Genomic DNA, 57,671 nt, shown 5'->3' with positions numbered 1-57,671 from the left:
TATTTAATCCGTTAATAGGATTTGCATTAATTTCTATCTCTATACCTTTACTTTCTACTTCTCCGTCTTGAATTTTATTAAAAGCAGATGTTGGATCTGTCATTACTTTATTAGATACTGTAATATCATAATAACTTACTGTTGCATTTAATTTACCATTAAATAAGTTTGTCTTAATACCAAACTCTACTTGGTTTGCTTGTTCTGGATCAAAAGATTTTAGCGTTTGTGGGCCATCTGCAGGATCACCCACTAAGCTAGGTGCTATATTTGTAAATCCGTTTTGGTAATTGGCAAAAACCGATAATTTATCTAATATTGGTTGGTACAACACACCAAACTTAGGAGAAAAAGCTGTTTGTTCGTAATCATCTGCATCTGTAGTTACATCACCTTCATTATCAAACCTATCTACACGTAAACTTGCCATTGCAGATAATGCTGGTGTAATATTTAATACATCAGACACATAAGCACTGTAAGTACTTGTTTTAGATTTTATATTGTTTGCTGTTTGTGATGCCAAAACAGACAATACTCCTGCTTCTGTTAATGGGTAAGCATCCGTTTCTACTTCTGGTGTAAAAGGGTTATCACCGTTTGTATCTCCGTTTGGTAATACGTTACCGTAAAAAGCAAAACCAGAACTTTGGTCTATGTTTGTTGCTTGGTAATAATCTAAACCTGCAACAACTCTGTTACGTAATGTTCCTAGTTTAAAGTCTCCTATAAAGTTTTGTTGTATGTCTGTAGTATTTGTTTTTCCATTTTCTTTATTTATCATTCTAGAAAATGTATTAGGTTCTAAAGTTCCGTACTCGTATAAATAAGAGTAATATCCGTTTGATGAGGTATTACTTTTAGACAAAATAGTTTGTGACTGCCAAGTGTCAGACAATTTATAATCCATTTCTACACGGTAGTTAGATGTTGGATTTTCTATAGACAAATCGTTAGAAGTGTATGACAATTTAGAATTGTACCCCATTTCTTCTACACTTGCAGATGCAGATGGTGCTGCTCTGTTTAAAAATAACGAAGTGGCATTTGTTTGTTCTGCTTCTGTAATTTCTGCATACAATGAAAATGATAATTTATTATTTACACGGTATGATAAAGATGGTGCTACAAAAAACGACTTTTTAAAACCTGCATCCTGAAAACTATCTTCTGTGTGGTAAGCTGTATTTAACCTAAAATAGATGTCATTATTTTTATCTAAAGCTGTATTGTAGTCTGCCGAAAGTACAGATAAACCGTAAGAACCTGCTGTTACAGACACTTCTCCTCCATAACCTTTGTATGGCTTTTTAGTAACTGTATTTATTAAACCTCCGTAAGATGTTACAGAACTACCAAATAAAGTAGCAGATGGTCCTTTTATGACCTCTATACGCTCTATGTTTGCTGCATTTATGGTACCATTGGTTAAACCAGGCATACCATTTACCAATTGTGGTTGCACGCTAAAGCCTCTAATACTGTAATATCCAGATCCGTCACCACCACGACCAGTAGAGCTCCATAACTTGTCTACACCTACGGCATTTTTTAAAGCATCATCAAATTTTGTAGTTATTTGAGACACTAATAAGTCTGATGTTATTGTGCTGTAAACCTGAGTATTTTCTAAATCTTTTAAAGGTAATTTAGCAACGTAGGCAGTTTCTTTTCTAGAGAATTTATTTCTTCGTTCACCACTAACAACTACTTCTTTTAAAATTTCATTTCCTTCATAAAGCTGTATAGTTCCTAATGTATTTTCTTCATTTATAGCTATTGTTACCTCTAGCTCTTTTGTTTTATATCCTAAATAAGACACAAGAACCTTGTAAGTTCCGGTTTCTAAATTAGCTATACTAAAGGCTCCATCAAAATTAGTTTGCGCCCCTAAATTTGTTCCTTGCAAGGCTACATTTACACCCATTAATGGTGTATTATTCACATCTGTTACTTTACCTTTTAACGTAGTGTTTTGGGCTGTAGCTGTAACCACTATTGCTAATAACATTACTAAGGTCATTAAATTTTTCATTATTCTTATTTAGATTGATTTAAAATAATTTATTGATGCAAACTTAAAACAGGAATAGTTACAAAACAAGATTTATTTTTATTAATTCTAAATAAACTTAATAAGAGAAAATTAACATCAACCATAAATTAAAAAGGATAAACTTTAACAGTTTTAACATCAATATTTTAAACTATTATTTAATTTTGATGCTACTATGATTGAAGAATTAAAAAATAGCTACGGCACTTTATTTGAAGACCAATTACTACAAGAAATTCTTGAAGTGGCTACTTATAAAGAAGTTCCAGAGGGTTTTAAACTTATAGAAATTGGCGACTACGTAAAGTCTATGCCCTTGCTTGTATCTGGTGCCATAAAAATACTTAGAGAAGATACTGAAGGAGATGAGCTACTACTCTACTACCTAGAAAAAGGAGAAACTTGTACTATGACAATGGCTTGCTGTATGGGCCAAAAAAAGAGTGAAATTAGAGCTATTGCAGAAACAGATGCTAAGTTAATTATGGTTCCTATAGAAAAAATGGAAATTTGGACATCTAAATACAAATCTTGGAGAGACTTTGTTTTTGAAAGTTATCATAACCGTATTAATGAGTTGCTACTTACTGTAGATAGTGTTGCTTTTTTAAAAATGGATGAACGATTGCTAAATTACTTAAAAGAAAAGGTAAGGGTAACTAATAGCTCTATTATTAAAAATACGCATCAGGAAATTGCGTATGATCTACATAGTTCTAGAGTGGTGATTTCTAGATTACTAAAGAAGTTAGAAAAGTTAGAAAAAATAGAATTACACAGAAATTACATAAAAATTATAAACATAAGTTAAATGTAACTTAAGTTACTGTTGTACAAATCAATAACTTATAAATTTGTAGTCCAAATTAAATACTACAATGTTATGGTTATAGAACAAATATACACAGGTTGCCTATCTCAAGGTGCTTATTACATAGAAAGCAACGGAGAAGCTGCTATTATAGATCCGTTAAGAGAAACCTCTCCTTACACTACAAGAGCAGAAGAAAATAACGTTACTATTAAATATATTTTTGAAACTCATTTTCACGCAGATTTTGTTAGCGGACACGTTACATTAGCTCAAAAAACTGGAGCTCCTATTGTGTACGGACCTAAAGCAGATCCCACTTTTGATGCTATTATTGCAAAGGATAATGAAGTTTTTAAAATTGGTAATGTTACCATTACAGCTTTGCACACACCAGGACATACAATGGAAAGTACAACATACCTTTTAAAAGATGAAAATGGTAAAGACCACGCTATTTTTAGTGGTGACACCCTATTTTTAGGTGACGTTGGTAGGCCAGATTTAGCACAAAAAGCCGGTGAAATTACAGAAGAAGACTTGGCAGGCTTTTTATACGACAGTTTACGAAACAAAATTATGCCTTTAGCAGATTCTATTTTAGTATATCCAGCACACGGAGCCGGCTCTGCTTGCGGAAAAAATTTAAGTAAAGATACGGTAGACACTTTGGGTAACCAAAAAAAGACAAATTATGCCTTACGTGAAAATATGACTAAAGAAGAATTTATTAAAGAGGTTACTGATGGCTTATTACCACCTCCTGAATATTTTCCGTTAAACGTAAAAATGAATAAAGAAGGGTATGACGATATTTCTGATATTATACAACGAGGCACTATAGAATTAGACCCAGATATGGTTGAAGCTTTAGCAAACAAAACTGGAGCTATAATTTTAGATGTAAGACACCAAGATGAGTTTGCAAAGGGACATATTCCTAGGTCTATTTTTATTGGCTTAGATGGTAGTTTTGCTCCTTGGGTAGGTGCTCTTATTGCAGATGTTAAACAACCTATAATTTTAGTTACTCCTAAAGGTAAAGAGGAAGAAACAGTGATAAGATTATCTAGAGTTGGTTTTGATAATACGCTTGGATACTTAAAAGGCGGATTTAACACGTGGAAAAAGGCTGCTAAAGAGTATGATACTGTTAGCTGCACAACAGCAGAAAAGCTAAGTAACGAGGTAAATGATTCTACAAAAATTTACGATGTTAGAAAAGAAAGCGAATTTTTGTCTGAGCACGTAATTAATGCAGTAAATACTCCTTTAGATTTTATTAATAAGTACTTAAAAAAGTACCCAAGTAATACTAACTTTTACATACACTGTGCTAGTGGCTATAGAAGTATGATTGCTGCATCTATACTAAAAAGTAGAGGAATACATAATTTAATTAATATAAATGGTGGTTTTGTAGCATTAAAAGAAACTAAAATACCTGTAAGTAATTACGTTTGTCCATCTACTTTATAAAACAAAAAATGCTAAAGCTTTATTTTTATATTGCTTTAGCATTTTACTTATTTAATTGCCTTTAATACGTTCCCACAAATTTGCAAGTAGCTGTTTAGCCTGACTCCTATTTTTTGGAATTTCATCAAAAGAAATACTACCATCTCCATATTTATGTATTTGATAGCTAAACACAAAGTCCTGATTATTATAATCTAAACCAAGCGTACCAAAACGCAAATCGTTATAAAATAAAAAATCCTTATTGCTACTAATAGTGTACCATCCTTTACTTATGGCAATCATCCGTTGCATTTTTGGATTATCTTTTAAATCGTTTATTAAAAAATGATTTTTATTATACCTAGAAAACACAATAGATTTGGTATCAAAAAAAGAATAATTACCTATGTAAAAAGCATCTTCAGTCTCTACATTTGCGGTCCATAAAATGGTATTTAAAGGAGAGGGTTTTGTTTCAATTTGTGTGTACGCTATATTTTGTTCCTTCAATTGTTTTTTAAATTGATAATACGCTGCACCTTTTAAAGCAAAGGTTAATACCAAATAACTGCTACTTATTATTAAACCTAATCTATTATATTTTTTACGCTTTAAGCTTTCTTTTTTCTGAAACATTGTTAGAATTACAAACACCAAAAAAGGAACTGTATACAATGGGTCTATAACAAAAATAGTTTTAAATGCTAGTCGGTTTTCCAACGGCCAAAACAATTGCGTTCCCCAAGTTGTATGTGCATCTAAAATTGGATGCGTTACAAAAGCTAAAAAGAAAAGCCAACACCAACCTCTAAAATCTTTATACTTCTCATACCTTGTAACTAACCACGCAAAAATTGGAGCAAATACTACAGAAAATAATACAGAGTGTGTAAAACCACGGTGCAGTTCTAAGCCCGTAACAGTATCCGTATAGAAAGATGCAAAAGTGTCTAAATCTGGTATTGTGCCTGCTATTGCGCCATAAAGCATAGCTTTATTACCTATTTTTTTTCCTAAAACAGCTTCACCTACAGCTGCTCCTAATACTATTTGCGTTAATGAGTCCATCTTAAAATTGTAGTTACACAAAGCTACGTCTTTAAAATTATAAAGTATATTTATAAGCAAATATTACGTTTACAGTTGCCCTATAACTTTCTTATAAAAAATAATATACTCTTGTAACCTAAGTTACTTTCTATTTTTCTGAAATAAGGTTTCTTTGCATAGCATCAAATAATTATTAAAATTTAAAATGAAATTTATTTTACAACCTTGGCCTTGGTATGTATCTGGCCCGTTAATAGCCTTAGTGCTTTTTTTACTTCTTTTTGTGGGTAAAAACTTTGGTATGTCTAGCAATTTAAGAACCCTCTGTACTATTTGCGGCGCAGATAAAAAATCGGACTTTTTTAAGTTTAACTGGAAAAGTCAAAGATGGAACTTAGTTGTAATGATAGGTGCTATAATAGGTGGGTTTATAGGCGCTAACTTTTTAACAAACACTACTGCGGTTACCATTAATCCTGATACCGTAGAACATTTACAGCAACTTGGTTTTTCTAGTGCTGGTAATGCGTATTTACCAACAGAGCTATATAGTTTAGATGCCTTAACAGATATAAAAAGTATTGTAATATTAGCTGTAGGCGGACTCCTAGTTGGGTTTGGAACAAGGTATGCTGGTGGTTGCACATCTGGGCACGCAATATCTGGTTTAAGTAACTTACAGCTACCATCATTAATTGCTGTTATTGGTTTTTTTATTGGTGGTTTATTTATGATTCACGTTTTATATCCTTTAATATTTTAAGATTATGAGAACCCTTATATATTTATTTATTGGAATATTGTTTGGTATAACAATGTTTAAGTCAGAAGCCGCTTCTTGGTTTCGTATTTATGAAATGTTTCAAATGCAATCTTTTCATATGTATGGCATTATAGGCTCTGCAGTTGGTTTAGGTGTTGTAATTACCTACCTAATTAAGCGATTTAAAATAAAGTCTATTTACGGAGAAGAAATAAAATTTATACCAAAAAATAAAAGCATTAGTAGGTATCTATTTGGTGGAATTATTTTTGGGCTAGGTTGGGCGTTAGCTGGTGCTTGTCCTGGACCAATGTTTACATTGGTTGGCGCAGGCTTTGCTCCTATTTTAATTGTTATAGTTTTTTCTATTATTGGAACATTTATTTATGGTATAATTAGAGATAAATTACCGCATTAAAAGCTCTGTTAACTTCAAAAAATAAAAAAAGGCTTCATTTTACAATGAAGCCTTTTAAATTTTAAAATAAAGATAGTGCAACTACTCTTTATCTAAAACTAAATGCTCTATAAAAAATTCCATCATTCTTCTACTATCCATAGCAGTATGTCCTTTATCTGGACCAATTTGCACCTCAAAACTTTTACCAGCATCTTGTAATGCTTTTATAAATTGTAAAGAGTTTGCTGGGTGTACATTATTATCACTAGTACCAAAGAAAATCATTAATTCGCCTTGTAAATCTTTAGCCATAGTTATTAGGCTACTAGATTCATATCCTTTTTTGTTTTCATCTAACAAGCCCATATAACGCTCTGTGTACACATTATCATAATTACGCCAATCTGTTACAGCAGAATTTGCTACAGCTGCGTGAAAAACCTCTGGGTAACGTAACAATAAGGTTGCAGATGTAGTACCACCGTATGATGTACCATATACACCAACTTTATTTTTATTAAAATAAGGCCTATTATATAAAGATTTTATGCCTGCAGCAAAATCATCCATCTCTGTAAAACCTAACTTTTGGTATAAATTGTCTAACAATCTTTTTCCTCTGCCTTTTACGTTTCTACCGTCTACTTCTGCTACCAAAAAGCCATATTCTGTTAAGGCATTAGGCGTTGTAAAACGTTCTGTAAACTCATTAGTTGCAGGGCCTCCGTAATTACTTAAAAGAAGAGGATATTTTTTGTTTGGATCAAAATTAGAAGGAAAATGTAAAAATCCGTGTAATTCTGTTTTACCATCTGCAGAAGTAAAAGTAAATGCTTCAACAGTTTTTAATCCTAATTTATTAAACTCTGTTAAATCTGACTTTCCTATCTCCGCTATTTTGTTCCCTTTTATAGTTCTTAAATTAGTAACAGGAGCAATGTTATGTGTTTCTGCCACATCTACAAAATACTTATGGTTTGGAGATACATAAACTGTATGATGAAAAGCAGGATCTGTTAACCTCTTATCTCCAGAACCATTTAATTTTACACTGTGCAACTGTATTTTCATATGGTTTTCTCCACTACGAGCTGTGTAGTACAATATTTTTTTAGCTTCATCTACACTAACAATACCATCAACTTCAAAATTATGTTTTGTTAATTGCTTAACTAATTTACCACTAAAATCATATAAATAATAGTTGTTAAAACCAGAACGTTCTGATGCCCAAATAAACTGCTTTCCATTTTCTAAAACGTGCATCTCTGGACTGTTTTCAGTATAGCTTGGCAACCATTCTTCTCTTATTACGGTTCTAGATGTACCCGTATTTGGGTTTGCAGCTCTAAGTTCCATAATATTTTGTTTACGGTTGGTGCTGTGGTATAGCAACTCTTTACCATCTGGTGTCCAGCTAATGTCATAAATATAAGTACCTAAATCACCATCGTTATAAGGTTTACCGTCTCTAAGATCTAATTCAGTAATTTTTTTAGTTTCTAAGTCATACACCAATAAATCTACAGGTAAATTTTTAGCACCTACTTTAGGGTATGCTTCAATCTCTACAGAATCTTGTATTTGCGTTTGGTTGTACAAAACATAGTATTTTTTAGACTCCTTTTCATCAAACTTATAAAAAGCCACTTTTTTACTATCTGGAGACCACCACATTGCTGTGTTTTGGCTCAATTCTTCACCATAAACCCAAGTAGCAATACCAAATTTTAATTGGTTTTCATCATTACCTTCTGTAGTTATTGCAACAACATTAGACCCATCTATATTACTAAAAAACATATTTCTGTCTTTAGTAAATGCTTTGTATTTTCCGTTTGGAGATTCTGCAGATGCATATTGCCTACCACGAGCAGGTCTATTAGCCCAATTTGCATACCTATCATCCTTAAATGCAGATGTAGCAGTAGCTTCTCCTTTACCAATAGTAAACTCTTTTATTTCTCCATCTTTTCTGTATTGAAAAGCGGTTCCGGCATCATTCCATTTTACGTAATTTGGTGAAGTAACTACAGATCCTCTAATTTGCGGAGCTATTTTCATATACTGCTCATAGCCCGGCATTTTCTTTAGCTTATCTTGCGCAGACACAGCGGTTATTGTACCTAAAGATAGTACTGCACATAATACAGCTTTAAAAGTGTTCAATTTCATTCTTTTGAGTATTTAATTTGGTTGCTAAATTTACAATTATTAAACTAATTTGTAACTATTACTAAAAATTAGTTACATATTTAAAGGGCATTTCTACCATTTTTATAATTCTACTTGTATAAACTTTTAAACACATAAACCATAGAACAAACATTATCCCTATTTTTGTTGAAAATTGATTTTTATGCTTAAAGTTGGAGTTTTGGGAGCAGGTCATTTGGGGAAAATCCATTTGCGTTTGCTTAACGAATCAGAAAAATATTCTTTAGTAGGGTTTTATGACCCAGATGTTATTAACGGTAAAAAAGTTGAAGCAGAATTTGGTTATACTTATTTTGATAATATAAACAAACTAATGGATGCTGTAGATGTACTAGATATTGTTACACCTACGCTTTCTCATTTTGATTGTGCTAAAAAAGCAATTGAAAAAGGAAAACACGTTTTTATTGAAAAACCAATTACCAATACTTTGGCAGAAGCCGAAGAGCTTATAGCACTTAAAAACAAATACAATGTTAAGGGGCAAGTAGGCCATGTAGAGCGTTTTAACCCTGCTTTTTCTGCGGTAAAAAATAGCATTGTAAATCCAATGTTTATAGAAACACACAGGTTGGCAGAATTTAACCCTCGTGGTACAGATGTTCCTGTTGTTTTAGATTTAATGATACATGATATAGATGCCATTTTAAGTGTGGTTAATTCTAAGGTTAAAAGTATTAACGCAAGTGGCGTATCTGTAATTAGTAAATCTCCAGATATTGCCAATGCACGTATAGAGTTTGAAAATGGTTGTGTGGCGAACCTAACCGCTAGCAGAATTTCTTTAAAAAATATGCGTAAATCAAGGTTTTTTCAGCAAGATGCCTATATTTCTGTAGACTTTTTAGAGAAAAAAGTTGAAGTTGTAAAAATGAAAGATGCGCCAGAACAAGCTGGTGATTTTGATATGATTTTACAAAATGCTGAAGGAGAGAAAAAGCAAATTTATTTTGAAAATCCAGAAGTTGCAGGTAACAACGCTATTTTAGATGAGCTTGAAACTTTTGCCGATGCCATAAACAATAACACTACTCCTATTGTAACTTTAGAACAAGGAACAAATGCATTAAGAGTAGCTTTACAAATTATAGAATCTTTTTAATATACATAAAATGAAAAATATAGCAGTTATAGGAGCAGGTACAATGGGTAACGGTATTGCCCACGTTTTTGCACAAAATAATTATAAGGTTAATTTAATAGATATTGCACAAGCATCTTTAGATAAAGGTTTAGCTACCATTACTAAAAATTTAGATAGAATGGTTGCTAAAGAAAAAATATCTGAAGCAGATAAAAACAATACTCTAGCTAACATTACACTACACACTGTACTTGCAGATGGTGTTAATGGTGTAGATTTAGTAGTAGAAGCTGCTACAGAAAATGTAGACTTAAAGCTTAAAATTTTTAAAGATTTAGACGCTATTTGTGATGCTAAAACAATTTTAGCTACAAATACATCATCTATCTCTATTACACAAATTGCTGCGGTAACTAATAGGCCAAAACAAGTAATTGGTATGCACTTTATGAACCCTGTACCTATCATGAAATTGGTAGAGATTATTAGAGGTTACAACACGTCTAACGAGGTTACTGCTACTATTATGGAATTGTCTACTAAATTAGGTAAAACACCTACAGAGGTTAATGATTATCCTGGTTTTGTAGCAAACAGAATTTTAATGCCAATGATTAACGAGGCCATTGAAACTCTATACAATGGCGTTGCCGGTGTAGAAGAAATTGATACCGTTATGAAATTAGGTATGGCGCACCCAATGGGACCATTACAATTGGCAGATTTTATTGGTTTAGATGTTTGTTTAAGTATTTTAAACGTAATGTATGATGGTTTTAAAAATCCAAAATACGCACCTTGTCCACTTTTAGTAAATATGGTAATGGCTAAAAAATTAGGTGTAAAATCTGGAGAAGGTTTTTATGATTATTCAGAATCTAGAAAAGCAGAAAAAGTAGCTTCTCAATTTGCAAAATAATTAGCATTGGCAAATATTAAACCTTTTAAAGCAGTACGCCCAACAAGAGATAAAGTTAGTTTAGTAGCTTCACGTTCTTACCAAAGTTATACTCAGGCAGAACGTGAAGCCAGACTAGACCACAACCCTTACTCTTTTTTACATATTGTTAACCCTGGTTATAAGTATGATAAAGAAATATCTGGTGTAGCGCGTTACCAATTGGTAAAAAATAGGTATTCAGAATTTAAAGAAGATGGTGTTTTTACACAAGATGCTTCTCCTTATTTTTACATTTATAAAGTTGTAGACAGAGATAATCAAGTTTTTAATGGCATTGTTGGTGCCGCAAGCGTAGAAGATTATAAAAATAACATCATTAAAAAGCATGAAGATACTATTGCTAGCAAAGAGGTTGTTTTTAAAGACTATTTAAAAACTGTTGGTTTTAATGCAGAGCCAGTACTTATTACTTATCCAGACAATACAGAGGTTTCTTCTATCATAAAAAAGAAACAAGAAGAGCGTGCAGAATATGAGTTTACAACAACGTACAGAGACACGCATTACCTTTGGCTTATTACAGAAAAAGAAGCTATAAGTGCCATTATTAATGCTTTTAATAATATACCAACATTATATATTGCAGATGGTCACCACAGATCTTCGTCATCAGAATTACTATGTTTAGACTGTAAAGAACAAAACAAAACACATAATGGCACAGAGAATTATAACTATTTTATGAGTTATTTTATTCCTGAGTCCGAGCTTAAAATACACGAATTTAATAGGTTGGTTAAAGATCTTAATGGTTTAACTAAAGAAGAGTTTTTAATACAATTAGATGCTATTTACCGTATAGAAAACAGAGGTGCTATACCATATAAACCAAATAAAAAACATCATTTTAGTATGTATTTAGATGGTGAATTTTATTCATTACACCTACGTAAATCTATTTATACGTTTAAAAATTCTTTAGATAAATTAGATGCGCAATTACTTTACAATACCATTTTAAAACCTATTCTTGGCATTACAGATGTTCGTAAAAATAATAGAATAGACTACTTAAGTGGTAAAAAAGAAATTGTAAGTTTAGTTAATAAAATAGATAGTGGTAAATTTAGAGTTGGTTTTGGTATGATACCTGCCAATATTGAAGAATTAAAAAGCATTGCAGATGACGGTTTAAAAATGCCTCCAAAAAGCACTTTTATAGAACCAAAATTAAGAAGCGGTGTTACCATTTATGAATTTTAGTTTTAATTAAAATTATGTCAATTAAACAGTCTTTACTAGAAATTAAAAATAGCTTACCAGAAACGGTTACACTTGTAGCTGTATCTAAAACAAAACCTGTTTCAGATTTAGAAGAAGCCTATGCTGCTGGACAGCGTATATTTGGCGAAAATAAAATTCAGGAAATGACCCAAAAATGGGAGGTTTTGCCAAAAGACATACAATGGCATATGATTGGTCACGTACAAACCAATAAGGTAAAATATATGGCTGAATATGTGTCTTTAATACACGGTGTAGACAGTTTAAAACTATTAAAAGAAATTAATAAGCAAGCAAAAAAACATAACAGAGTAATTAATTGCTTATTACAAATGCATATTGCAGAAGAAAGCACAAAGTTTGGTCTAGATTTAGAAGAACTAAATAGCCTTGTATCTTCTGATGTTTTTAAAACATTAGAAAACATTAAAGTGGTTGGTTTAATGGGTATGGCTACTTTTACAGACAACCAAAACCAAGTAAAAAAAGAGTTTGGTACGTTAAAAGAGGTTTTCTCTTCCTTACAAAGCACAAAATCTACTAACTTAGATGTAAAAATATTATCTATGGGTATGAGTGGCGATTATAAAATTGCTATAGACCAAGGAAGTACAATGGTACGTATAGGAAGTAGTATTTTTGGTAGCAGAAATTATATATAACAACAGGCTAAACAAATTTAATGTACGTAATCTTAGATATTGAAACCACAGGTGGTAAATTTAATGAAGAAGGAATAACAGAGATTGCTATTCATAGGTTTGATGGCCATAAGGTTGTAGATAAATTTATTAGTTTAGTTAATCCAGAAAAAGAAATACAGCCTTTTGTAGTAAAACTTACTGGCATTAATGACAAAATGCTACGTACCGCTCCTAAGTTTTATGAAATTGCCAAACGTATTGTGGAAATAACTGAAGACGCAGTTCTTGTAGCACATAATGCACAGTTTGACTACAGAATTCTAAGAACAGAATTTAGACGTTTAGGCTATAATTTTGAACGTAAAACATTATGTACTGTTAACTTATCTAAAGAACTTATACCAGACAAAGAATCATACAGCTTAGGAAAACTTGTACGCTCTTTAGGCATACCTGTTAGTGATAGGCATAGAGCAAACGGAGACGCATTAGCAACGCTCCAATTATTTAAGTTACTGCTTGCAAAAGACACTAATAAAAGTATTATTAAAACTGTTATTAAAGAGGGCTCTATGGGAGAGCTATCAGACAGACAAATAAACCTTGTAGAACAATTACCTAATGATACAGGTGTTTATTATATGTATGACAAAGATGGTGATTTAATTTTTTTAGGTAGATCTACAGATATCAAGAAAAAAGTAAATAAACACTTTACAGGTGTTTCTAACGTTGCAAAAAAACTACAAAAACAAACACGTAAAGTTACTTTTGAAAAAACAGGAAACGACCTAATTGCTACACTAAAAGAAAACGAAGAATTGCGTAAAGTTAAGCCTAAATACAATAGTAGTTTACGTAAAAAACTTTTTAACTATGGTATTTTTGTAAAAGAAAATAAAGATGGATACCTTTATTTTTTTATTGAAAAAACTACTACAACAGACCATACAATTGGTACTTTTAGTAGCTACATTGCTGCTAAAAATTTTGTTCATAAAATAACAAAGGAGTTTACCTTATGTAAAAAAATAAACCTTATTTCTGAAGCAAAAACCAACTGTGGTAATTATGAAGACGGAAAATGTAATGGAGCTTGTATAAAAAAAGAGGCTACAGAAACGTATAACGCAAGAGCACAAGAAGTAATTAAAACATATAGCTTAATTGGTAAAAACGTATTAATAAAAGATAAAGGCAGAGAAATAGGCGAGTATTCTGCTATTTTAATTAAAGACGGAAAATTTAAAGGTTACGGCTATTACAATTTAAACCATCAAATAAATAATATTCATATATTAGAATCTATTATTACTAATATGACGAGTACCCCAAATACCATTCACCTAATATTAGCTTATCTAAGAAAAAATAAAAGAGTACAACAAATACAATTAAACTAACCATTGAAAAACGAAAGACCATCTAAAAATTGGAAAGCTAAAATTCATGAAATAATTTACGGCACGCATACACCTGCAGGTAAGTTGTTTGATATTTTATTGCTTGTATTAATTGTCTATAGCGTTATAATAGTAATGCTAGAGAGTGTACCTCGTTTTGATACTAAGTACCATGAGTTTTTAAATATATCTGAATGGGTAGTAACTATTTTATTTTCTATAGAATATGCATTACGAGTAATTTGTATTAACAAACCTAAAAAATATATTTTTAGTTTTTTTGGTATCATAGATTTTTTATCGACTATTCCTAAATACTTAGCTTTCTTTTTTGTTGGCTCACAATACTTAACAGCTTTTAGAGCTTTACGTTTACTACGTGTATTTAGAATATTAAAACTAGTGCGTTTTGTGGGTGAGTCTAATAAGCTAATTAACGCCTTAAGAGCTAGTAGAACAAAAATATCTGTGTTTGTATTTTTTGTATTAATAATATCTGTACTACTAGGTACTTTAATGTACTTAATTGAAGGACCAGAACACGGTTTTAATAGTATACCACACAGTGTATACTGGACCATTGTAACGCTAACTACCGTTGGCTATGGAGATATTTCTCCAGAAACACCAATGGGACAATTTTTAGCCACTTTAATAATGATTATTGGTTATGGAGTTATTGCTGTGCCTACAGGTATTGTATCTGCCGAGTACGCATCTAACATAAACCCAAACAAAACAATGGACGAAGGAAGATCTTGTCCAAATTGCAGCTGTGAAATTAAGAGATCTGATGCTGACTATTGCAGAAAATGTGGCTACAAGTTAAGCCAAGAAGAGAATGATTAAAATAGAAAAAATAGCAAAGTGATTACTAAAACTTTAATAGCTGTGGTAGGCCCTACCGCAATTGGTAAAACAAAATTGGCAATTACGCTTGCACAGCATTTTAAAACACACATAATTTCTGCAGACTCTCGTCAGTTTTTTAAAGAAATGGCTATTGGCACTGCTGTACCAGATACTGATGAACTTGCCGCTGCACAACATCACTTTATTCAACATAAAAGCATTTTAGAACCATATTCCGTTGGCGACTATGAAAAAGAGGCTCTTATCAAATTAGATCAACTTTTTAAAGAAAATGATATTGTAATATTGGTTGGTGGTAGTGGTTTGTATGTAGATGCTGTAACCAAAGGCTTAGATAGTTTTCCTAAAATAGATGCTAGTGTTAGGGCAGATTTAAACTCGCTATTTGAAGAAAAAGGTGTTACTGCTTTACAAACCAAACTACAAGCTTTAGACCCAGAATATTATACCAAAGTAGACCAAGATAACCCACATAGGTTAATTAGAGCTTTAGAGGTATGCATAGGTTCTGGCAAGCCCTACTCTACTTTTTTAAATCAAAAAAAACCGAAAAGACCGTTTAACACAATTACCGTTGGCATTAAGGCTGATAGAGAAATTATATACGAAAGAATTAACAAAAGGGTAGATATTATGGTGCAAAACGGCTTAGTAGATGAAGCTAAGGCATTAATTAAACACCAAAACCTAAATGCGCTACAAACTGTTGGCTACAGAGAGTTATTTATGTTTTTTAATGAAAATTGGACTTTGGAGTTTGCACTATCTGAAATTAAAAAGAATACCAGAAGATTTGCCAAAAGACAACTTACTTGGTTTAAAAAAAATAAAGAAACACTTTGGATAAATTTTAATGATGATCCAAAAGACATTATTACAATAATTGAAGATAAACTACAAGCATAAAAAAACCACCCTCTTAAAGGGTGGTTTTTAGTATATTGTAAAAAGAATTAAATATTAAGACTCTTCCTCAGTTTTAATTACCAAACGGAAACCTTCACCGTGAATGTTAAGTATTTCAACATTCTCATCTTTCTTTAAATACTTTCTAAGTTTAGCTATATAAACATCCATACTTCTAGATGTAAAATAGTTATCATCTCTCCAAATTTTAGTTAACGCCAATTCTCTTGGCATTAAATCATTTTCATGCAAAGCCAATAAACGTAAAAGGTCGTTTTCTTTAGGAGATAATTTAACAGCTTCTTCTTCTTTATACTTTAAAAATCTAAGTTTAGAGTTTAATTTAAAATCACCAATAGTAAACTCAAACTTTTTACTGTCTGCCATTGTATTAGAAGACTTTCTTTGTAAAATAGCTTTAAGCTTCATTAAAAGAACTTCAGAGTCAAAAGGCTTATTTAAATAATCATCTGCTCCAGCTTTATAGCCTTTTAACACATCTTCTTTCATTGTTTTTGCAGTAAGAAAAACAATTGGTACGTTTTCATTTTTTTCTCTAATTTCCCTTGCTAGCGTGTACCCGTCCTTGTAAGGCATCATCACATCCAAAATACAAACATCATAAATGTCTTTTTTGAATTTTTCAAAACCTTCCATTCCGTTTTTAGCTAAAACAACGTCAAAATTATTCATTCCTAAATAATCTTTAAGTACAATTCCAAAATTTGGATCGTCCTCTACCAAAAGTATTTTCTTGTTTACTGTTTCCATATCTATTAAATTATAGGTAATTTAATGTAGAAAGTGCTTCCTTTTCCTTTTTCGCTTTCTGCATATACTTCACCTTGGTGATCATCTATTATTTTTTTTACATAGGCAAGCCCTAAGCCGTGCCCTTTTACATTATGTATATCTCCTGTATGTTCTCTATAAAATTTTTCAAAAACTTTTTTAAGAACAGCTTTGCTCATTCCTGAACCTTGATCTTTTATTTTTATTAAAATACTATTTTTTGTACTCTCTGTATACACATCTATTTTTGGTGCCTCTGGAGAATATTTAATAGCATTGTCCATAACATTTACTAGTACATTAGTAAAATGCATTTCATTAGCTAAAACATCTGTACGTTTTGCATTTAGGTGTGTATTAATATAACCACCTCTATCATCTACAATTAATTCTACATGTGTAATAGCGTCTTCAATTATGTCGTGTACATCTACCCTTTCCTTACTTATATCTAATTGGTTTTTTTCTAATTTAGATATACGTAAAACGTTTTCAACCTGTGCATGCATTCGTTTATTTTCATCCCTAATCATTTGCAGGTACCGCCCAACTTTTTCTTTATCTCCAATAGTGCCCGGGTTTTTAATAGCCTCTACTGCTAAGTTTATAGTTGCAATAGGAGTTTTAAACTCATGCGTCATATTGTTAATAAAATCAGTTTTAATTTCAGATATTTTTTTCTGTCTAATTAACTGGTAAATAGCACCAACATAAGTAATTAATATAATAGTTGTAAACAAGAATGTTATTACTGCCATTCCTAAAATAGAACCAATTAAATATTCTTTTTTCTCTGGAAACGATACCAATAAAGAAAAATCTGTTTTTCCTTCGCTATCCCTAAAAATTGGTGTTCTATTAACAGTTTCAGGATCAAACTTAAACTTTCTAGATTTTACAGAGGTTGGCAATCCTTTACTATAAATACCAAATTCAAAATCTATATCTATTTTTCTGTTTTTAAATTCTTCTTCCAAAGAATACCTAATTTCTTCTTTAGAAACTCTTTTATACATAGGTTTTTTATTGGCTGCATCTCTAAACATTTCTTCAAATTGCAGTCGCTCAAACCTAGATATATCTCCAAATTTTGTTATGGTTTTAATTGGAGTAAAACTGTATCCTTTACCATCCATACCAAAATTTTCCTTAAAAACGGTTTCTACAGTTTTACTGGTATAACTGGTAATAGTTGTTGTACTATCATTAAAAAGATCATTGTCAAAGAACGAAGGTGGAATATTATAATTCTCTTTTAATATTCCATGATTATAAATGGTTACTTCTCTAGAGTCTTCATCCACTTCTTTAAAAAAGATGTCTCTAATTTGAAACTCAGATGGTTTACCAACACTATCTTTTAGTGCTATTAACTTATTTCCGTATTCATTAACCTCTCTAGTCTCTATCTTACTTGCTACATTATCTAAAACCTGTGAAACGGTCTGATAAAATTGCTCCTCTTTGTCTTCTATAGATTTTTTAATCCAATATGCTTGAACAAAAATAATTCCTAGCAAAGACAAGGTCATCAATACAATAAGTATAACCAATAACTTCTTGTTCATTTGGGCAAAATTAAGATTTTAACATATATAGTCTGTCCGGTTTAACCTAACCTTAACACTAATAGTTAAACTTTAACGATTATTAAGACAACTCCCTTAATATACAATGAATTTCTTTAATTTTTAACTTTAACTTTACAATATCTTCATTTATTAACTTAAAATCAGACATTTTTTCTTTCTTTTCATCTGTCCATTGATTGTCCATTCTAGAAAGAATCTTTTCTCGTGTAGTATTATCCCTTTTTATTATTCTGTCTATTCTGACTTCTAAGGGTGCTGTTACCAAAATTATGTAGTCATAAAAATTTTGGTTGTTATTCTCAAATATAATTGCACTTTCTTGTATAACATAAGGTGCGTTTTGTTTTTTAGCCCATTCTAAAAAATGTGCTCTTACAGCTGGGTGTACAATAGCATTTAATTGCTCTAATAAATTAGCATTAGAAAAAACTTCTTGAGCTATATACTCTCTATTTAAAACACCATTTTGATAAGCTTCTTCACCAAGTAACTTTATAATTTGTTCTTTTACATTAGCAGAGGTATGCATTATTTTTTTTGCCTCTGTATCGGAATTATATACAGGCACACCTAAGTTTGCAAACATTTTAGCCGCAGTGCTTTTTCCACTACCTATACCACCTGTTAAACCTACTATTTTCATTTTCTGTTTAAAATAAATTCTACAGATTCTTCTTTTAACTTTGCGCTATAAACACCTTCCGGTTTTTTAGTAAGACTTAATTTTAATATTGGCGAATTTTCATCTACATACTCATTAAAATCTGCCGTTAAACTAAAATCTGTTGCCGTAATTTTTTTTAATACTTCTATATTTGCTTTACATAAGATAGATACCTCGCTAGGAAAAGTTCTGATACTTATATCATTTGGTAAATTTAATACTGTAACGGGCACTGTAATTAACTTTTCTGAAAAACGAAATACCTCTCCAGAAACAACAACTTCATTATTCGAAAACTTAGAATTAGCTAAATTCTGAGGCAGTATTAACGGTAATGTTTTACTAATATTTGATGATACATCTCTAAAATTATAATCCTCTGCTGTTACGCTTACAATAGTGTCTATCTCAGATTTAGGTCCAGATACCTTTATAGAGTCTGGAGTTATTTTTATACCTTTTTCTAACACATAATTCTGTGCCATATCTACTTTTATATTTGCTAAAACAGGCACTTTCTTTGTATGTAATTTATAGAGGTCAATATATAAGGTATCACTAAAACCAACTTCTGTTAAAGACAATGAGCTAGACAATTGCTGCTCTATTTGTTTTCTAAAAACAGATTGCCTTAAAAAATACTTGTCTTCTTTTTCTTCTACATTAGATAAGTCTATTTTTATATTTTTTCTAAAAATATTTAAACGCAACAACTGAAAACCACCAGCATGCACTTTAACTTGCACTTGGGTTTGATGTTTTTGAGCAAAAAATAAGCTATCGGGTACGTTTACATATTCTAAATTGAAGTATGTATTTGCTGTGTAAGAATCGGATAAATTACTAATAAACCAAGCCATTGTGGCACATAGCAAAAAGAGTGAAAATATTTTCACTTTTCGTTTATTTAAACCGCTTTTTATTTTACTTAACACCTTTATAATTTAAAAAATAATTTTGGAAATAACTCTTGCGCACTTTTTTTACTTGAGTTTAAAGTTAAAGTAGACTTTAAAAAGCCGTAACCATACCCAACAAATTGTATTACAACAGCAACCAAAGATAGTAATGCTATTGCTATACTTTTATTTTTTAATAACGAATCTACAAACAACAAGCTAAAGTATAAACCATAACCATATAAAAACCAAGGTAAACCAAAAAATGAGGCTAATAATGACACTAAAAATCCAAAACAAAATAAAGCTGGAAACCAATAGGTAATTTTTGCTGTTTGTGGATGCCATTTGTTTAAGATAGGACGAACCATACCAAACTTATTTACCTGAATGTAAAACTTATTCCAATCTATTCTACGTTTATGATACACATAAGCTTCTGGAATTAATTTGGTTGTAAACCCGTTATTCCAAATTCTAATGGTTAAATCTGGATCTTCACCTGGGTGAATATTGCCATAACCGCCAGTTTTTTCAAAAGCTACCTTAGAAATTCCCATATTAAAACTACGTGGCTGAAACTTATCTACCGCCTTTTTACCTCCGCGTATACCACCTGTTGTAAAAAAAGATGTCATGGCGTAATTAATAGCTTTTTGGACCGTAGAAAAAGACTCGTGTGCAGCATCTGGACCACCATAACAGTCTACATAGTTTTTTTGTAATGATGCTTCCGCAGTTTCTAAATAATGTGGAGGTAAAATACAATCTGAATCTAATACAATAAAGTAATTACCTTTTGCTTTGCGCATTCCGTAATTTCTAGAATCTCCAGGCCCTGAATTTTCTTTTTTATAGTAAGATATTGGTAAACTAGAAAAGTGAGAGACTTCTTCTTCTGAGCTTATAGTAGAACCATCTTCTACGATAACTATCTCATACGGTTTAGTATAGGTTTGTTGCTCTAAACTTTGCAACAACTCTCTAATTTCATTTGGTCTGTTATAAACCGGAACTATAAAAGAAAACAAAAAATTCATGTAGTACCACTGTAAACATAAAAGCCACCCCAAAAAAAGGATGGCTTTTACTATATTATATTATATTTATTCTTCTGTAAAGTGCTCTATTACCTCTTGGCTAACTCCTGTATTAGAGAAACCTCCATCATGAAACAAGTTTTGCATTGTTACTTTCTTTGTTAAATCTGAGAATAACGAAACTGTATAATCTGCACAATCTTGAGCAGTTGCATTACCTAACGGAGACATTTTGTCTGCGTAAGCAATAAAACCACCAAAACCTTTAACACCTTGACCAGCTGTTGTTGGAGTTGGCGACTGCGAAATTGTATTAACACGCACCTGTTTTTCTTTTCCAAAGAAATAACCAAAACTACGTGCAACAGACTCTAAATAGGCTTTATTATCTGCCATATCATTATAATCTGGAAAAGTACGTTGTGCTGCCATATAAGTTAAAGCTACAATACTTCCCCACTGGTTCATTGCATCTGCTTTATACAAACTTTGCATTACTTTATGAAAAGATAATGCAGAAACATCCCATCCTTTTGCTGTAAAATCATACTTCTCATCTGTATATGCACGCCCTTTTCTTACGTTTACAGACATCCCAATAGAATGTAAAACAAAGTCTAACTTACCACCTAAAATTTCTGTAGCCTTAGCCACCAAATTATTTAAGTCTTCTTCGCTAGTTGCATCTGCAGGTATAATTTCTGATCCTGTTTTTTCTGCTAACTCTTTAATTTGCCCCATACGCATTGCTATTGGTGCGTTAGTTAACACAAAAGTACCACCTTCTTCGTGTACTCTTTCTGCAGTTTTCCAAGCTATAGAGTTTTCATCTAATGCTCCAAATATAATACCTCTTTTTCCTTTTAATAAATTGTATGCCATTTGCTATTTATTTTGGTAATTTATGTGCGCGTAAAGATATTCAAAAAAAGTAGAATGCAATGCTTCTAATTTAATAACTGCCTTGCATGTGCAATAGCAGAATCCGACAAATCTTTTCCTCCCAACATTTCTGCCAACTCTACTACTCTTTCTTCTGTAGTTAGTTGCTTCATTTGCGTGTGCGTTACGTTATTTTTATCTTCTTTGTAAACTTTATAATGATGGTTACCCTTAGATGCTACTTGTGGTAAATGTGTAATAGAAAATATTTGCATACTACTACTCATTTCCTGCATAATAACTCCCATTCTGTTAGATATTTCACCAGATACACCTGTGTCAATTTCATCAAACATTAATGTTGGCAAATCTTCATATTTAGCTAACACTGCTTTAATGGCTAACATTATACGAGAAAGCTCTCCCCCAGACGCTACCTTTTTTAACTCTCCAAAACCAGATCCTTTATTAGCAGAGAATTGAAAAACCAACTCATCTTTACCATTATATGTAAAACTTTCTGTTTTATTTATTTCAATTTTAAACTCGGCACTTGGCATACCTAATGACGCCAAAATAGACTCTAACTGTTGCTTAAGCTCTGGAATTATTGCTTTACGTTGCTTTGTAATTTTAGCACATATTGTATTTAGTGCTTTTTCTTGTGCAGCAATCTCTTCCTCTTTTTCTTTTATTGTAGCATCTATATTTTCTGTTGCATCAACTTTTAATGCTAATTCTTCTTTTATTTTTAAAAGCTCACTAACCTCTAATACACCATGTTTTTTTTGCAAATCATACAATAATTGGAGTTTTGCATTTACTTCTTCTAACAGGTTTGGATTAGCTTCTACAGTATTCTCTAAACTTTCAAACTCTTCAAAAATGTCATTAACCTCTATAAAAACAGATTGTACACGCTCATTTAAATTAGTAAACTGAGAACCAAAGCTTGCTAACTTATTTGAAGCTTGCTTTAACTCTGCTAACAAAGTTAAAACACCAACTTGTTCATCTGCTATTAACTGATGACCTTTAGACAAGTGCTCCATAATGTTTTCTACATTATTTAGCTGCTCATACTGCTCTTCTAATTCTTCTAAAATTCCTTCTTTTAAAGGAGCGGCTTGTAATTCACTTAGTAAAAAAGTGTTGTAATCATGTTCTTTTATCCCTTCTTGTTTAGCAAGCTGCAATTGTTCTAAAACTTTAGTTTCCTTTTTAAACTGACGCAAACTTTCCTCATATTTTTTTAATAATGGGACGTTAGAAGCTAAACCATCTATAACTTTAAATTGATAGGCATTATCTCCTAGTTGCAGTGTTTGATTTTGTGAGTGCACATCTATTAAACTATCTCCTAATGTAGAGAGTATAGTTAATTTTACAGGTGAATCATTAATAAAAGCTCTAGACTTACCGCTAGGCAATATTTCTCTTCTAATAATGGTACGCTCCTCATAATCTACATCATTCTCCTTAAAAAAAGGCTCAAGATTATATTTGCCTATAGAAAACTCTGCCTCTATAACACATTTTTTTTTCTTATCTCTTAATGATGATAAATCTGCACGTTTACCCAATACCAAAGCTAAGCCACCTAACAATATAGATTTTCCTGCTCCAGTTTCACCAGTTATTACGGTAAAACCGTTTGTAAAAGACACATTTAAATGGTCTATTAAGGCGTAATTTTTTATAGAAAGTGATACTAACAATTTGTGTAATTAAAAATTACACCAAATATAATTATAATATAAAAAGCGAAGGTTAATATTTTATTTTATTCCACGTACTAGAATAAAAAGGTGCTGCTGTATTTAAAACTTCTTTTAGTTTTACAACATCCATTTTAGGTCCATCAGAAAATATACTTACAATTTCATCAGATTTTGCATCAAAAAAAGTTTGCAATACAAAAGCATTTGTTCTACGTTTTGCTATAGTAGATAGCAGACGTAATGTACCCGAGATTACTTGTTTACCTGTACTATTATTATCTGCAAGTACATCCATACCTTTCCTATGGTAATTATACATTGCAACTCTATACTCCCTGTAAGCATTAGATAAAATATTATCTACCAATTCAAAACGAGTTCTTTCACTAGAAGACTGGCTCCAACCTGCAGCACTACTACCTTGTGCCTGTGTAACAATACCTTGTGCTTTTTTAAAATATTCTGTACCTCCTTCTAACGCAAAACTATCTGCATCTAAACCAAGAATAATATATGCGTAATAAGACATGACTCCTACAAGGTTAGAATCAAATGTATTTTGATTGTAAACTAAAGGCTGAAACTCTATGTAGTTAAAATTAAACTGATTGTCTTTATAATTAAATATAGGAGTTTCATAAGAAGTATTAAAAACTGGCCTAGAAGACTGTATTTGTATATTAGCTTTAAAACTACTTGATGAGTATTCTGTAATTGTAATGAACATTCTGGAATTTATGCGCTCTTGCTCTTTAAAAACACGATTTGTCCATTTAGTTTTATTCATAAAATCATTAAGTGCACGTTCTAATGTTTTAAATACCTGCTGGTTGGTTTGCCCTACTTGCTCTGAGTTTACCGTAACTGTACAATTTAATTCTTGTGCTGTAGCAGAAGAAAAAATAGCAAAACAAAAAAAAGCAATTACAAGTTTATACATTAGTCTTTATAATAATTTCATTTACAATATCTAAGGCTACATCTGCCTTACTCTTAAGTTCAAACGTTTTTATATTTAATTTCTTATCTATGATAGCTATTTTATTGGTTGATTTGCCAAAACCAGCACCTTTGTCATTTAAAGAATTAAGCACTATAATATCTAAATTCTTCTTTTTTAGCTTTTTAGTAGCATTTTCTATCTCATTTTGCGTCTCTAATGCAAAGCCAACCAAAAATTGATGCTCTTTTTGCTCTCCTAAAGAAAATAAGATATCCTTGTTTTTTACAAGAGTTATCTGCATTTCAGCATCATTCTTTTTTATTTTTTGATCTGCTATAGTTTTAGGTTTATAATCTGCTACTGCAGCTGCGCAAATAGCTATATCTACTTTTGCATAATGCTTATGCACCTCTGTATACATTTCATCTGCAGATTTTACACGTACAAGTGTAACATTATCATGCGAAATAGTTAGGTGTGATGGGCCAGAAACTAAAACTACTTTAGCTCCTTTATTTGCAGCCGCCAAAGCAAGCTCATACCCCATTTTACCAGAGGAATGATTACCAATAAAACGCACAGGGTCTATTGCCTCATATGTAGGGCCTGCTGTTATAACCACTTTTTTACCACTTAGAGGCAAACCAGAATTTAAAAATTGTTTTAAATGCTTAACAATTTCTTCGGGTTCTGCCATTCTTCCTTCTCCATGTAAACCACTAGCCAACTCACCACTTCCTGCAGGAATAATAATATTACCAAATGAATTTAATTTGCTAAACGAACCTAAAGTAGACGGATGCTTGTACATATCCAAATCCATTGCAGGAGCAAAAAAAACGGGACATTTAGCAGACAAATATGTTGCAAGCAATAAGTTATCACAAACACCATTTGCCATTTTAGACAAAGTATTTGCTGTTGCCGGAGCAATAACCATAATATCTGCCCATAACCCCATTTCAACGTGATTGTTCCAAGATGTTCCTTCTTCTTTATCCTCACTAACAAAAGATGTTAATACAGGATTTTTTGATAGCGTAGCTAAGGTAAGAGGAGAAACAAAAGAGCTGGCGCTATCCGTTAAAATAATTTTAACGTTAGCGCCAGCTTTTATTAATAAGCGAACAAGAAATGTTGTTTTATATGCGGCAATACCTCCGGTTATTCCTAAAAGGATATTTTTACCACCTAACATTTTTATGAGTCTTTCGCTGTGTTTCTGTGGTATATTCTATCCTCTAACCACTCTGTTACTGCTAAAGCGTGTGGTTTTGGTAATTTTTCATAAAACTTAGAAACCTCAATTTGCTCCTTGTTTTCAAAAATTTCATCTAAACTATCATTGTACGTAGCAAATTCTTCTAACTTCTCTAAAAGTTCTTTTTTAATATCAGAGTTAATCTGTATTGCTCTTTTAGAAACTATAGAAATTGCTTCATATATATTTCCTGTACCAGCATCAAACTCATTTTTATTAATTGTAGTTGTAGATACAGCTGCTTTTGAATTTTTCAAGTCGTTCATATTCATAGCCTAATATTTATTTTGAATAATTTTGTAATTCTTTATCTAATCTTTCCTTCATATTATTTGCTTTTTTAGCAAACTCTGTTTCTGGAAAAGTTTTCATTAACTTACCATTAGCTTCATTAGCAGCCTTTAAACGCTCTTCCTTTTTACTAGGATGACTATTTATTGCTAAATTATAAGCTGCAAGCGCCTTGTAATATAATGCTTCTTCTTTATATATAGATCCAGGATTATCTAACATAAAGTTTTCTAATGCTTTTATTGCAGAAATAGAGTATTCTAAATCATAAAACTCACCTAATTTAGTAAATTGTTTAGCTATTTCTAATGCTTTCTTCTCTTTTTTTCTAGTTAAAGCAGCAGCAATTTCGTTTGCTTCAGGTAAATATTCAGAATCTGGATACGTGTTTATAAAGTTTTGTATCTTTAACAAAGCCTTATCAGTATCTGTCTGATCTAAAGAATATTTACGCGATAAAAAAGAATAACTCTTTGCTCCTAAAAAAGAAGCTTCCTGAACTTTTTCACTTCTTGGATACGCTTTTACAAAACGCTCAAACTGATAGCCTGCGTTGTTATAATCTTTAATTTGATAATAACTATTTGCATGAAAAAACATTACACGCTCTCCTTGTGGCTTACCTATGTAATTAGAAACTATTTGTTCTAATAAACGGTTTGCTCTTTTAAAATCGCCCTTATCATAAAACTCTTCGGCCATTTCATACTTAGCCTTAACGTCTTGGTTTTTTAATACCTTTTGGTATTCACTACAAGAGCCTAAGACTAACACCAACAATAAAAGTGGTAATAATTTCTTCATTCTTAAAAACATTTTGCAAAATTAGTCATTATATACGGATATAAAAAACATTTTTTATACCGCTAAAATAGGAATGTGAATATTGTTAACCGTAGTTTTTGGCTAAGTTTTAACTTAAAATTTCATTAAAATTGCGAATATCTAAGCTAATTGCTTATTAAAGCTATTCATAAATGTATTTATTGTTGACTTTAGTTCTGGTGTTGCCTCAAGTAAAGGAAGTCTAACTTTTGCTGTAGCCAAGCCTAGGTTTTGGTAAATAGCTTTAATACCTGCAGGGTTTCCTTCTTTAAATATATAATCTATAACGTCATGCAAAGTGTTGTATAACAGATGAGCTTCTGCTGCATTGTTTTCTAAACCAAGAGAAATAACTTTAGAAAACTCTGCCGGAATACCTTGTCCTATAACAGAAATTACTCCAGACCCTCCTGCTAACACAGTAGACAAAGCCGTAAAGTCGTCTCCAGAAATTACCATAAAATCTTTAGGTTTATCTTTTATAATAGATAGTATTTGAACCATATCTCCGCATGCTTCTTTTATAGCAACTATGTTACTAAAGTCTTTTGCTAACCTAACCGTAGTAGATGGCAACATATTACTACCTGTTCTACCCGGTACATTATATAAGATTATTGGCTTTGGGGATGCTAGGGAAATGGCTTTAAAGTGTTGATAAATCCCTTCTTGAGTTGGTTTATTATAATAAGGAGAAACAGATAATACAGCCACAAAATTGCTTAAATCTCTACTTTTTAACTCTGCAACTACTGCCATTGTATTATTTCCGCCAACCCCTAAAACTAAAGGTAACCTACCTGCATTAACCTTAACAACAGTATCTATAACCAACTGTTTTTCTTCTTCCGTTAGCGTTGCCGGTTCTCCTGTGGTACCTAAAACCACTAAGTAATTAATACCATTAGCTATATTGTATTCAACAATATTTTTTAATGCTGTAACATCTACAGACAAATCTTCCTTAAAAGGTGTAACTAGTGCAACACCAGTACCAACTAATTCTTTCACACGTATAAATTTAGTAATCAAAATTTAAGAACGCGCCATAAGTAGTACGTTCTTATTATATTTCATTTAAAACCGAGAGATACTTTCCCAATTCATTTTTAAAAATGCTAAAATCTTTATTTGGTATATTTAAGATTAAATCATTTAAATTCTCATCAATTTCACCAAAACCAACTTTTAATCTGGCTTTGGATTGCATAGTCATTAATTGCAATAGTAAATTTTCTTCTGTATAATAGCTTATTAGCATATCATACTCATTATCTAAAAATTCTAATGCGTAACTATTTTCTATTTTTGCTCCCCAACCTAAATCTTCTTCAGAAAAAACAGGTGTTGAGTAAGGCGAGTTTTTATCATGCTCTGCCTTATACCCTATTATTTTTAATGCGTTTGGCTGTAATGAAAATTCCTTTATAAACTCATTAAATATTGTACCATCTGGCACATTATCTAAATCTACTATACAACCAACTTTAGCAATTCCTTTTTTAACCCTAGAACAGGCCATACGCTTGTTTTTGTTGTCGTTTAAAAATTTAACAGCAGCCTTGCGCTTAAATTTATTTTTTATGCCTTTTAACATGCAATTTACATTTACACAAATGTAATTATTATCTAGCACAATTTAATGCAAAGATACAAAGCTACTTTGTTTTTTAAATAAAACATTTTGTTATAAATATAACAAAATGAAATATAAATAAAAAACATAAAGATAAACACCTCAAATAAAAACACTTACATGTGTTAAAAATTAAGTCAATTTTTCTAAAAATTCTTGTTCTGTAATAATTGGCACATTTAAACTTTCTGCCTTTGTGCGTTTACTAGGACCCATTTTATCTCCTGCAATTAAAAAGGTTGTTTTAGATGAAATGGAAGATCCTACTTTACCTCCGTTATCCTCAATTAATTTTTTAAGGTCATTTCTACTCATTTCAAAAACACCAGAAACAACGTACGTTTGACCCTTTAATTTTTCAGTTTGATTTAAAAGTTTATCTGCTGATACCTGAAACTGGAGTCCGTAACTTTTTAACCTATTTATGATATCTAAATTAATTTCATTCTGAAAAAACTCAACAACACTAGAAGCTATACGCTCACCAATTTCATCTACGGTAGCAAGCTCTAATGCAGAAGCATACATTAAGGCATCTATGTTTTTATAAGCTTTAGCTAATTTTTTAGCTACAGTTTCACCAACAAAACGTATACCTAATGCAAACAAAACACGCTCAAAAGGTATCTCTACAGATGCAGCAACACCTTTTACAAGATTTTCTGCAGATTTTTTTGCCATACGCTCCAAAGGCAACAACTGCTCTACTGTTAGAGTGTACAAATCTGCGTAATTTTTTATTAATCCTTCTTTAAACAATAACTCTACAGTTTCACTACCTAAACCATCTATATCCATTGCTTTTCTGGATATAAAATGCTGAATTTTACCTGTTATTTGTGGCGGACAACCATATTCATTAGGGCAATAATGCTTTGCATCGCCCTCTGTTCTAATTAATTCTGTATTACACTCTGGACAATGTTCTATGTAATGCGTAGGTAAAGAATCTTGTGGTCTTACCTCTAAATTAACACCCACAATTTTAGGGATTATCTCTCCTCCTTTTTCTACAAAAACAGTATCTCCTACTCTAACATCTAATTTTTCTATTTGATCTGCATTATGCAATGATGCTCTTTTTACCGTTGTACCTGCCAACAAAACAGGCTCTAAATTAGCAACAGGAGTAATTGCTCCCGTACGACCAACTTGGTAACTTATTTCATTTAAAACCGTAGAAACCTGCTCTGCTTTAAACTTATAAGCCATTGCCCAACGTGGAGATTTAGAAGTATACCCTAACTCTTCTTGGTAACGTAATGTATTTACTTTAACCACCACTCCATCTGTTTCATAAGGTAACTCATGCCTATGTACATCCCAATATTCTACAAATGCCATAACCTCGTCTACACTTTTACACAACTTGGCAACTGTTGGCACCTTAAAACCCCAAGAGCGTGTTTTTTCTAAGGCTTCAAACTGTGTTTCTATATTTAAATTTGCACCAACAACACTGTACAATAAGCACTCTAATGGGCGCTGTGCAACCAAAGAACTATCTTGCAATTTTAAACTACCAGACGCTGTATTCCTAGGATTCATATAAGGATCTTCTCCGTTTGCTATTCGCTCTTCATTCATTTTATTAAACCCCTCAAAAGGCAATACAATTTCCCCTCTTATATCAAACTTAGCAGGGTAGTCTCCCTTTAATTGTAATGGAACTGATTTAATGGTTTTAATATTCGTAGTTACTTCATCACCCTGAAAACCATCTCCTCTAGTAACTGCTCTTACTAATTTTCCATCTTCATAAGTTAAACTTATTGAAGCCCCATCATACTTTAGCTCACACGTAAATTCTATATTAGAATCTCCTATTATTTTTTCAACCCTTTTTTCCCAATCTAACAAATCTTCTTTAGAGTAAGAGTTATCTAAAGAATACATTCTGTACTCATGCACAACTGTATTAAAATTCTTAGTAATTTCTCCTCCAACACGTAGTGTAGGCGAATTAGCATCATAAAATTCTGGATGCTTAGCTTCTAATGCTTGTAATTCCTTTAATTTTAAATCAAAATCATAATCTGATATGGTTGGAGTATCTAAAACATAATAATTATGGTTGTGTTTACGCAGCTCGTCACGTAATGCTTCAATTTGCTCTTTTACAGACATTTTGTTTATTTTTTAAATTCAGCTTTATTCATTATCTGATAAACTGAATTGATATTTTTATTGTATTTAGTTTAGCTATTTATCTGTCCTTTTAACATCCTATCATTACCAAAAATATCTTTTTTTAAATAGATATTTTTATAGTTATGATTTACTAAAAGTTGCTTTGTTTTTTCACCTAGATATTGATTAATCTCAAAAAATAATTTCCCATCTTTACGTAAATGCTTCAAAGAGAAACTTGAGATAGCCTTGTAAAAGACTAATGGATTAGTATCTGAAACAAAAAGAGCTAAATTAGGCTCATGCTCTAAAACATTTGCACTCATCTCGCTTTTCTCTAAATCTCTAACATATGGAGGATTTGAAACAACAACATCAAACTTTTCTGCTAAATTAATTTCTTCTAAAATATTCTTCTCTATAAAGGTTACATCTACATTATTAACTTCTGCATTACTTTTAGCAACCTTTATTGCCTCTTTAGAAACATCTAAAGCAAACACCTTAGCTTTTGGCAAATTTTTAGCTAGTGTTATTGCTATACAACCACTACCAGTACCTATATCTAATATTGTAATTTCCTCATCAACATTTACTTCATCTAAAACCCAACTTACTAACTCTTCTGTTTCTGGTCTGGGTATTAACACATTAGAGTTTACATTAAAATTTAAACCCATAAAATGTGCGGTACCTAAAATATACTGTATTGGAATTTGCTCTTTAAGTTGATTAATTACCAAAAACAAAACATCCTCTTCTTCTTTATTAATTACATAATTAGGTTGTAAAGCTAGTATAAAACGATCTAGTTTTAAATAATGCTCTATTGTCATATAAAAAAAACTATCTACCTCTTGTGTCGGGTAAATAGCTGCCAATTCTATATGGTAAATTTTCTTAATTTCTTTTAATAACATACTTAAAACCCGCGGCTTAATTATTTTTTTACAGACTTACCCTTATAAATTTAATAACATAAAAACAGGACATGAATAATGCCCTGTATCCCCCATACGGCAATCTATATATTTAAAACCTGTTTTTTTATATAGTTTTTGTGCATCTTTCATGTATGGCATTGTTTCTAAATAGCATTTTTTAAAACGATATTCTCGCGCCTTAGAAATACAAGCATCCATCATTTTACTTCCTAAACCTTTACCTCTTGCTTCTTCTAAAAAGTACATTTTTTGCAATTCGCAGGTATCACTATCATAATTTTCTAATTGTGCAACTCCTGCACATCCTAAAATTTTACCGTTTAGCTCCGCCACAAAATATGTTGCTTTAGGTACATTGTAGTTTTCATACATACAATCTAAGGATTTATCTGCATAGGCAGTGCCAACTTTTGGCACTCCTAAATCTACCAATACTTGCCTAATTACCTCTGCAACAGCTGCATTATCTTTCTGTAAAATTGGCCTAATAACTACATTATCCATAAAACAAAAACTATATCTTAATATTATTCTATTTTTGCGAAGTGAAGATACATGAAAAATACATTTTACGCTGCATACAAATTGCCAAAAACGGTTTAGGTTCTACTTTTCCTAATCCTATGGTTGGCGCATTAATTGTACATAATAATAGAATAATTGCAGAAGGTTTTACCTCTCCTTATGGGGGTCCACATGCAGAAGTTAATGCCATAAATAACGTTAAAGATAAATCTGTTTTAAAAGAGGCTACCATTTATGTTACTTTAGAGCCTTGCTCTCATTACGGTAAAACCCCGCCATGTGCAGATTTAATTATTAAGCATAAAATACCAAATATTATTATAGGGTTAAAAGATCCGCATGAAAAAGTGTCTGGCAACGGAATTAAAAAACTTAAAAACGCAGGGTGCAATGTAATAACCGGTGTTTTAGAGAAAGAATGCAGAGAACATCATAAGCGTTTTTTATGTTTTTATGAAAAAAAGAGGCCGTATATTATACTAAAATGGGCAGAAACAAATGATGGTTTTATTGCGCCACTGCAAGAAAAAAGAAGTGCCACGCCAGAACCTTTTTGGATAACTACAAAAGCAGCCAGACAACTTGTACACCAATGGAGAAGTGAAGAACAAGGTATTTTAGTTGGCACAAATACAGTTATAGAGGACAATCCCAAACTAGATGTTAGAAACTGGCACGGAAAGTCTCCTACTAGAATTATTATAGATCAAAATTTAAAGGTTGATGCAAGCAAAAACATATTAAATACGACTGCAAAAACTATTGTAATAACAAAAGAGTTTAGCAAAAACAAACAACTACAAGGTATTATTTACGAAAGTGTAAATTTTAAAAAACCTTTAGCTATGCAAATTTGCAATATTCTACATAAGCACAATATACTTAGCGTAATTATTGAAGGCGGTTCCAAAACACTACAAACCTTTATTAACGAAAACCTTTGGGATGAAGCACGTGTTTTTACTGGCATTACAAACTTTAACAAAGGTATTGTAGCACCAAAATTTACAGGGAAACTAAAAAGCACAGACACTATTAAAACCGATACCTTAAAGACCTACTATAATGATTAAGAATATAATTTTTGATTTTGGCGATATTTTTATAAACCTGAACAAAACAGCTACCGCATTAGAATTAAGTAAATTTGGTTTTACCAAAATTACCCCTGAGCTAGACTTATTAATGAAGAATTATGAAAAGGGGTTAATTTCTTCTGATGATTTTATAAATAAAACAAACAAAATTTTTCCTGCTGCCACACCACAAGAATTAAAACATGCATGGAACAAAATTATTTTAGATTTTCCTGAAGAGCGCTTATTATTTATTGAAACACTTGCCAATGAAAATAATTATCGTCTGTTTTTACTTAGTAACACCAACGAGTTACACATAAAACAAGTAATTGAAAATATGAGCATTGATAGATATAATAGATTTAAAAACTGTTTTGAACAATTTTATTTGTCGCATTTAATAAATTTTAGAAAACCTAACGCTGCTATTTACGAATTTGTACTTAAAGAAAATAACTTAAAGCCAGAAGAAACTTTTTTTATTGATGATACCAAAGAAAATACAGTTGCAGCAGAAAAACTAGGCATTAAAAGCTGGAATTTACAGGTAGGCAAAGAAGATATCATTAACCTAAAAAGTAAGTTATAAATATGATTAGCTTAATACTTAGCATTTTATTCTCTAGTTTAATTTTTGTAATATTCAAGCTTTTTCAAATTTTTAAAATACAAACATTATACGCCATAATAACAAACTACTTTGTTGCTTGTTTGGTAGGATTATTATTTTACGAAGCACCAATTAACCCAACAAATTTAACACATGAACCTTGGTTTTTAGGAGCTTTATTTTTAGGTGTTTTGTTTATACTTGTATTTTACATTATGGCAAAAACATCTCAAAATTTAGGTGTATCCGTTACATCTGTGGCCACTAAAATGTCTTTGGTAGTGCCTGTAATTGGTGGTATTTTTTTGTATAATGAAACACTTACCAATATAAAAACAATAGGCATACTATTAGCGTTAGCCGCAGTTTACCTTGCCTCCACCAAAACAAATAAGAGCACTATAAAAAAAAATACACTATTGTTACCTTTTTTAGTTTTTTTAGGTTCTGGCACTATAGATATTAGCATTAAGTATTTAGAAGAAGCTTACGTTAACGATGCAAAAATCCCTTTATTTTCTTCCTTTATATTTTTAGCTGCAGGTGTATTTGGTGTGCTTTTTATATTAGTTAGAACCAAAAAACACCCTTTAAAAATAAATTTTAAAAATATATTAGCTGGTATATGTCTTGGCATACCTAATTTTTTCTCTATTTATTACCTAATTAAAGCGCTAAGAAGCTCCAACTTTACAAACGCAACAGTTTTTACAATTAATAATGTTGCTATAGTTTTATTTACTACACTAATTGGTATTGTTTTTTTTAATGAAAAATTAAGCATTAAAAACTGGCTAGGAATAGGACTTGCAGTTTGCAGTATAATTTTAATGGCAATATAATATGAGCACAGAAAAAGACACTTATTTAACCATAGATAAACCAAGTCCCGAAATTCTCTTTAAAGAAAAGAAAAGCAAATTTATTGGCTATGTATTTCCTATAACATCTGAGGATGATGTTAAACCTATTATTGAAGATTTAAAAAAGCAACATCACACAGCAAACCACGCATGTTATGCCTGGCAACTAGGAACAGATACCATTAGGTATAGAGCAAATGATGATGGCGAACCAAATAATTCTGCCGGACAACCTATATACGGACAAATACAAGCATACAACCTTACAAATGTACTTGTTGTTGTAGTACGTATTTTTGGAGGGACAAAATTAGGTGTTGGTGGCTTAATTAGCGCATATAAAACAGCCGCACAACTTGCAATTGAGAGTGCAGACATTAAAAAGAAAATAATAACTAAACTATACACAATTACCTTTGCGTATAAGGATATGAATAGTGTAATGAGAGTTATTAAGCAAAAAAAACTAGACATTATAAGTCAAAAGTTAGAATCTAATTGTGTTTACATAATTTCAGTAAGAAAAACAAAAGCTAACGAAATTTTTGAAATTTTTAATACCATGCAGTATGTTGTAATTAAAGATTAAAAATCATAAAATTCATCAATCTTTTTTAACACATATTCTGGACATTTTATAGGCTTTTTAGTTTCTTTATTTAAGAATGCCAAAATAGTATTTGCTGTTACTAACAATTCATCATTTTCATTGTAAATTTCATAGTCAAATTCTATCTTAACAGAAGGCTTTTTTTTGAGCTTAGTTACCACCGTCAAAGTGTCATCATAAAGCGCAGATTTCTTAAAATTAATCTGTAAGGAAATTACTGGCAATACAACTCCGGTTTCTTCCATTTTTTTGTAGGAAACATCTAAATCCTTTAACCAACTTAACCTCCCCAACTCTAGGTATTGCGCGTAGTTACCGTGATACACCACTCCCATTTGATCTGTTTCTCCATATCTTACAGTAAAAGAAATTTTATTTTTTCGCATAATTATATCAACAAAAATTATATATTTAAAGGATGGGAAATTCTATGCTTACAACATGCAAAAAAAAAACTTCAAATTCAATAGTAATTGATTTTTTTTTTAGAAATTTTGTTCACATATTTGCCACCCCTGATAAGGAAGTTAACATCCCCGTATTTTCTTTCAGAGAGAACACAATACTAACCAAAAAAAGATTATCTAATAATGAGTGTTACTGCAGAATCAGTATGGAATAATTGTTTGTCTTTTATCAAAGACAATATACAACCCCAAGCATTCAAAACCTGGTTTGAACCTATAAAACCAATTAAACTATCAGATAATTCTTTAAGTGTCCAGGTTCCTAGTAAATTCTTTTATGAATGGCTAGAAGAGCACTATGTGAAACTACTAAAAGTTTCACTTACAAAAGAATTAGGGGAAAGCGCTAAGCTGGTTTACATTATTAGAATGGAAAACACTTACGGCAACAGAGAACCTTTTACAGAAAAAATACCAAGTTCAAACAGAACAACCGTTTCACCTCAAGAGTTAGATGTACCAATAAAATCTAAAAATCCTGAGTTAAGAAATCCGTTTGTTATTCCTGGTATTAGAAACATAAAAATAGAATCTCAGTTAAACCCTAACTATAATTTTGATAACTTTTTAGAAGGTGACTCTAATAGGCTTGCAAGATCTGCTGGTATGGCAGTAGCTAATAAGCCTGGAGGAACATCTTTTAACCCATTATTAATTTTTGGCGGTGTTGGTTTAGGTAAAACTCACCTTGCACACGCAATTGGTGTAGAAATAAAAGATAAATACCCAGAAAGGACTGTATTATATATTTCTGCTGAAAAATTCACTCAACAATATATAGAGTCTGTTAAAAAGAATACTAGAAATGATTTTATTCATTTTTACCAATTAATAGATATTTTAATTATTGATGATGTTCAGTTTTTATCTGGAAAATCAGGTACGCAAGATGTTTTCTTTCATATTTTTAACCATTTACACCAAAATGGAAAACAGGTAATCTTAACATCAGACAAAGCTCCTGTAGATATGCAAGACATAGAGCAGCGTTTGTTATCTAGATTTAAATGGGGATTATCTGCAGAGTTACAAACTCCAGATTACGAAACAAGAGTCTCTATTTTAAAGAACAAGCTTTATAGAGATGGCGTAGAGATGCCTGAAGAGATTATAGATTATGTTGCCAAAAACATAAAATCTAATATTAGAGAGCTAGAAGGCGCTGTTATTTCGTTAATAGCTCAATCTTCCTTTAACAAAAAAGAAATTACAATAGAGCTTGCCCAACAAATAGTTGAGAAATTTGTAAAAAATACAAAAAGAGAAGTTTCTATAGATTATATACAAAAAGTTGTTTCTGATTATTTTGAAATGGATGTTTCTACATTACAATCTAAAACCAGAAAAAGACATATTGTACAAGCTAGACAATTGGCAATGTTTTTTGCAAAAAGATTTACAAAAGCATCTTTAGCAAGTATAGGATCACAAATAGGAAAAAGAGACCACGCTACAGTGCTACACGCTTGTAAAACTGTAGATAATTTAGCAGAAACAGACAAACAGTTTCGCAAATACATAGAAGATCTTACTAAAAAATTCTCTTAAATTTTAAGATAATGACAAAAATACTAATGGTTTGCCTAGGAAATATTTGTAGGTCACCATTGGCCGAAGGGATACTAAAAAACAAAGTAAACCCAAACACTGTATTTGTAGACTCTGCAGGCACTGCAGGTTACCACATAGGAAATGCTCCTGACCCAAGATCTATTGCCGTAGCCAATAAATACGGAATAGATATTAGTAAACAAGTATGCCGAAAATTTACTGTAGAAGATTTTAATAATTTTACAACCATTTTTGTAATGGATAATAGCAATTACAATAATGTTATTGCACTAGCCCAATCACCAGAACACAAAAATAAGGTAAAATTATTGCTAAATTTTGGCGATACAAAAATTACCGAAGTACCTGACCCTTATTATGGTGGCGACCAAGGTTTTGAAAATGTTTACAACTTAATAGACCAAGCCTGTACAAATATTGCCAAAACATTAAAAAACCAATAACCTATGGAAAACACTACCAAAAAAGGAAAACTATATTTAATACCTACTACTTTGGGTGACAATGAACCATTGGAAGTGTTACCAATATCTATAAAAAGAACAATAGAGCAAATAGATTACTATATTGTTGAAAATGAAAAAACTGCAAGGCGATTTATAAAAAAAATAAGCTCAGGTAAATCTCAACCTAGTTTACAAATAGAGTTAATTAATAAGTTTACAGATCCACAAATAATACCAAGTTTTTTAGATCCTTGCCTTGAAGGAAAAAGTATAGGTATAATATCTGAAGCTGGATGCCCAGGAATAGCAGATCCCGGAGCAGAAGTGGTTAAAATTGCTCATCAAAAAAACATACAAGTAGTACCTTTAGTAGGACCCTCCTCTATATTTTTAGCACTTATGGCCAGTGGTTTAAACGGTCAAAGTTTTGCTTTTAATGGCTACTTACCTATTGATTGTAGTGAAAGGAAAGCTGTTATAAAAAAAATGGAGCGTATTTCTAAAGACAACAATCAATCGCAAATATTTATAGAAACCCCTTATAGAAATGACAAGTTGTTGGCTGAGTTTTTAAAAACACTTGCTCCACATACATTGTTATGCATTGCAACAGACATTACATTACCAACAGAACAAATAGCAACAAACTCTGTAGCAGAATGGAAAAAAATAAATATAGACTTAAATAAAAGACCTACAATATTTATTTTTCAAGCATAAAAAAAAAGCCTCGCAATAACACTGAGGCTTTTTCCATTTTCATTGTGTAGTATTTTAAATTCTTGGGTTTCGTAGTGCTTTCACAACAGATACATCATAACCTGCAAAAATTTTCATGTAATAAACAATACTAGATCCATAAGCATCTTGTACTGTGTGCGTACCTCTAGAACGTAAAAACTTTTTTACATTGCCTGGCCCTGCTAGATGTGCTGCTGCCAAGATTCCAGATTCGGTTATTTCTAACCCAGCTATTTTACGACCTGCAAATCGCTTAATATCTCTACGTAAAATCCATTTATTTCTACATAAATTGGCGTAAAACACCTTTTCTTGTAAAATAGGATTGCTCAAAAAGGCAGTTACATTGGTAACCCCTAATAGTTGCAGTGTTTCTGATCCAAACTGATACTTTCCTAAGTACCCTAATGTGTTTGTCACAAAATAATCTCCCTGAGACTCCTTAAATGCAAGAGCTTCTTTAAATGCGTTGTATGAATCTCCTAAAAAAGGAGGACTTACACTCAACATTTCATCATCATTCTCAATAGCAGTTTTGTATTTGGGATACAAAACTTCTGTAGGTTCATCTATTTTAAGTGTTTTAGGTAATGCCACTGTACCTATTTTTGGCACAATAATATTGTAACTAAAACTCGTTAAAATAAAAATCATGATTAGGGGGATTAACTTATTAATCCACTTTCTCATATAGTTTCATTTCTTAAGACTTACGGTCTAATATTAAATTAATATTAAGTCAGCTTAAATTTCTCGGGTGCAAATTTACTCCTCATATTGTTCTTAAAATGTTAAAAAAGCATAAAAGATGAGATTTTTAGGATATTCGACACCAATTAACGGATTAAGTGTTTATCTGTTAATGTTTTGCTTGTTTATCCATCGGATATATTGCTCTTTATTTCGGTTATGTTGCGATAATGTTTTTGCAAACTTGTGATAACCAAAGTTTTCTACGTTAGCAACAAAGTAATAGTAGTTATGTTTTTCCGAATTTAAAACAGCATTTACAGCAGAAATGTCTGGCATTGCAATTGGCCCAGGAGGCAAACCAGCGTACATATATGTATTATAAGGAGAGTCTAATTTTAAATCTTTATAAAGAACTCTTTTAATTACTTGCTTAAAATTATTTTGATGTAATTTTAACGCATAAATAACAGTGGGATCTGCTTGCAACAACATCCCTTTACGCAACCTGTTTAAGTATACACCAGCAACTCTTGGCCTTTCATCTACTTTAGCTGTTTCTTTATGTACTATAGATGCTAATGCAACAACTTCATTTTCTGTTAATCCTAAAGATTTTGCTTTGGCTTTTCTTTCATCATTCCAAAAACGCTTGTATTCTGTAAGCATTTTAGTCCTAAAAGTTTCAGCAGAGCTATTCCAATAAAACTCATAACTATTAGGAATATACATTGCTAATTTATTAGCTTGAGTAAAATTATTTTCTTTTAAGAATTGAGGTTCATTAAATGCGTTTATTAAAGACACACTATCAGCTTCAATCTGAACCGCTACTCTACCTGCTAAGTCTTCTAAGGTTTCTTGGTTATTAAATGAAACCTTAACAGGTATGTTACGACCACGAAGCGAGTTAATGATCTCATTATTATTCATTCCTTTTTTAATTTCAAACTTACCTGCTTTAACATTATTTATATAACCCTTACGTTTAGCAGCCGCTTCAAAATCTTGTATACTACCTAGTAACGGTGTAACTTGCTCTTTTATATCGTTAAAATCGTCTGTAGACTTTATATATACGTATGCCGCATCATTATTAAAATTAGTGTTATCAACAAAAAACACTCCGTAAACCATATAGGCAAAAACACTACAACCTACTAAACCTATAAGTAAAACTGCTACTAAAATTCTTTTTAAATACATTAATTATTTATCTTTTGATATAATATTTCATCTTTAAACGTACTGCCAGTAAAAATCCAATCTTTTTTAACACCAGCAGCAATAAAGCCCATTTTTTTAAACAAATGTTTACTAGCATCATTATCTGCTAAAACATTTGCATAAATTTGATGCACTTGCAAAACTTGAAACACGTAAGCACAAACCAAATCTAACGCTTCTGCTCCAATTCCTTTATTTCTTTTCTTTTTTTCTGATACTATAATGCCCAAACCTACCTTTTTATTGGCAGGGTCAAAATCAAACAAATCTACCAATCCAATAACAAGATCTTCTGTATCACAAATACAAAGGCGTAATTGTTTAGCTTCATAAATATCTTTATAGGCATTTTGCAAATACAATTCTAAAATATGTTTTGCATAAGGAGCTGTAGTACCGCTAATTTCCCAAATATTAGTATCATTTTCTAATTGATACAAAAAATCTAGATCACTAGGCTCTATAGCACGCAAATATATGCGATCTCCTTGTAAACTTAGCATACTATTTCTCCTTTAAAAACTTGTTTTGCTGGACCTGTTAAAAACACATTTTTATAACCATCTTTATCTACCGTAAAGCTAATTTCTAAATTACCACCCATTACCTTAATAGGTATTGTTGTTAAATTAGTATTTTTAGATTTATGCATTGCTATAGCTACAGCGGTAACACCTGTACCGCATGATAAGGTCTCATCTTCTACACCTCTTTCATAAGTACGTACAGTATAGCCGTTATCATTTTTAGCCACAAAATTTACATTACTACCAGCTTCACCATAAAGTCCGTACCTAATTTTTTTCCCTTCTGTAAAAACATCAAAATTAGTAACATCATCTACCAATTGCACATGATGCGGAGAACCCGTATTTAAAAAAGAGTAATTTTCTTTTTCCTTTATATTTTCAACATCAATCATTTGTAAACTTACTATATCTGCATTAATAGTAGCATTGTGTAAACCATCTACAGCATTAAATGTGGTTTTTTCTTTTATCACACCTAAAAAATTAGCAAATGCAACAAGACACCTTCCTCCATTACCGCACATAGTACTTTCATTACCATCTGCATTGTAATACACCATTTTAAAATCTAATTCCTCATCATTCTCAAGTAAAATTAAACCGTCTGCTCCCACTCCAAACTTACGGTCGCACAGCTTATTAATTAACTTGGTATCTTCCTTTGGAAAACTTAAAGATCTGTTATCTATCATAACAAAATCGTTCCCTGTTCCTTGATATTTATAAAATGTAATTTGCATAGTCACAAATATATAATTTGTTAAGGTTTTTTTAGCAGTTAAAAAGACGTTAAATTAGACTTATTGAAATATAAAATTGATAATTTTACAGTTGAAAATGTTAATATATTGAATGATTATGAAAAAAATAACAAGTTTACTAGCCGTTTCTGTGCTTGCAGGCACAATAACTTTAGGAGCATATAAATTATTTTTGGAGGAGAAAAATTATCACATTATAACAGAAGACTCTAATGCATCTACTTTTACAACAAGTAACACCCCTGTTTCTTTTAGAGGTGCTGGTATTAATGAAGTAGATTTTACCACTGCGGCAGAAAATACGGTTAATGCAGTTGTGCACGTTAAAAATGTATCTATAGACCAAGAACAAAATCGTGTACTACAGTTTTTTTACGGACAAAGTGTTTCTGCAAAACCACAAGTTGGTACCGGATCTGGTGTTATAATATCTGAGGATGGTTATATAGTTACAAATAACCACGTTATAGACAATGCCACACAATTACAAGTTACGCTAAACAATAACAAAACTTATATAGCAGAATTAGTAGGCACAGACCCAAATACAGATATTGCTCTTTTAAAAATTGATGCAAAAAAGAAATTACCTTATTTGGCTTTTGGAGACAGCAATAGTGTTAAAGTTGGCGAGTGGGTGTTAGCTGTTGGCAACCCTTTTAATTTAACATCTACAGTAACAGCAGGTATTATTAGCGCTAAGGCTCGTAATTTAGATATGAGCAATAAGTCGCAATCTTTTATACAGACAGATGCTGCTGTAAACCCAGGAAACAGTGGCGGTGCTTTAGTAAATACTAACGGAGATTTAATTGGTGTAAATACAGCTATTACCTCTAGAACAGGATCTTATGTTGGCTATTCTTTTGCCGTACCAAGCAATATTGCAAAAAAGGTTGTAGATGATATAATTGAATATGGAAATGTTTTAGACGGAATTTTAGGAATTTCTACACCAAAAGTAAACTCTAGATATGCTTTAGAAAATGGCTTAAATGAAGTTGATGGTGTTTATATTGAAGATGTAACTGAAGATTCTGGTGCTTTTGAAGCCGGTTTACAAAGCGGAGACATTATTAAAAAAACTGATGAAGTTGAAATTCACAAGCTATCTGACTTAAATGGTTATTTATCTTCTAAAAGACCAGGAGACACAATACAAATAGCTATTAAAAGAGATAATGAAGAAATTATAAAGCCTGTAATTTTAAAAGAAAGACAAACTATAATTATTGAAGGACTTGGATTGGAAGTAAAAAACCTAAATGATAAAGACCGTAAAAAATTTAAAACTAAAAACGGTGTAAAAATTATAGGAGTCCCGGAATTATACAGAATGTACAATTTAGAAGGCAAAGTACTTATAGCTGTAGGAAAAAAAGAGATTAAAAATGTGTATGATGCCAAAAACCTATTTAGCTCTATTGGCAGATACGGGTACACTAGTATAACTATGGTTAACGAAAAAGGAGAAAGAGAACGACTAATCTTTCAATAAACACAAACCTTTTAAACGATTAAAAATGCAGACTTAACGAAGTCTGCATTTTTTTTTATAAAACACTTTACGAAAACGTTTGAAATATAGTACTTTTGCCCAAAATTAAATTCATTTTAAATCATATTTAATGAGTGCCAGTAAATCGTACGAGAAAGAATTAGCTTTTCAAGCAGACCGTAGAAAAGCAACTACAGAGTTCATAAAAATTGTGAGCAACCTGTGGTATGACAAGTCTATTGAGGTAGTTCTTTTCAAAAATCAGATTATTGATAAAAATGTTAGTGACATTATTAACCTACACGAGTATGCAGGTGAATTTGTACAAAAACCAATTTCAATTTTTGATTCTGTTGAAATCTTAAGAGCAATTAACGACATTAAATTACCACCTGCTAAATTAGATATAGGTAAATTAACTTATGAATACCACGCAGATGATAATAATTACAGTAATGTAAAAGCATTTGTTTTAGACAAGTTAAAAGATGCTAATGGCGCCAAAACAATAAAACCAAAAGATGTGGTTCTTTATGGTTTTGGTAGAATTGGTAGATTAGTTGCCAGAGAGCTTATGGCTAAAACTGGTAAAGGAAACCAATTACGCCTTAGAGCCATTGTTACCAGAGGAGCAATTAACCAAGAGGTTTTAGAAAAAAGAGCTAGCCTTTTGCGTACAGACTCTGTACACGGACATTTTACAGGTACTATTGATGTAGATGTAGAAAACAGTGCTTTAATTATTAATGGCACTACAGTACATATTATTTCTGCGCAAAAACCAGAAGATATAGATTATACTAAATACGGTATAATTAGCGCTTTAATTATAGACAATACAGGTGCTTTTAGAGATAAAGAAGCCTTAAGCAGACATTTGCAATCTAAAGGTGCATCTAGAGTTTTACTAACAGCTCCTGGTAAAGGAATACCAAATATTGTACACGGTGTAAACCACTTAGAGCACAACCCAGATACTACTAAAATATTTTCAGCGGCATCTTGTACTACAAATGCAATTACACCAATTTTAAAAATTATTGAAGATTCTTTAGGTGTTAAAAAAGGACATTTAGAAACTATACACGCTTATACCAACGACCAGAATTTAGTAGACAATATGCACAATAAATACCGTCGTGGTAGAGCTGCAGCACTAAATATGGTAATTACAGAAACTGGTGCTGGTAAAGCAGTATGTTTAGCTTTACCTAGTTTAGAAGGTAAATTAAGTTCTAATGCAATTAGGGTACCAGTACCAAACGGATCTTTAGCTATATTAAACTTAGACGTTAACAATAAAACATCTAAAGAAGGTATAAACACTATTCTTAAAAAATATGCTTTAGAAGGAGATCTTGTAGAGCAAATTAAATATTCTTTAAACAATGAGTTAGTATCATCTGATATTGTTGGTACTTCTGCCCCATCAATTTATGATAGCCCTGCCACCATAGTTTCTAAAGATGGTAAAAACATTATTTTATACATTTGGTATGATAATGAATATGGATACTCTCATCAAGTAATAAGGTTAGCTAAGTACATCTCTAAAGTAAGAAGATTTACGTACTATTAATCGATTATGTGTTGGAAAACTTCGTTGTAACTCATAAATTGGAGCATTTTTTAGACATTTTTCTATTTTATTCTTCAAGTTTCAGCGGAGTTTTTTTCTTATCTAAAAATATTAAATTACTTTAGCCAACTCATAATTTTTTTTAAACACAACATTATATGAAAGGCTTAAAGCTATTACCAATATTTATTGCTTTACTAGTATGGAACCTACAGTTTGCTCAGGAAGATAACGACTCTGAAGATGGAGACTCCACTTTTTCTTTAGAGAGTGGACCAATTGAATCTCAATTTGATTACGTTGCTAAAAAGTCTGGAAATTATAGAGCTGCAGGTGTAAGATATGAAGTTGTAAAAGTTACAAGTTTAGAAAAACTAAAAAAGAATGTTTTAGATTCTTTATCTGCTTACAATAAAACCGAAATATCTTTAAAAAGTACTATTAAAGAAAACGAAACGACAATTAATGATTTAAACCAAAAACTAGACGCTACCACAAAAAACCTTACTGCAATTACAGAAGAAAAAGACAGTATGTTTTTTTTAGGTATGCAGGTGTCCAAAGTAACTTATAACCTTATACTTTGGTCTATTATTGGAGGCTTACTTACGTTATTACTTTTATTTATTTACAGATTTAGAAAAAGTAATGTACTAACCCAAGAAGCTAAAACAAACTTAGCAGAGTTAGAAACTGAGTTTGAAGACCACAGAAGAAGAGCTTTAGAACGAGAGCAAAAAATAAGCAGACAGCTCATGGATGAACTTAATAAGCATAAAAAATAACACATAAAAGCTCCTTTTTTAAGGAGCTTTTTTTATTTTTAAAACTATGGTAACAGTAAAAAAGGCAACAGTAAAAGATATTTCATCTATAGCTCCTCTGTTTAATAACTACAGAATATTTTACAAACAAGAGTCTAATTTAGAGGCTGCCACTCTTTTTTTAAAAGAAAGATTAACTAAAGAACAATCCCATATTTTTATTGCTTTTAAAGGAGTTGAAGCCGTTGGTTTTACACAACTTTATACTTCGTACTCTTCTGTATCTCTACTACCCATTTTTATTTTAAACGACTTATTTGTTGATGCAAACCATAGATCTAAAAATATTGGTGCTGCCCTACTCCAAAAAGCTCAAGAGTTTTGCTTATTTAACAACTACAAAGGGATTGCACTAGAGACCGCAACAAACAACCCTGCACAAAAATTATACGAAAAATTAAACTGGAAAAAAGATACAAACTCTTTTCACTACTTTTGGACAGCCAATTAGCAAAATCTAAATTGTATATTTGCTGCCAATAATTTAGTATGAGAATAGATATTATTACGGTTTTACCAGAATTATTAAAGAGTCCTTTTGAAGCTTCAATTCTAAAAAGATCTATAGAAAAAGGGTTAGTAGAAGTTCATTTTCACAATTTAAGAGACTATACAGATAAAAGTTACAACCAAATAGATGATTATCAATTTGGTGGTGGTGCAGGTATGGTTATGATGATAGAACCAATAGATAAGTGCATTAGCAAACTAAAGGCAGAACGTGCGTATGACGATGTTATATATATGACGCCAGATGGTAGTACGTTAAACCAAAAAATGGCAAATACACTATCATTATCTAAAAATATAATTATTCTTTGCGGACATTATAAAGGTGTAGACCAAAGAGTAAGAGATACCCTAATTACAAAAGAAATATCTATTGGAGACTACGTTTTATCTGGAGGTGAACTTGGAGCAGCTGTATTATGTGATACTATAATTAGATTAATACCTGGTGTATTAAATAACGAAACATCTGCACTAACAGATACTTTTCAGGATAATTTGTTAGCTCCGCCTGTATACACCAGACCTGCAGAATACAAAGGATTAAAAGTACCGGAAATATTACTTAATGGCAACTTTCCAAAAATTGAAAAATGGAGAGAAGACCAAGCCTATGAAAGAACCAAACAACTAAGACCAGATTTACTAGATAATGATTGACAATTTTGAAATATTATACGGAATAACCTCTATAATTTACGCCTTAATAGCTATTGCCACAATAATTGGCGCTATAATTTATACTACCAAACGAAAAGGTATAGAGGGTATTTTTATGATTATTGGTAGTATTGTAAGCTTGCTCTGCACAATTGCATACCCACTAATAGCAACTTTAACAAGTGTACTTAATTTAGAGCCAGAACAACTAATGTTAGCTAACTATAGTATTAATGTGTTAAGCTGCTTCTTCTCTATTATTTTTGTTATTGGCTTTATTATAGCTGTTAGCAAACTAAAAAAAGAGTCATAACAACTTTATTATAGCAAAAAATTCTATTCAAAACTTGCCACATAAAATTAATAATGTATTTTTGCACTCGATTTAAAATTAACCTCTGGCGAAATACGTGAATTGTTGATTTTAATAAACTTACATAAAAAAAACATAAGATGGAAGCATTAATTAAATTTGTTGAAGACGAATTTGTTCCTAAAAAAGATTTTCCAAAATTCTCTGCTGGTGATACAATTACTGTATACTACGAAATTAAGGAAGGTGAAAAAACTCGTACTCAGTTCTTTAGAGGAGTAGTTATCCAAAGAAGAGGTAGCGGTGCTACAGAAACTTTTACAATCCGTAAAATGTCTGGTACTGTTGGTGTAGAGCGTATTTTCCCTGTTAATTTACCTGCATTACAAAAAATTGAAATCAATAAGAAAGGTAAAGTACGTAGAGCTCGTATCTTCTACTTTAGAGGTCTTACTGGTAAAAAAGCAAGAATTAAAGAAGTTCGTAAATAAAACTACTTCTTACACAATACTAAAAAGTCTACCTAGCGGTAGACTTTTTTTATTAATACATATATGTTATTTTTATTTACAAAGCCAAATAATCATAATATGTTAAAGTTATTGCTTAATTAATTTATATTTATTAAATTTAACAGTTATTTGCTATTAATATCATTATTAGGTAAATGTATAGCAAGTGACTATAAAGTTGCGTTCTTTATATTGTTGCAAGATCTCTTTATTATGTTAATTAAGTGCACATCTTAAATTAATGTTATACAGAAGACCTATAGCGGGTTGATAAAACCTTACTTTAGATTTTTAACTTTTTAAATTATATGTTTAATAAACTTAAAAATAGTAACAAGAAGAAACATAATATATTGACTTAATTAAAATTAAGTATTGTTATGTTTTAAACGTAGAAACAAAAGTTAACTGCAATCAATGGTTGCCGTTTTATAGAAGGTATAAAACACACAAAAGTTAAGAATTGTTTCTAAAAGCCATATCAATGTATACAATACTATGATATGGCTTTTGTTTTTCTATTGATTTATTGCATAATAATCACAATTTTTAATAGTTTTTTAAAAATATCTCATTCCTTAAGATAACTGAAAATTGTATATTTGTTTCGCTTAAAATAAATCAATATAATATGCCAAAAATAATATATACAAAAACTGATGAAGCTCCAGCTTTAGCAACTCAATCTTTCTTACCAATTGTACAAGCTTTTACCAAAACTACAGGTATAGAAATGGAAACAAAAGATATCTCTTTAGCAGCTCGTATATTAGCTGTTTTTCCAGATTACCTTTCTAAAGAGCAACAATTTGAAGATGCTTTAGCTCAATTAGGAGAATTGGCAAAAAGTCCTGAGGCTAACATTATAAAATTACCAAATATTAGTGCTTCTATACCACAACTTAAAGAAGCCATAGCAGAATTACAATCAAAAGGATATGCAATTCCTAGCTACCCAGACGATCCTAAAGACGCTAAAGAAAAAGAAATTAAAGGTCGTTATGACAAAATTAAAGGTAGTGCTGTAAATCCTGTATTACGTGAAGGAAACTCTGATCGTAGAGCCCCTAAAGCAGTTAAAAATTACGCAAAAGCTAACCCACACTCAATGGGAGCTTGGACACCAGATTCTAAATCTCATGTAGCAACTATGTCTGCTGGAGATTTTAAGTCTAACGAAAAATCTCTTACACTAGACAAAGGTACAGACGTTAGCGTTGTACTAGTTAAAGAAGACGGCTCTAAAGACGTTTTAAAAGAAAAAATTGCTTTATTACCTGGAGAAATTATAGATGCTACAGTAATGAGCAACAAGGCACTTTTAGCCTTTTTACAAGAGCAAATTAAAGATGCCAAAGATGCAGGTGTGTTGTTTTCTGTTCATATGAAAGCTACAATGATGAAAGTATCTGACCCAATTATTTTTGGTCATGCAGTAGAAGCTTACTTTGCTGATGTATTTAAAAAATATGGTAAAGTTTTTGAAGAAAACGGTATCAGTGCAAATAATGGCTTAGAGAGTTTGTTTAATAAATTAGATAAAATTTCTAACGGAGCAGAAATTAAAGCTGAAATAGAAAAGGCAATTGAAAATGGGCCGGATTTAGCTATGGTAAATTCTGACAAAGGAATTACAAATTTACACGTTCCTAGTGATGTTATTATTGATGCATCTATGCCAGCAATGATTCGTAATTCTGGACAAATGTGGAATAAAGATGGTAAATCTCAAGACACAAAAGCTGTTATTCCAGATAGCAGTTATGCAGAAATATATGCTGCAACTATAGACTTTTGTAAAAAACACGGTGCTTTTGACCCTACAACAATGGGTACAGTTCCAAATGTTGGCTTAATGGCTCAAAAGGCTGAAGAATACGGCTCTCATGATAAAACTTTTGAAATTGCAAACAACGGAAAAGTACAAGTTATAGATGCAGATGGTAATGTACTAATAGAGCATAATGTAGAAGTTGGTGATATTTGGAGAATGTGCCAAGTTAAAGATGCACCTATACAGGACTGGGTTAAACTAGCAGTTTCTAGAGCTAGAGCTACAAATACACCAGCTGTTTTTTGGCTAGATGAAAACAGAGCTCATGATGCAGAATTAATTAAAAAAGTTAACACATACTTGCCTAACCACGATACCTCTGGTTTAGAAATTTTAATTCTTTCACCTTTAAAAGCTACAGAATACACACTTGCCAGAATTAAAGATGGTAAAGACACAATTTCTGTTTCTGGTAATGTACTTAGAGACTACTTAACAGATTTATTCCCAATTTTAGAAGTTGGCACAAGTGCTAAAATGTTATCTATTGTACCGTTAATGAATGGTGGTGGTTTATTTGAAACTGGCGCTGGTGGATCTGCCCCAAAACACGTAGAGCAATTTACAGAAGAAGGCCATTTACGTTGGGATTCTTTAGGTGAATTTTTAGCTCTAGAAGTTTCGTTAGAACACGAAGCAGAAAAATCTGGAAATAAAGATACTCTTGTGCTTGCTGAAGCATTAGGAGATGCAACAGAAAAGTTTTTATTAAATGATAAATCTCCGTCTAGAAAAGTGAATGAAATAGACAACCGAGGTTCTCATTTTTATTTAACGTTATATTGGGCAGAAGCCTTAGCAAACCAAACTAAGAGTCCCGCTTTACAAGCAAAATTTAAAGAAGTTTATGCCTCTTTAAAAGATAACGAAGATAAAATTAATCAAGAATTAATTAATGCTCAAGGTTCTAGTGTAGAAATAGAAGGCTATTACCTGCCTAATCAAGAAATTTTAGCTAAGGCTATGAGGCCTAGTAATACCTTAAATACAATTATTAACAGTATTTAATATTTTTATTATCATAAAAAAAGCCTATTCTTAACCAAGAGTAGGCTTTTTTTTATTTTAAATAAATGTTAACTATTATTATCTAGCTATAAAAGTGGTTATTTTTACCAAAAAACCACACCAATTATGCACAGACCCATTGTCTGCCTTTTTATATTCTTGTTTATTTTTGCCAAAAGTAATGCTCAGGAAAAATATACACTATACGGCACTATAACAGAGGCTTCTAGCAACGAAACACTAATTGGCGTTTCTATAGCAATACCAGAACTACAGACAGGTGTTATTACTAATGAATACGGATTTTATTCCTTAACCTTACCCAAAGGGTCACATACTATAATTGTTAGCTATATTGGCTTTAATGAGGTAAAAAAGCAAATAAATTTAACAAAAGACACTACTTTAAACCTTCAACTTAATGAAGCTGTTGAAGAGCTAAACGAAGTAATACTCACCGAAGACATAGAAAAAATTAATATTAGAAAACCACAAATGAGTGTTAACTCCTTGTCATCAAGCAGTATTAAAAAGATACCAGCTATATTAGGAGAGGCAGATGTTCTAAAGTCAATTTTACTACTACCTGGTGTAACAAGTGGTGGTGAAGGTGCATCTGGCTTTAATGTTAGAGGAGGCTCTGTAGATCAGAATTTAATTTTATTAGACGAAGCTACAATTTACAATTCTTCACATTTATTTGGTTTCTTTTCCGTTTTTAACCCAGATGCAATAAAAGATCTAAAGCTATACAAGGGCGGTATTCCCGCTAAATACGGAGGCAGAATTTCATCTGTACTAGATATTTATCAAAAAGAAGGAAACAGTAAAGAGTTTAAAGCTAACGGAGGTATTGGCATTGTTTCTAGCAGATTATTATTAGAAGGCCCTTTAAAAAAGGATAAAGGAGCTTTTTTAGTAGGTGGCCGCAGTTCTTACGCCCACCTATTTTTACCATTAATAGACAATGATAATAAAGCGTATTTTTATGATTTAAACACCAAACTAAATTATAAAACAAACAAAAACAACAACTTATATCTTTCTGGTTATTTTGGAAGAGATGTTTTTAGTATTGCTAATAGTTTTGAAAACACATATGGAAACTCTGTTATTAATTTGAGATGGAATCATTTATTTACTGATAAATTATTTAGCAACTTATCTTTAATTTACTCAGACTACTTTTATGGGCTAGAATTAGATTTTGTTGGTTTTAAATGGAACTCAGGTATTCAAAATTTTAATCTTAAATACGATTTTAAAAATTACATTTCTAATAATTTAAAGTTAAATTACGGCATAAATAACACCTATTACAGGTTTAATCCTGGTGAGATAAAGCCAAACCGCAGTGACTCTGGCATTTTACCAAATAAATTAACAGATAAATACGCCAACGAATTTGCCGCTTATATAGACACAGAACACAAAATTACTAACCAACTTACCTTACAATACGGAGTACGCTGGAGCCATTTCACTAGACTTGGGCAAGATGAACTTTTTATATACGAAAACAACCAAGCAGTTAATTTTAATACTGATTTTCAGATATATGAAAGTGCAGAACCTATAGGTAAAGAACGCTTTAAAAGAACTGCCCAAATAACAACTTTTAATAATTTAGAACCTAGACTAGCCTTATCATACGCATTAAACAACAACAACTCTATTAAAGCAAGTTACAATCATATGGCGCAGTACTTGCATTTACTATCTAACACTAGCTCCCCTACTCCTTTAGACGTTTGGTCTCCTAGTGGAAGATATATAAAACCACAAATTTTAGATCAATATGCTATAGGCTATTTTAAAAATTTTAAAAATGATAATTACTCTTTAGAGACTGAGGCGTATTATAAAGATGTAAAAAACAGAATAGATTATATAGATGGCGCTAATTTAATTGCTAATGATGCAATAGAACAAGTGATTTTAAACGGAAAAATGAGATCTTACGGCTTAGAGTTTATGCTCAAAAAAAATAGTGGAAAATTAAACGGATGGCTATCATATACCTTATCAAAATCTGAACAACAAACACCCGGCAGAACTATAGAAGAAACAGGAATAAATAACGGAAAATGGTATACAACCTCTTTTGATAAAACCCACGATTTATCATTAAATGCAAGTTATAACATTAATGACAAATGGAGCATTAATAGCAATTTAATATACCAATCTGGGCAACCTACAAACTACCCAATAGGACAATTTGAATATAAAGATTTAAGTATTCCTATTTATGGAGAACGCAACAATCAACGTCTACCAAGCTACAATAGGTTAGATATATCTGCTACACTAACACCTAAAAAAAATAAAAATAGAAAGCTACAAGCACAATGGATTTTTGGTGTTTACAACGTTTACAATCGTAAAAATGCCGCTTCTATCAATTTTTCTAGAAATGAAGACACAGGTAACAATGAAGCATTGCGTACCTCAATTTTTGGTGTAGTACCATCTGTAACTTATAATTTTAAATTTTAATACTAATGAAAAAGTTATTATACATTATACCATTGCTATTAATTTTTGGATGCGAAGATGTAGTAGACATAGAAGTACCAAACTCGGAGCCTAAATTAGTTATAGACGCTAGTTTTAATGTTTACACAACAGAAACCCCAGTAAGAACTGACGGATTTGTAAAACTATCTTTAACAACAAATTATTTTGATACAGAAGATAATCCCGTAACTACTGCAAATGTTTTTATTGAAGATTTAAGCACAGGAACGGTTTACCCATTTTCATCTAACGGAAATGCCGGTTACTACCAGGCTAATTCTAATAATTTTACACCAGAATTTAACAAAACCTATCAGTTAAATGTAGAGTACAACAACAATACATACATTGCTGAAACAACATTAATACCTAGTGTTGCAATTGATAATGTTGAGCAAGGAGATGCTACACTTTTTGATGACGATGATACAGAATTAATAGTATCTTTTACAGACAACCCAAATAGAGATGATTTTTACTTATTTGATTTGGACTTTGGAGAGTTTTTAACTACTTCCGATGAATTTTTTCAGGGTGAAACTTTTAAATTCTCTTATTTTTATGACGATTTATCCCCTGGCAAGGAAGTTGTTATAAAGTTAAATGGAACAGATGAACAGTTTTATAATTATATGAATCTAATTTTAGCACAAAGTGGAGAAAGTGCTGGTGGACCTTTTCAAACAACACCAGCTACAATTAGAGGAAATATTGTTAATGTTACTAATGAAGAAGATTACGCCTTAGGCTATTTTAACCTTTCTGAGACATACGAATATAAAATTACTATAAACTAATAAATACTATTTTTAATATGCCCACAACACAGTCAGACTCTTTTTACAAAAGCATTAAGTTTTTTGGGTTAACAGTATTACTTATGTTTTCTGGTCCTGGAGCTATTTATGAAGCTTTTAAAAACGAGAATCATCCTTTATACCTACCCGTACTTATACTTGGCTTTATACTCTCATTAGCCGCATTAGCATTATTTTATTACAGCTTACGTTTAATGATGACAGCAATTTTTGGAAAAAGAAAAAAATAACATATTTCTTTATCTTCTATACAAATAAAAAGCCTCCAAATTGGAGGCTTTTACATTATATTATAAAATTAACTTGTTTTTACTTAGCTACATTAACTGCTCTTGTTTCTCGTATAACCGTAACTTTAACTTGTCCTGGATACGTCATATCTGTTTGTATTTTTTGAGATATCTCAAAAGACAATTCAGCTGCCTTATCATCATTTACCTTTTCACTCTCTACTATAACACGTAATTCTCTACCGGCTTGTATTGCATATGCTTTTTGTACGCCTACAAATCCAAATGCAACTTCCTCTAAATCTTTTAATCGTTGTATGTAAGAATCCAACACTTGTCTTCTTGCTCCAGGTCTTGCACCACTAATAGCATCACAAACTTGTACAATTGGAGCTATTAAAGTTTTCATTTCAATTTCATCATGGTGAGCTCCAATTGCATTACATACGTCTGGTTTTTCTCCATATTTCTCTGCCCATTGCATACCTAAAATAGCGTGTGGAGTCTCTACCTCTACCTCAGTATTTGGAACTTTACCTATATCGTGTAATAATCCTGCTCTTTTAGCTGTTTTAGGATTTAAACCTAGTTCTGCTGCCATTACGCCACAAAGTTTAGCTACTTCTCTAGAGTGCTGCAATAAGTTTTGTCCGTAAGAAGAACGGTATTTCATACGCCCAACAGCTCTAATTAACTCTGGGTGCAAACCGTGAATACCTAAGTCTATAATTGTACGCTTACCAACTTCTACAATTTCTTGCTCTATTTGCTTTTCTGTTTTACGCACAACTTCTTCAATACGCGCAGGGTGTATACGACCATCTGTTACTAATTTATGTAAAGATAAACGCGCAACTTCCCTTCTAACAGAATCAAAACAAGAAAGTATAATTGCCTCTGGCGTATCATCAACAATAATTTCTACTCCTGTTGCCGCTTCTAAAGCTCTAATGTTTCTACCTTCTCTACCAATAATACGCCCTTTTACATCATCAGACTCTAGGTTAAAAACAGACACACAGTTTTCTACTGCTTCCTCTGTTCCTATGCGCTGTATGGTATTTATTATAATTTTTTTAGCATCTTGCTCTGCAGTAAGTTTAGCTTCTTCCATAGCTGTTTGCATAAACGCCATAGCATCAGACTTAGCTGTTTCTTTTAAAGAATTTACCAATTGCTCTTTTGCTTCATCCGCAGACAAACCAGAAATTACCTCTAATTGCTGAACTTGATTTTTATGTAACTTATCTAACTCAGATTGCTTTTTCTCTAAATAATCGTTTTTATGATCTACAGACTGTAATTTAGATTGCAACTGGTCGTTTAACTTTTTATTTTTTGCAAGCTCATTACTCACCTGAGATTCTTTGTCCCTTGTTCGTTTTTCTGCTTCAGACATTTTTTTATCCTTAGCAATAATTACTTTTTCATGCTCTGCCTTAAGTTCTAAAAACTTTTCCTTAGCCTGTAATATTTTATCTTTTTTAATGCTTTCACCTTCGGTTTTTGCATTTCTTAGTATTGATTCTGCTTCTAATTTAGCACTAGCAATTGTTTTAGAGGCTTTTCCTTTTTCTAAAAACTTAGCTATTATAAAGCCAATTGCTAAACCTACTATAGTTCCTATAATTATAAATGTAATATTCTCCATGGTTGTTTATATATATTAAAAAACCCACATTGGGGGTGTTTTGTACAAACTCCTATAAAACAGGATTAGGGCTAACAGCATGATCAAGGATCCTTATACTAGTAAGGCTTGCTTTTACAAACTAAACTCACCCTTTAAAAACAAATTAATGTTGAGTTTGTCAAAAAAATACCAATGTGGGCAGTAATTTAATGTTATGTAATGAACGTATTTTATATTATATAGAGCTAAGCTTAGAATCTACAATGTGTTCTAAAGCCTGTAAACGCTTAGTAACCTCTGTTGTATCTTCTTGTTTATCAATACTTTTCTGTTCAATTTTAGAGGCAAATTGCAAGGCACACATTGCCAATACATCTTGTTTATCTCTAACGGCATAGTTTTGCTCAAACTTTTTTGCTAACTGCTCTATATTTTTTGCAGCTTTGCGTAAACCTTCTTCCTGACTAGGATCTATAGTTAATGGATAAACCCTATCTGCAATAGAAAGTTTAATTTTTAGCTTTTCTGCCATAAGTATTAATATTACATTATTCAGCAAGTTGAGCAATACAATGATCTAACTCTCTTATTAATGTATTTATTTTAAGCTTTGCTTCTGTTTTATTTTTATTACTGCCTAGCATAGAATTTGCAAGTTTAAGAGCATTGTATTTTTCTTCCCATTCTAAAACCAAATTAGAAGTTTGTGCTTGCTCTTGTTTAAGCGATAGTAATTCTTCATACAACCTAGTATTTGCTTGCTTTAATAACTCCATTTTATGAAGTAGCTTGCTAACTTTGTTTTCTAAAGAATCAACAATTTCAACTAATTCGCTCATTTACAAAAATCGATGCATTTATCACAAAGTTAACATAGATTAAACTAGTGCGCAATACTTTTTTCAATTATTCTTGTAAAGAATTAAATATTAGCACTTAACCCTCTGTAATAAGGTGTTTTGTAATTTTTATAGCATATTAGTTTTTTTCAATTAAACGGGATTGGTTATTTTCGTATCAACTTTAAAAATACTTATGAGAATCTACGCATTTATAGCTGCACTATTTTTACTAACATCTGTAAACGGACAAGAGAAATATCCTCAAAATAAATTTCAATCTCCTTTAGACATTCCGTTAATTTTAGCGGGTAATTTTGGCGAATTACGTTCTAATCATTTTCATTCTGGTATAGATATTAAAACCCAACAAAGAGAAGGTTTAGCTGTTTACGCTATAGATGATGCATCTGTAACACGTATTAAAATATCGCATTGGGGATATGGTAAAGCTCTTTACATTACACACCCTAGCGGTTACACCTCTGTGTATGCCCATTTGCAAAAATTTTCTCCTAAAATTGAAGAGTACATAAAAAAAATACAATACAAAAAGCAATCATACCAAGTAGAGACTTTTCCTGATTTTGGTGAGCTTAAAGTTAAAAAAGGAGAAGTAATAGCCTATTCTGGTAATACAGGCGGTTCTTCTGGTCCACATTTACATTTTGAAATTAGAAGTAATACCACTAGCAAACCTACAAACCCATTACTTTACGGATATGACATTAGAGACGCTACAGACCCAACAATTTTAAACCTATACGCATACCCTTTAAGTGAAAATGCACAAATAAACCAAAGTGCTAATAAAACGCAAATAAAGTTTAAAAAACAAGCAGATGGCTCTTACTTAGCAGATAAAGTATACGCTTCTGGTACTATTGGTATTGGTTTTAATGGGTATGACAGGCAAGATATGGCCGCTAATAAAAACGGAATTTACTCCATAGAACAACTGGTTAATGGTAAAACGTATTCTAAATTTAAATTCGATTCATTTTCTTTTGCCGAAACAAGGTACATTAACACCTTAATAGACTACCAACATTATGGTAAATATAACCAGCGCATTGTAAAGTGCTATAAAGATCCTAGCAACAAACTAAGTGTATATTCTGATTTACATAACAACGGTAAAATTAACATAACTAATGGTCTTACCTACAATGTAGAACTATTGCTAAAAGATTGGGAAAATAACACCACCAAAATTATTATTCCTGTTGAAGGTAAATTGCAAGAATTAAAATCACCTAAAAAAATAGAAGTTACCAACAATTATTTAATTGCTAAAAA

57 protein-coding genes and 1 other RNA gene (2 of these 58 cut by a window edge) are annotated in these 57,671 nt (G+C 31.5%); 30 read left to right on the top strand and 28 right to left on the bottom strand.

Going from position 1 to position 57,671, the window contains the following annotated elements; all coding sequences use genetic code 11:
• Positions 1 to 2,035: the 5' portion of a TonB-dependent receptor gene (locus BFJ87_RS08455; protein ID WP_245799609.1), read on the bottom strand. 389 nt of this gene lie to the left of the window's left edge; only the first 2,035 of its 2,424 coding nucleotides appear in the window; its start codon is at positions 2,033 to 2,035; the stop codon falls past the left edge of the window.
• Between the two features lie 196 nt (positions 2,036 to 2,231).
• On the opposite strand from BFJ87_RS08455, the gene BFJ87_RS08450 reads away from it, so the two are divergent.
• Both BFJ87_RS08450 and BFJ87_RS08445 read left to right on the top strand, forming a co-directional pair.
• Positions 2,232 to 2,867, top strand: coding sequence for a Crp/Fnr family transcriptional regulator (locus tag BFJ87_RS08450; protein WP_077402751.1), 636 nt, complete (start codon positions 2,232 to 2,234; stop codon positions 2,865 to 2,867).
• 72 nt (positions 2,868 to 2,939) lie between these two features.
• Positions 2,940 to 4,346 carry an MBL fold metallo-hydrolase gene (locus BFJ87_RS08445; RefSeq protein WP_077402748.1) on the top strand — a complete coding sequence of 469 codons (1,407 nt, stop codon included), beginning with the start codon at positions 2,940 to 2,942 and terminating at the stop codon, positions 4,344 to 4,346.
• Positions 4,347 to 4,397: 51 nt separating this feature from the next.
• Here the strand turns inward: BFJ87_RS08445 and BFJ87_RS08440 are convergent, their stop codons facing one another.
• Entirely contained in the window at positions 4,398 to 5,396 is a 999-nt protein-coding gene (locus BFJ87_RS08440) for a metal-dependent hydrolase (protein ID WP_077402746.1), read from the bottom strand.
• 187 nt (positions 5,397 to 5,583) lie between these two features.
• On the opposite strand from BFJ87_RS08440, the gene BFJ87_RS08435 reads away from it, so the two are divergent.
• Both BFJ87_RS08435 and BFJ87_RS08430 read left to right on the top strand, forming a co-directional pair.
• The gene (locus tag BFJ87_RS08435; protein WP_077402743.1) at positions 5,584 to 6,141 is read left to right on the top strand and encodes a YeeE/YedE family protein; all 558 of its coding nucleotides are present in this window, start codon (positions 5,584 to 5,586) and stop codon (positions 6,139 to 6,141) included.
• Between the two features lie 4 nt (positions 6,142 to 6,145).
• Positions 6,146 to 6,559, top strand: coding sequence for a DUF6691 family protein (locus BFJ87_RS08430; protein WP_077402740.1), 414 nt, complete (start codon positions 6,146 to 6,148; stop codon positions 6,557 to 6,559).
• A gap of 81 nt (positions 6,560 to 6,640) precedes the next feature.
• Here the strand turns inward: BFJ87_RS08430 and BFJ87_RS08425 are convergent, their stop codons facing one another.
• Complete coding sequence (locus BFJ87_RS08425) at positions 6,641 to 8,716, bottom strand: S9 family peptidase (protein ID WP_245799608.1); 2,076 nt, start codon at positions 8,714 to 8,716, stop codon at positions 6,641 to 6,643.
• 184 nt (positions 8,717 to 8,900) lie between these two features.
• Between BFJ87_RS08425 and BFJ87_RS08420 the strand changes: the two genes are divergently transcribed.
• The 7 genes from BFJ87_RS08420 to miaA are packed head-to-tail and all read left to right on the top strand — an operon-like array spanning position 8,901 to position 15,853.
• Complete coding sequence (locus tag BFJ87_RS08420; RefSeq protein ID WP_077402737.1) at positions 8,901 to 9,860, top strand: Gfo/Idh/MocA family protein; 960 nt, start codon at positions 8,901 to 8,903, stop codon at positions 9,858 to 9,860.
• Between the two features lie 10 nt (positions 9,861 to 9,870).
• Complete coding sequence (locus tag BFJ87_RS08415) at positions 9,871 to 10,761, top strand: 3-hydroxybutyryl-CoA dehydrogenase (RefSeq protein WP_077402734.1); 891 nt, start codon at positions 9,871 to 9,873, stop codon at positions 10,759 to 10,761.
• Positions 10,762 to 10,767: 6 nt separating this feature from the next.
• The gene (locus BFJ87_RS08410; protein WP_077402731.1) at positions 10,768 to 12,006 is read left to right on the top strand and encodes a DUF1015 domain-containing protein; all 1,239 of its coding nucleotides are present in this window, start codon (positions 10,768 to 10,770) and stop codon (positions 12,004 to 12,006) included.
• Positions 12,007 to 12,020: 14 nt separating this feature from the next.
• Positions 12,021 to 12,689, top strand: coding sequence for a YggS family pyridoxal phosphate-dependent enzyme (locus BFJ87_RS08405; protein WP_077402728.1), 669 nt, complete (start codon positions 12,021 to 12,023; stop codon positions 12,687 to 12,689).
• Positions 12,690 to 12,709: 20 nt separating this feature from the next.
• Positions 12,710 to 14,074, top strand: a complete 1,365-nt coding sequence (locus BFJ87_RS08400; protein WP_077402725.1) for an exonuclease domain-containing protein — start codon at positions 12,710 to 12,712, stop codon at positions 14,072 to 14,074.
• 3 nt (positions 14,075 to 14,077) lie between these two features.
• Entirely contained in the window at positions 14,078 to 14,923 is an 846-nt protein-coding gene (locus BFJ87_RS08395) for an ion transporter (RefSeq protein ID WP_077402722.1), read from the top strand.
• Between the two features lie 21 nt (positions 14,924 to 14,944).
• Positions 14,945 to 15,853, top strand: a complete 909-nt coding sequence (miaA, locus tag BFJ87_RS08390; protein ID WP_171974488.1) for a tRNA (adenosine(37)-N6)-dimethylallyltransferase MiaA — start codon at positions 14,945 to 14,947, stop codon at positions 15,851 to 15,853.
• A gap of 54 nt (positions 15,854 to 15,907) precedes the next feature.
• Here the strand turns inward: miaA and BFJ87_RS08385 are convergent, their stop codons facing one another.
• The 16 genes from BFJ87_RS08385 to BFJ87_RS08310 form a co-directional block, all read right to left on the bottom strand.
• Positions 15,908 to 16,624, bottom strand: a complete 717-nt coding sequence (locus BFJ87_RS08385) for a response regulator transcription factor (protein ID WP_013622842.1) — start codon at positions 16,622 to 16,624, stop codon at positions 15,908 to 15,910.
• Between the two features lie 5 nt (positions 16,625 to 16,629).
• Positions 16,630 to 18,213 (bottom strand): sensor histidine kinase, encoded by a 1,584-nt coding sequence (locus BFJ87_RS08380; protein WP_077402716.1) that lies wholly within the window; start codon positions 18,211 to 18,213, stop codon positions 16,630 to 16,632.
• A gap of 82 nt (positions 18,214 to 18,295) precedes the next feature.
• Positions 18,296 to 18,880, bottom strand: a complete 585-nt coding sequence (gene coaE / locus BFJ87_RS08375) for a dephospho-CoA kinase (protein ID WP_077402713.1) — start codon at positions 18,878 to 18,880, stop codon at positions 18,296 to 18,298.
• A complete protein-coding gene (locus tag BFJ87_RS08370) occupies positions 18,877 to 19,797 on the bottom strand; it encodes a CdaR family protein (RefSeq protein ID WP_139344222.1) in 921 nt (306 codons plus the stop codon). Before BFJ87_RS08370 ends, coaE begins: the two co-directional genes overlap by 4 nt.
• Before the next feature lie 41 nt (positions 19,798 to 19,838).
• Complete coding sequence (locus BFJ87_RS08365) at positions 19,839 to 20,840, bottom strand: glycosyltransferase family 2 protein (protein WP_077402707.1); 1,002 nt, start codon at positions 20,838 to 20,840, stop codon at positions 19,839 to 19,841.
• A 66-nt stretch (positions 20,841 to 20,906) separates the two neighbouring features.
• Complete coding sequence (locus BFJ87_RS08360) at positions 20,907 to 21,722, bottom strand: enoyl-ACP reductase FabI (protein WP_013622847.1); 816 nt, start codon at positions 21,720 to 21,722, stop codon at positions 20,907 to 20,909.
• A 65-nt stretch (positions 21,723 to 21,787) separates the two neighbouring features.
• Complete coding sequence (gene recN, locus BFJ87_RS08355; RefSeq protein WP_077402704.1) at positions 21,788 to 23,440, bottom strand: DNA repair protein RecN; 1,653 nt, start codon at positions 23,438 to 23,440, stop codon at positions 21,788 to 21,790.
• A 52-nt stretch (positions 23,441 to 23,492) separates the two neighbouring features.
• Complete coding sequence (gene porD, locus BFJ87_RS08350; RefSeq protein WP_077402701.1) at positions 23,493 to 24,383, bottom strand: type IX secretion system protein PorD; 891 nt, start codon at positions 24,381 to 24,383, stop codon at positions 23,493 to 23,495.
• Positions 24,376 to 25,584 (bottom strand): bifunctional phosphopantothenoylcysteine decarboxylase/phosphopantothenate--cysteine ligase CoaBC, encoded by a 1,209-nt coding sequence (gene coaBC, locus BFJ87_RS08345; protein WP_077402698.1) that lies wholly within the window; start codon positions 25,582 to 25,584, stop codon positions 24,376 to 24,378. Before coaBC ends, porD begins: the two co-directional genes overlap by 8 nt.
• Positions 25,585 to 25,586: 2 nt before the next feature.
• Positions 25,587 to 25,919, bottom strand: coding sequence for a DNA-directed RNA polymerase subunit omega (locus BFJ87_RS08340; RefSeq protein WP_013622851.1), 333 nt, complete (start codon positions 25,917 to 25,919; stop codon positions 25,587 to 25,589).
• Between the two features lie 10 nt (positions 25,920 to 25,929).
• Positions 25,930 to 26,742, bottom strand: coding sequence for an outer membrane protein assembly factor BamD (locus tag BFJ87_RS08335; protein WP_077402696.1), 813 nt, complete (start codon positions 26,740 to 26,742; stop codon positions 25,930 to 25,932).
• 141 nt (positions 26,743 to 26,883) lie between these two features.
• Entirely contained in the window at positions 26,884 to 27,774 is an 891-nt protein-coding gene (dapA, locus tag BFJ87_RS08330; RefSeq protein ID WP_077402769.1) for a 4-hydroxy-tetrahydrodipicolinate synthase, read from the bottom strand.
• Positions 27,775 to 27,829: 55 nt separating this feature from the next.
• Positions 27,830 to 28,360: a DUF6913 domain-containing protein gene (locus BFJ87_RS08325; RefSeq protein ID WP_077402694.1), complete on the bottom strand. Its 531-nt coding sequence runs from the start codon at positions 28,358 to 28,360 to the stop codon at positions 27,830 to 27,832.
• A 171-nt stretch (positions 28,361 to 28,531) separates the two neighbouring features.
• On the bottom strand, positions 28,532 to 30,526 hold the full coding sequence (gene ligA, locus BFJ87_RS08320; RefSeq protein WP_077402691.1) for an NAD-dependent DNA ligase LigA: 1,995 nt from the start codon (positions 30,524 to 30,526) through the stop codon (positions 28,532 to 28,534).
• Between the two features lie 71 nt (positions 30,527 to 30,597).
• Positions 30,598 to 31,449, bottom strand: coding sequence for a peptide chain release factor N(5)-glutamine methyltransferase (prmC, locus tag BFJ87_RS08315; RefSeq protein ID WP_077402688.1), 852 nt, complete (start codon positions 31,447 to 31,449; stop codon positions 30,598 to 30,600).
• A gap of 42 nt (positions 31,450 to 31,491) precedes the next feature.
• Complete coding sequence (locus BFJ87_RS08310) at positions 31,492 to 31,977, bottom strand: GNAT family N-acetyltransferase (protein ID WP_077402686.1); 486 nt, start codon at positions 31,975 to 31,977, stop codon at positions 31,492 to 31,494.
• A gap of 41 nt (positions 31,978 to 32,018) precedes the next feature.
• Between BFJ87_RS08310 and ribD the strand changes: the two genes are divergently transcribed.
• The 4 genes from ribD to BFJ87_RS08290 are packed head-to-tail and all read left to right on the top strand — an operon-like array spanning position 32,019 to position 35,139.
• Entirely contained in the window at positions 32,019 to 33,071 is a 1,053-nt protein-coding gene (ribD, locus tag BFJ87_RS08305; RefSeq protein ID WP_077402683.1) for a bifunctional diaminohydroxyphosphoribosylaminopyrimidine deaminase/5-amino-6-(5-phosphoribosylamino)uracil reductase RibD, read from the top strand.
• A complete protein-coding gene (locus BFJ87_RS08300) occupies positions 33,064 to 33,666 on the top strand; it encodes an HAD-IA family hydrolase (RefSeq protein WP_077402680.1) in 603 nt (200 codons plus the stop codon). The genes ribD and BFJ87_RS08300 overlap by 8 nt, the downstream gene beginning before the upstream one ends.
• A gap of 2 nt (positions 33,667 to 33,668) precedes the next feature.
• Entirely contained in the window at positions 33,669 to 34,529 is an 861-nt protein-coding gene (locus BFJ87_RS08295) for a DMT family transporter (protein ID WP_077402677.1), read from the top strand.
• 1 nt (position 34,530) lies between these two features.
• The gene (locus tag BFJ87_RS08290) at positions 34,531 to 35,139 is read left to right on the top strand and encodes an IMPACT family protein (RefSeq protein WP_077402674.1); all 609 of its coding nucleotides are present in this window, start codon (positions 34,531 to 34,533) and stop codon (positions 35,137 to 35,139) included.
• On the opposite strand, the gene BFJ87_RS08285 is transcribed toward BFJ87_RS08290, so the two are convergent.
• A complete protein-coding gene (locus BFJ87_RS08285) occupies positions 35,136 to 35,546 on the bottom strand; it encodes an acyl-CoA thioesterase (protein WP_077402671.1) in 411 nt (136 codons plus the stop codon). The genes BFJ87_RS08290 and BFJ87_RS08285 overlap by 4 nt on opposite strands.
• Positions 35,547 to 35,750: 204 nt before the next feature.
• On the opposite strand from BFJ87_RS08285, the gene dnaA reads away from it, so the two are divergent.
• The 3 genes from dnaA to BFJ87_RS08270 are packed head-to-tail and all read left to right on the top strand — an operon-like array spanning position 35,751 to position 38,365.
• Entirely contained in the window at positions 35,751 to 37,175 is a 1,425-nt protein-coding gene (gene dnaA / locus BFJ87_RS08280) for a chromosomal replication initiator protein DnaA (RefSeq protein WP_077402668.1), read from the top strand.
• An 11-nt stretch (positions 37,176 to 37,186) separates the two neighbouring features.
• Positions 37,187 to 37,642 carry a low molecular weight protein-tyrosine-phosphatase gene (locus BFJ87_RS08275; RefSeq protein ID WP_077402665.1) on the top strand — a complete coding sequence of 152 codons (456 nt, stop codon included), beginning with the start codon at positions 37,187 to 37,189 and terminating at the stop codon, positions 37,640 to 37,642.
• Positions 37,643 to 37,645: 3 nt separating this feature from the next.
• Positions 37,646 to 38,365 (top strand): SAM-dependent methyltransferase, encoded by a 720-nt coding sequence (locus tag BFJ87_RS08270; RefSeq protein ID WP_077402662.1) that lies wholly within the window; start codon positions 37,646 to 37,648, stop codon positions 38,363 to 38,365.
• 54 nt (positions 38,366 to 38,419) lie between these two features.
• Here BFJ87_RS08270 and BFJ87_RS08265 read toward each other — a convergent pair whose 3' ends face one another.
• The 4 genes from BFJ87_RS08265 to dapF all read right to left on the bottom strand — a co-directional run bounded on the left by BFJ87_RS08265 (position 38,420) and on the right by dapF (position 41,573).
• A complete protein-coding gene (locus tag BFJ87_RS08265) occupies positions 38,420 to 39,076 on the bottom strand; it encodes a hypothetical protein (RefSeq protein ID WP_077402659.1) in 657 nt (218 codons plus the stop codon).
• Positions 39,077 to 39,238: 162 nt separating this feature from the next.
• Positions 39,239 to 40,282: an endolytic transglycosylase MltG gene (gene mltG / locus BFJ87_RS08260; RefSeq protein WP_077402656.1), complete on the bottom strand. Its 1,044-nt coding sequence runs from the start codon at positions 40,280 to 40,282 to the stop codon at positions 39,239 to 39,241.
• Entirely contained in the window at positions 40,282 to 40,806 is a 525-nt protein-coding gene (locus BFJ87_RS08255) for a GNAT family N-acetyltransferase (protein ID WP_077402653.1), read from the bottom strand. Before BFJ87_RS08255 ends, mltG begins: the two co-directional genes overlap by 1 nt.
• Positions 40,800 to 41,573 (bottom strand): diaminopimelate epimerase, encoded by a 774-nt coding sequence (gene dapF / locus BFJ87_RS08250; RefSeq protein WP_077402650.1) that lies wholly within the window; start codon positions 41,571 to 41,573, stop codon positions 40,800 to 40,802. Before dapF ends, BFJ87_RS08255 begins: the two co-directional genes overlap by 7 nt.
• Positions 41,574 to 41,691: 118 nt before the next feature.
• Between dapF and BFJ87_RS08245 the strand changes: the two genes are divergently transcribed.
• The 11 genes from BFJ87_RS08245 to BFJ87_RS08195 all read left to right on the top strand — a co-directional run bounded on the left by BFJ87_RS08245 (position 41,692) and on the right by BFJ87_RS08195 (position 53,900).
• Positions 41,692 to 43,092 carry a S1C family serine protease gene (locus BFJ87_RS08245; RefSeq protein ID WP_171974487.1) on the top strand — a complete coding sequence of 467 codons (1,401 nt, stop codon included), beginning with the start codon at positions 41,692 to 41,694 and terminating at the stop codon, positions 43,090 to 43,092.
• Positions 43,093 to 43,222: 130 nt separating this feature from the next.
• On the top strand, positions 43,223 to 44,671 hold the full coding sequence (locus BFJ87_RS08240; protein WP_077402644.1) for a glyceraldehyde-3-phosphate dehydrogenase: 1,449 nt from the start codon (positions 43,223 to 43,225) through the stop codon (positions 44,669 to 44,671).
• 158 nt (positions 44,672 to 44,829) lie between these two features.
• On the top strand, positions 44,830 to 45,456 hold the full coding sequence (locus BFJ87_RS08235; RefSeq protein WP_077402642.1) for a tRNA (guanine-N1)-methyltransferase: 627 nt from the start codon (positions 44,830 to 44,832) through the stop codon (positions 45,454 to 45,456).
• Positions 45,457 to 45,502: 46 nt separating this feature from the next.
• Positions 45,503 to 45,946: a GNAT family N-acetyltransferase gene (locus BFJ87_RS08230; RefSeq protein ID WP_077402640.1), complete on the top strand. Its 444-nt coding sequence runs from the start codon at positions 45,503 to 45,505 to the stop codon at positions 45,944 to 45,946.
• Between the two features lie 38 nt (positions 45,947 to 45,984).
• The gene (gene trmD, locus BFJ87_RS08225) at positions 45,985 to 46,665 is read left to right on the top strand and encodes a tRNA (guanosine(37)-N1)-methyltransferase TrmD (protein WP_077402637.1); all 681 of its coding nucleotides are present in this window, start codon (positions 45,985 to 45,987) and stop codon (positions 46,663 to 46,665) included.
• Entirely contained in the window at positions 46,658 to 46,978 is a 321-nt protein-coding gene (locus BFJ87_RS08220; RefSeq protein ID WP_077402634.1) for a hypothetical protein, read from the top strand. The genes trmD and BFJ87_RS08220 overlap by 8 nt, the downstream gene beginning before the upstream one ends.
• 140 nt (positions 46,979 to 47,118) lie before the next feature.
• Positions 47,119 to 47,469 (top strand): 50S ribosomal protein L19, encoded by a 351-nt coding sequence (rplS, locus tag BFJ87_RS08215; RefSeq protein WP_013619598.1) that lies wholly within the window; start codon positions 47,119 to 47,121, stop codon positions 47,467 to 47,469.
• A 652-nt stretch (positions 47,470 to 48,121) separates the two neighbouring features.
• On the top strand, positions 48,122 to 50,332 hold the full coding sequence (locus BFJ87_RS08210; protein ID WP_077402632.1) for an NADP-dependent isocitrate dehydrogenase: 2,211 nt from the start codon (positions 48,122 to 48,124) through the stop codon (positions 50,330 to 50,332).
• A gap of 126 nt (positions 50,333 to 50,458) precedes the next feature.
• The gene (locus BFJ87_RS08205; protein ID WP_077402629.1) at positions 50,459 to 52,831 is read left to right on the top strand and encodes a TonB-dependent receptor; all 2,373 of its coding nucleotides are present in this window, start codon (positions 50,459 to 50,461) and stop codon (positions 52,829 to 52,831) included.
• Between the two features lie 5 nt (positions 52,832 to 52,836).
• Positions 52,837 to 53,649, top strand: coding sequence for a DUF4249 family protein (locus tag BFJ87_RS08200; protein ID WP_077402626.1), 813 nt, complete (start codon positions 52,837 to 52,839; stop codon positions 53,647 to 53,649).
• A 17-nt stretch (positions 53,650 to 53,666) separates the two neighbouring features.
• Positions 53,667 to 53,900, top strand: a complete 234-nt coding sequence (locus tag BFJ87_RS08195) for a DUF6095 family protein (RefSeq protein ID WP_077402624.1) — start codon at positions 53,667 to 53,669, stop codon at positions 53,898 to 53,900.
• Positions 53,901 to 53,979: 79 nt separating this feature from the next.
• Here BFJ87_RS08195 and rny read toward each other — a convergent pair whose 3' ends face one another.
• From rny to BFJ87_RS08175, 4 genes are all read right to left on the bottom strand, one after another.
• Positions 53,980 to 55,551, bottom strand: a complete 1,572-nt coding sequence (rny, locus tag BFJ87_RS08190; RefSeq protein ID WP_077402621.1) for a ribonuclease Y — start codon at positions 55,549 to 55,551, stop codon at positions 53,980 to 53,982.
• A 46-nt stretch (positions 55,552 to 55,597) separates the two neighbouring features.
• A non-coding RNA gene (gene ssrS / locus BFJ87_RS08185) (6S RNA) lies at positions 55,598 to 55,708 on the bottom strand.
• 60 nt (positions 55,709 to 55,768) lie between these two features.
• Positions 55,769 to 56,065 (bottom strand): cell division protein ZapA, encoded by a 297-nt coding sequence (locus tag BFJ87_RS08180; RefSeq protein WP_077402618.1) that lies wholly within the window; start codon positions 56,063 to 56,065, stop codon positions 55,769 to 55,771.
• Positions 56,066 to 56,081: 16 nt separating this feature from the next.
• Positions 56,082 to 56,372, bottom strand: a complete 291-nt coding sequence (locus BFJ87_RS08175; RefSeq protein WP_077402615.1) for a hypothetical protein — start codon at positions 56,370 to 56,372, stop codon at positions 56,082 to 56,084.
• Between the two features lie 196 nt (positions 56,373 to 56,568).
• Here BFJ87_RS08175 and BFJ87_RS08170 point away from each other — a divergent pair, with 196 nt between their 5' ends.
• A protein-coding gene (locus BFJ87_RS08170) for a M23 family metallopeptidase (RefSeq protein ID WP_077402612.1) crosses the window boundary here: on the top strand, positions 56,569 to 57,671 show its 5' portion. 589 nt of this gene lie beyond the right edge of the window; only the first 1,103 of its 1,692 coding nucleotides appear in the window; the start codon lies at positions 56,569 to 56,571; its stop codon lies beyond the right edge, outside the window.

The sequence above is a fragment of the Cellulophaga omnivescoria genome (assembly GCF_001999725.1).
Taxonomy (GTDB): Bacteria; Bacteroidota; Bacteroidia; order Flavobacteriales; family Flavobacteriaceae; genus Cellulophaga; species Cellulophaga omnivescoria.
The sequence above is the reverse complement of the archived record's forward strand: the minus strand, read 5'-3'. Positions and strand labels throughout refer to the sequence as shown.

Excerpts from the sequence above, each read along its gene's own strand:
- BFJ87_RS08450 (WP_077402751.1), top strand. The coding sequence starts at position 2,232 with ATGATTGAAGAATTAAAAAATAGCTACGGCACTTTATTTGAAGACCAA.
- BFJ87_RS08445 (WP_077402748.1), top strand. The coding sequence starts at position 2,940 with ATGGTTATAGAACAAATATACACAGGTTGCCTATCTCAAGGTGCTTAT.
- BFJ87_RS08440 (WP_077402746.1), bottom strand. The coding sequence starts at position 5,396 with ATGGACTCATTAACGCAAATAGTATTAGGAGCAGCTGTAGGTGAAGCT.
- BFJ87_RS08435 (WP_077402743.1), top strand. The coding sequence starts at position 5,584 with ATGAAATTTATTTTACAACCTTGGCCTTGGTATGTATCTGGCCCGTTA.
- BFJ87_RS08430 (WP_077402740.1), top strand. The coding sequence starts at position 6,146 with ATGAGAACCCTTATATATTTATTTATTGGAATATTGTTTGGTATAACA.
- BFJ87_RS08425 (WP_245799608.1), bottom strand. The coding sequence starts at position 8,716 with ATGAAATTGAACACTTTTAAAGCTGTATTATGTGCAGTACTATCTTTA.
- BFJ87_RS08420 (WP_077402737.1), top strand. The coding sequence starts at position 8,901 with ATGCTTAAAGTTGGAGTTTTGGGAGCAGGTCATTTGGGGAAAATCCAT.
- BFJ87_RS08415 (WP_077402734.1), top strand. The coding sequence starts at position 9,871 with ATGAAAAATATAGCAGTTATAGGAGCAGGTACAATGGGTAACGGTATT.
- BFJ87_RS08405 (WP_077402728.1), top strand. The coding sequence starts at position 12,021 with ATGTCAATTAAACAGTCTTTACTAGAAATTAAAAATAGCTTACCAGAA.
- BFJ87_RS08400 (WP_077402725.1), top strand. The coding sequence starts at position 12,710 with ATGTACGTAATCTTAGATATTGAAACCACAGGTGGTAAATTTAATGAA.
- BFJ87_RS08385 (WP_013622842.1), bottom strand. The coding sequence starts at position 16,624 with ATGGAAACAGTAAACAAGAAAATACTTTTGGTAGAGGACGATCCAAAT.
- BFJ87_RS08380 (WP_077402716.1), bottom strand. The coding sequence starts at position 18,213 with ATGAACAAGAAGTTATTGGTTATACTTATTGTATTGATGACCTTGTCT.
- coaE (WP_077402713.1), bottom strand. The coding sequence starts at position 18,880 with ATGAAAATAGTAGGTTTAACAGGTGGTATAGGTAGTGGAAAAAGCACT.
- BFJ87_RS08365 (WP_077402707.1), bottom strand. The coding sequence starts at position 20,840 with ATGAATTTTTTGTTTTCTTTTATAGTTCCGGTTTATAACAGACCAAAT.
- BFJ87_RS08360 (WP_013622847.1), bottom strand. The coding sequence starts at position 21,722 with ATGGCATACAATTTATTAAAAGGAAAAAGAGGTATTATATTTGGAGCA.
- porD (WP_077402701.1), bottom strand. The coding sequence starts at position 24,383 with ATGTATAAACTTGTAATTGCTTTTTTTTGTTTTGCTATTTTTTCTTCT.
- coaBC (WP_077402698.1), bottom strand. The coding sequence starts at position 25,584 with ATGTTAGGTGGTAAAAATATCCTTTTAGGAATAACCGGAGGTATTGCC.
- BFJ87_RS08340 (WP_013622851.1), bottom strand. The coding sequence starts at position 25,919 with ATGAATATGAACGACTTGAAAAATTCAAAAGCAGCTGTATCTACAACT.
- BFJ87_RS08335 (WP_077402696.1), bottom strand. The coding sequence starts at position 26,742 with ATGAAGAAATTATTACCACTTTTATTGTTGGTGTTAGTCTTAGGCTCT.
- BFJ87_RS08325 (WP_077402694.1), bottom strand. The coding sequence starts at position 28,360 with ATGTTAAAAGGCATAAAAAATAAATTTAAGCGCAAGGCTGCTGTTAAA.
- ligA (WP_077402691.1), bottom strand. The coding sequence starts at position 30,526 with ATGTCTGTAAAAGAGCAAATTGAAGCATTACGTGACGAGCTGCGTAAA.
- prmC (WP_077402688.1), bottom strand. The coding sequence starts at position 31,449 with ATGTTATTAAAAGAAATTAAGAAAATTTACCATATAGAATTGGCAGCT.
- BFJ87_RS08310 (WP_077402686.1), bottom strand. The coding sequence starts at position 31,977 with ATGGATAATGTAGTTATTAGGCCAATTTTACAGAAAGATAATGCAGCT.
- BFJ87_RS08300 (WP_077402680.1), top strand. The coding sequence starts at position 33,064 with ATGATTAAGAATATAATTTTTGATTTTGGCGATATTTTTATAAACCTG.
- BFJ87_RS08295 (WP_077402677.1), top strand. The coding sequence starts at position 33,669 with ATGATTAGCTTAATACTTAGCATTTTATTCTCTAGTTTAATTTTTGTA.
- BFJ87_RS08290 (WP_077402674.1), top strand. The coding sequence starts at position 34,531 with ATGAGCACAGAAAAAGACACTTATTTAACCATAGATAAACCAAGTCCC.
- BFJ87_RS08285 (WP_077402671.1), bottom strand. The coding sequence starts at position 35,546 with ATGCGAAAAAATAAAATTTCTTTTACTGTAAGATATGGAGAAACAGAT.
- dnaA (WP_077402668.1), top strand. The coding sequence starts at position 35,751 with ATGAGTGTTACTGCAGAATCAGTATGGAATAATTGTTTGTCTTTTATC.
- BFJ87_RS08275 (WP_077402665.1), top strand. The coding sequence starts at position 37,187 with ATGACAAAAATACTAATGGTTTGCCTAGGAAATATTTGTAGGTCACCA.
- BFJ87_RS08270 (WP_077402662.1), top strand. The coding sequence starts at position 37,646 with ATGGAAAACACTACCAAAAAAGGAAAACTATATTTAATACCTACTACT.
- BFJ87_RS08265 (WP_077402659.1), bottom strand. The coding sequence starts at position 39,076 with ATGAGAAAGTGGATTAATAAGTTAATCCCCCTAATCATGATTTTTATT.
- mltG (WP_077402656.1), bottom strand. The coding sequence starts at position 40,282 with ATGTATTTAAAAAGAATTTTAGTAGCAGTTTTACTTATAGGTTTAGTA.
- BFJ87_RS08255 (WP_077402653.1), bottom strand. The coding sequence starts at position 40,806 with ATGCTAAGTTTACAAGGAGATCGCATATATTTGCGTGCTATAGAGCCT.
- dapF (WP_077402650.1), bottom strand. The coding sequence starts at position 41,573 with ATGCAAATTACATTTTATAAATATCAAGGAACAGGGAACGATTTTGTT.
- BFJ87_RS08245 (WP_171974487.1), top strand. The coding sequence starts at position 41,692 with ATGAAAAAAATAACAAGTTTACTAGCCGTTTCTGTGCTTGCAGGCACA.
- BFJ87_RS08240 (WP_077402644.1), top strand. The coding sequence starts at position 43,223 with ATGAGTGCCAGTAAATCGTACGAGAAAGAATTAGCTTTTCAAGCAGAC.
- BFJ87_RS08235 (WP_077402642.1), top strand. The coding sequence starts at position 44,830 with ATGAAAGGCTTAAAGCTATTACCAATATTTATTGCTTTACTAGTATGG.
- BFJ87_RS08230 (WP_077402640.1), top strand. The coding sequence starts at position 45,503 with ATGGTAACAGTAAAAAAGGCAACAGTAAAAGATATTTCATCTATAGCT.
- trmD (WP_077402637.1), top strand. The coding sequence starts at position 45,985 with ATGAGAATAGATATTATTACGGTTTTACCAGAATTATTAAAGAGTCCT.
- BFJ87_RS08220 (WP_077402634.1), top strand. The coding sequence starts at position 46,658 with ATGATTGACAATTTTGAAATATTATACGGAATAACCTCTATAATTTAC.
- rplS (WP_013619598.1), top strand. The coding sequence starts at position 47,119 with ATGGAAGCATTAATTAAATTTGTTGAAGACGAATTTGTTCCTAAAAAA.
- BFJ87_RS08210 (WP_077402632.1), top strand. The coding sequence starts at position 48,122 with ATGCCAAAAATAATATATACAAAAACTGATGAAGCTCCAGCTTTAGCA.
- BFJ87_RS08205 (WP_077402629.1), top strand. The coding sequence starts at position 50,459 with ATGCACAGACCCATTGTCTGCCTTTTTATATTCTTGTTTATTTTTGCC.
- BFJ87_RS08200 (WP_077402626.1), top strand. The coding sequence starts at position 52,837 with ATGAAAAAGTTATTATACATTATACCATTGCTATTAATTTTTGGATGC.
- BFJ87_RS08195 (WP_077402624.1), top strand. The coding sequence starts at position 53,667 with ATGCCCACAACACAGTCAGACTCTTTTTACAAAAGCATTAAGTTTTTT.
- rny (WP_077402621.1), bottom strand. The coding sequence starts at position 55,551 with ATGGAGAATATTACATTTATAATTATAGGAACTATAGTAGGTTTAGCA.
- BFJ87_RS08180 (WP_077402618.1), bottom strand. The coding sequence starts at position 56,065 with ATGGCAGAAAAGCTAAAAATTAAACTTTCTATTGCAGATAGGGTTTAT.
- BFJ87_RS08175 (WP_077402615.1), bottom strand. The coding sequence starts at position 56,372 with ATGAGCGAATTAGTTGAAATTGTTGATTCTTTAGAAAACAAAGTTAGC.